General features: G+C 49.1%; 49 protein-coding genes (1 of these 49 running past the window's edge). 39 read left to right on the forward strand and 10 right to left on the reverse strand.

Annotated elements, in window-relative coordinates; translation table 11 throughout:
- Window positions 1-826 (reverse strand): putative DNA modification/repair radical SAM protein (locus LUCIF_RS18930; protein ID WP_122629427.1); only part of this gene is annotated, 826 nt, incomplete at its 3' end.
- A 217-nt stretch (window positions 827-1,043) separates the two neighbouring features.
- On the opposite strand from LUCIF_RS18930, the gene LUCIF_RS18935 reads away from it, so the two are divergent.
- The 32 genes from LUCIF_RS18935 to LUCIF_RS19090 all read left to right on the forward strand — a co-directional run bounded on the left by LUCIF_RS18935 (window position 1,044) and on the right by LUCIF_RS19090 (window position 40,248).
- Window positions 1,044-2,666 (forward strand): putative manganese-dependent inorganic diphosphatase, encoded by a 1,623-nt coding sequence (locus LUCIF_RS18935; RefSeq protein WP_122629428.1) that lies wholly within the window; start codon window positions 1,044-1,046, stop codon window positions 2,664-2,666.
- 234 nt (window positions 2,667-2,900) lie between these two features.
- Window positions 2,901-5,117, forward strand: a complete 2,217-nt coding sequence (gene pcrA, locus LUCIF_RS18940; RefSeq protein ID WP_122629429.1) for a DNA helicase PcrA — start codon at window positions 2,901-2,903, stop codon at window positions 5,115-5,117.
- 22 nt (window positions 5,118-5,139) lie between these two features.
- Entirely contained in the window at window positions 5,140-7,386 is a 2,247-nt protein-coding gene (gene ligA, locus LUCIF_RS18945; protein ID WP_122629430.1) for an NAD-dependent DNA ligase LigA, read from the forward strand.
- Between the two features lie 176 nt (window positions 7,387-7,562).
- Window positions 7,563-7,853, forward strand: coding sequence for an Asp-tRNA(Asn)/Glu-tRNA(Gln) amidotransferase subunit GatC (gene gatC / locus LUCIF_RS18950; protein ID WP_122629431.1), 291 nt, complete (start codon window positions 7,563-7,565; stop codon window positions 7,851-7,853).
- A gap of 12 nt (window positions 7,854-7,865) precedes the next feature.
- Window positions 7,866-9,332: an Asp-tRNA(Asn)/Glu-tRNA(Gln) amidotransferase subunit GatA gene (gene gatA, locus LUCIF_RS18955; protein WP_122629432.1), complete on the forward strand. Its 1,467-nt coding sequence runs from the start codon at window positions 7,866-7,868 to the stop codon at window positions 9,330-9,332.
- 1 nt (window position 9,333) lies between these two features.
- Window positions 9,334-10,767 (forward strand): Asp-tRNA(Asn)/Glu-tRNA(Gln) amidotransferase subunit GatB, encoded by a 1,434-nt coding sequence (gene gatB / locus LUCIF_RS18960; protein WP_122629433.1) that lies wholly within the window; start codon window positions 9,334-9,336, stop codon window positions 10,765-10,767.
- A gap of 163 nt (window positions 10,768-10,930) precedes the next feature.
- The gene (locus LUCIF_RS18965) at window positions 10,931-11,611 is read left to right on the forward strand and encodes a CPBP family intramembrane glutamic endopeptidase (protein ID WP_122629434.1); all 681 of its coding nucleotides are present in this window, start codon (window positions 10,931-10,933) and stop codon (window positions 11,609-11,611) included.
- Window positions 11,612-11,636: 25 nt separating this feature from the next.
- Window positions 11,637-11,888 carry a hypothetical protein gene (locus tag LUCIF_RS18970; RefSeq protein WP_122629435.1) on the forward strand — a complete coding sequence of 84 codons (252 nt, stop codon included), beginning with the start codon at window positions 11,637-11,639 and terminating at the stop codon, window positions 11,886-11,888.
- Window positions 11,889-12,051: 163 nt separating this feature from the next.
- On the forward strand, window positions 12,052-14,469 hold the full coding sequence (locus LUCIF_RS18975) for a Lon protease family protein (RefSeq protein ID WP_122629436.1): 2,418 nt from the start codon (window positions 12,052-12,054) through the stop codon (window positions 14,467-14,469).
- A 54-nt stretch (window positions 14,470-14,523) separates the two neighbouring features.
- The gene (gene rlmD / locus LUCIF_RS18980) at window positions 14,524-15,909 is read left to right on the forward strand and encodes a 23S rRNA (uracil(1939)-C(5))-methyltransferase RlmD (RefSeq protein ID WP_122629437.1); all 1,386 of its coding nucleotides are present in this window, start codon (window positions 14,524-14,526) and stop codon (window positions 15,907-15,909) included.
- A gap of 248 nt (window positions 15,910-16,157) precedes the next feature.
- Window positions 16,158-16,988: a ParA family protein gene (locus LUCIF_RS18985; RefSeq protein ID WP_122629438.1), complete on the forward strand. Its 831-nt coding sequence runs from the start codon at window positions 16,158-16,160 to the stop codon at window positions 16,986-16,988.
- Complete coding sequence (locus LUCIF_RS18990) at window positions 16,988-18,160, forward strand: ParB/RepB/Spo0J family partition protein (protein ID WP_122629439.1); 1,173 nt, start codon at window positions 16,988-16,990, stop codon at window positions 18,158-18,160. Before LUCIF_RS18985 ends, LUCIF_RS18990 begins: the two co-directional genes overlap by 1 nt.
- A gap of 70 nt (window positions 18,161-18,230) precedes the next feature.
- On the forward strand, window positions 18,231-18,614 hold the full coding sequence (locus LUCIF_RS18995) for a hypothetical protein (RefSeq protein ID WP_122629440.1): 384 nt from the start codon (window positions 18,231-18,233) through the stop codon (window positions 18,612-18,614).
- A 12-nt stretch (window positions 18,615-18,626) separates the two neighbouring features.
- A complete protein-coding gene (locus tag LUCIF_RS19000) occupies window positions 18,627-18,902 on the forward strand; it encodes a helix-turn-helix domain-containing protein (RefSeq protein ID WP_122629441.1) in 276 nt (91 codons plus the stop codon).
- Window positions 18,899-19,798: a helix-turn-helix domain-containing protein gene (locus LUCIF_RS19005; protein WP_122629442.1), complete on the forward strand. Its 900-nt coding sequence runs from the start codon at window positions 18,899-18,901 to the stop codon at window positions 19,796-19,798. Before LUCIF_RS19000 ends, LUCIF_RS19005 begins: the two co-directional genes overlap by 4 nt.
- Window positions 19,798-20,529, forward strand: coding sequence for a hypothetical protein (locus LUCIF_RS19010; RefSeq protein WP_122629443.1), 732 nt, complete (start codon window positions 19,798-19,800; stop codon window positions 20,527-20,529). Before LUCIF_RS19005 ends, LUCIF_RS19010 begins: the two co-directional genes overlap by 1 nt.
- Before the next feature lie 341 nt (window positions 20,530-20,870).
- Window positions 20,871-23,096, forward strand: coding sequence for an ATP-dependent endonuclease (locus LUCIF_RS19015; protein WP_122629444.1), 2,226 nt, complete (start codon window positions 20,871-20,873; stop codon window positions 23,094-23,096).
- Window positions 23,074-24,939, forward strand: coding sequence for a UvrD-helicase domain-containing protein (locus LUCIF_RS19020; protein ID WP_207858066.1), 1,866 nt, complete (start codon window positions 23,074-23,076; stop codon window positions 24,937-24,939). The genes LUCIF_RS19015 and LUCIF_RS19020 overlap by 23 nt, the downstream gene beginning before the upstream one ends.
- A gap of 459 nt (window positions 24,940-25,398) precedes the next feature.
- Window positions 25,399-25,935: a S26 family signal peptidase gene (locus LUCIF_RS19025; protein WP_122629445.1), complete on the forward strand. Its 537-nt coding sequence runs from the start codon at window positions 25,399-25,401 to the stop codon at window positions 25,933-25,935.
- Window positions 25,936-25,981: 46 nt separating this feature from the next.
- Window positions 25,982-26,698 carry a conjugal transfer protein TrbF gene (trbF, locus tag LUCIF_RS19030; protein WP_122629446.1) on the forward strand — a complete coding sequence of 239 codons (717 nt, stop codon included), beginning with the start codon at window positions 25,982-25,984 and terminating at the stop codon, window positions 26,696-26,698.
- A 3-nt stretch (window positions 26,699-26,701) separates the two neighbouring features.
- Window positions 26,702-27,514, forward strand: coding sequence for a TrbG/VirB9 family P-type conjugative transfer protein (locus tag LUCIF_RS19035; RefSeq protein WP_122629447.1), 813 nt, complete (start codon window positions 26,702-26,704; stop codon window positions 27,512-27,514).
- A gap of 1 nt (window position 27,515) precedes the next feature.
- Window positions 27,516-28,706: a TraB/TrbI/VirB10 family type IV secretion system protein gene (locus LUCIF_RS19040; RefSeq protein WP_122629448.1), complete on the forward strand. Its 1,191-nt coding sequence runs from the start codon at window positions 27,516-27,518 to the stop codon at window positions 28,704-28,706.
- 3 nt (window positions 28,707-28,709) lie between these two features.
- Entirely contained in the window at window positions 28,710-30,896 is a 2,187-nt protein-coding gene (locus LUCIF_RS19045; protein WP_122629449.1) for a type IV secretory system conjugative DNA transfer family protein, read from the forward strand.
- A gap of 17 nt (window positions 30,897-30,913) precedes the next feature.
- Entirely contained in the window at window positions 30,914-31,846 is a 933-nt protein-coding gene (locus LUCIF_RS19050; RefSeq protein WP_122629450.1) for an ATPase, T2SS/T4P/T4SS family, read from the forward strand.
- A 103-nt stretch (window positions 31,847-31,949) separates the two neighbouring features.
- The gene (locus tag LUCIF_RS19055; RefSeq protein WP_122629451.1) at window positions 31,950-32,606 is read left to right on the forward strand and encodes a response regulator transcription factor; all 657 of its coding nucleotides are present in this window, start codon (window positions 31,950-31,952) and stop codon (window positions 32,604-32,606) included.
- A gap of 165 nt (window positions 32,607-32,771) precedes the next feature.
- On the forward strand, window positions 32,772-33,668 hold the full coding sequence (locus LUCIF_RS19060) for a hypothetical protein (protein ID WP_165866075.1): 897 nt from the start codon (window positions 32,772-32,774) through the stop codon (window positions 33,666-33,668).
- A 101-nt stretch (window positions 33,669-33,769) separates the two neighbouring features.
- Entirely contained in the window at window positions 33,770-34,117 is a 348-nt protein-coding gene (locus LUCIF_RS19065; RefSeq protein ID WP_243638765.1) for a TrbC/VirB2 family protein, read from the forward strand.
- The gene (locus LUCIF_RS19070) at window positions 34,117-34,386 is read left to right on the forward strand and encodes a VirB3 family type IV secretion system protein (protein WP_122629454.1); all 270 of its coding nucleotides are present in this window, start codon (window positions 34,117-34,119) and stop codon (window positions 34,384-34,386) included. The genes LUCIF_RS19065 and LUCIF_RS19070 overlap by 1 nt, the downstream gene beginning before the upstream one ends.
- A gap of 9 nt (window positions 34,387-34,395) precedes the next feature.
- A complete protein-coding gene (locus LUCIF_RS19075) occupies window positions 34,396-35,343 on the forward strand; it encodes a hypothetical protein (RefSeq protein WP_122629455.1) in 948 nt (315 codons plus the stop codon).
- Complete coding sequence (locus LUCIF_RS19080; protein WP_122629456.1) at window positions 35,340-37,310, forward strand: VirB4 family type IV secretion/conjugal transfer ATPase; 1,971 nt, start codon at window positions 35,340-35,342, stop codon at window positions 37,308-37,310. The genes LUCIF_RS19075 and LUCIF_RS19080 overlap by 4 nt, the downstream gene beginning before the upstream one ends.
- Before the next feature lie 707 nt (window positions 37,311-38,017).
- Window positions 38,018-39,697: a reverse transcriptase/maturase family protein gene (locus LUCIF_RS19085; RefSeq protein WP_243638760.1), complete on the forward strand. Its 1,680-nt coding sequence runs from the start codon at window positions 38,018-38,020 to the stop codon at window positions 39,695-39,697.
- A 158-nt stretch (window positions 39,698-39,855) separates the two neighbouring features.
- Window positions 39,856-40,248, forward strand: a complete 393-nt coding sequence (locus tag LUCIF_RS19090; RefSeq protein WP_122629457.1) for a hypothetical protein — start codon at window positions 39,856-39,858, stop codon at window positions 40,246-40,248.
- 109 nt (window positions 40,249-40,357) lie between these two features.
- Here LUCIF_RS19090 and LUCIF_RS19095 read toward each other — a convergent pair whose 3' ends face one another.
- Both LUCIF_RS19095 and LUCIF_RS19100 read right to left on the reverse strand, forming a co-directional pair.
- A complete protein-coding gene (locus LUCIF_RS19095) occupies window positions 40,358-40,810 on the reverse strand; it encodes a JAB domain-containing protein (RefSeq protein WP_122629458.1) in 453 nt (150 codons plus the stop codon).
- A 113-nt stretch (window positions 40,811-40,923) separates the two neighbouring features.
- Window positions 40,924-46,809 carry a helicase-like domain-containing protein gene (locus LUCIF_RS19100; protein ID WP_122629459.1) on the reverse strand — a complete coding sequence of 1,962 codons (5,886 nt, stop codon included), beginning with the start codon at window positions 46,807-46,809 and terminating at the stop codon, window positions 40,924-40,926.
- Between the two features lie 322 nt (window positions 46,810-47,131).
- Here LUCIF_RS19100 and LUCIF_RS19105 point away from each other — a divergent pair, with 322 nt between their 5' ends.
- Both LUCIF_RS19105 and LUCIF_RS19110 read left to right on the forward strand, forming a co-directional pair.
- A complete protein-coding gene (locus tag LUCIF_RS19105) occupies window positions 47,132-47,455 on the forward strand; it encodes a type II toxin-antitoxin system Phd/YefM family antitoxin (RefSeq protein WP_122629460.1) in 324 nt (107 codons plus the stop codon).
- Entirely contained in the window at window positions 47,424-47,786 is a 363-nt protein-coding gene (locus tag LUCIF_RS19110; protein WP_122629461.1) for a type II toxin-antitoxin system RelE/ParE family toxin, read from the forward strand. The genes LUCIF_RS19105 and LUCIF_RS19110 overlap by 32 nt, the downstream gene beginning before the upstream one ends.
- Window positions 47,787-47,853: 67 nt before the next feature.
- Here the strand turns inward: LUCIF_RS19110 and LUCIF_RS19115 are convergent, their stop codons facing one another.
- From LUCIF_RS19115 to LUCIF_RS19145, 7 genes are all read right to left on the reverse strand, one after another.
- Window positions 47,854-48,096: a hypothetical protein gene (locus LUCIF_RS19115; RefSeq protein ID WP_122629462.1), complete on the reverse strand. Its 243-nt coding sequence runs from the start codon at window positions 48,094-48,096 to the stop codon at window positions 47,854-47,856.
- Between the two features lie 14 nt (window positions 48,097-48,110).
- Window positions 48,111-49,625 carry a PcfJ domain-containing protein gene (locus tag LUCIF_RS19120; protein ID WP_122629463.1) on the reverse strand — a complete coding sequence of 505 codons (1,515 nt, stop codon included), beginning with the start codon at window positions 49,623-49,625 and terminating at the stop codon, window positions 48,111-48,113.
- Between the two features lie 3 nt (window positions 49,626-49,628).
- Entirely contained in the window at window positions 49,629-50,072 is a 444-nt protein-coding gene (locus tag LUCIF_RS19125; RefSeq protein WP_122629464.1) for a hypothetical protein, read from the reverse strand.
- A 139-nt stretch (window positions 50,073-50,211) separates the two neighbouring features.
- Window positions 50,212-50,700, reverse strand: a complete 489-nt coding sequence (locus LUCIF_RS19130) for a hypothetical protein (protein WP_122629465.1) — start codon at window positions 50,698-50,700, stop codon at window positions 50,212-50,214.
- A complete protein-coding gene (locus LUCIF_RS19135; RefSeq protein ID WP_207858068.1) occupies window positions 50,697-51,596 on the reverse strand; it encodes a DUF932 domain-containing protein in 900 nt (299 codons plus the stop codon). Before LUCIF_RS19135 ends, LUCIF_RS19130 begins: the two co-directional genes overlap by 4 nt.
- Before the next feature lie 68 nt (window positions 51,597-51,664).
- Window positions 51,665-51,910, reverse strand: a complete 246-nt coding sequence (locus LUCIF_RS19140; RefSeq protein ID WP_122629466.1) for a hypothetical protein — start codon at window positions 51,908-51,910, stop codon at window positions 51,665-51,667.
- A gap of 99 nt (window positions 51,911-52,009) precedes the next feature.
- Window positions 52,010-52,366 carry a single-stranded DNA-binding protein gene (locus LUCIF_RS19145; RefSeq protein ID WP_122629467.1) on the reverse strand — a complete coding sequence of 119 codons (357 nt, stop codon included), beginning with the start codon at window positions 52,364-52,366 and terminating at the stop codon, window positions 52,010-52,012.
- 144 nt (window positions 52,367-52,510) lie between these two features.
- Between LUCIF_RS19145 and LUCIF_RS19150 the strand changes: the two genes are divergently transcribed.
- The 5 genes in view from LUCIF_RS19150 to LUCIF_RS19170 are tightly spaced (at most 41 nt apart) and all read left to right on the forward strand, a layout consistent with a single transcriptional unit that may run on beyond the window.
- Complete coding sequence (locus LUCIF_RS19150; RefSeq protein WP_122629468.1) at window positions 52,511-53,491, forward strand: hypothetical protein; 981 nt, start codon at window positions 52,511-52,513, stop codon at window positions 53,489-53,491.
- The gene (locus LUCIF_RS19155; RefSeq protein WP_126720612.1) at window positions 53,488-53,703 is read left to right on the forward strand and encodes a hypothetical protein; all 216 of its coding nucleotides are present in this window, start codon (window positions 53,488-53,490) and stop codon (window positions 53,701-53,703) included. The genes LUCIF_RS19150 and LUCIF_RS19155 overlap by 4 nt, the downstream gene beginning before the upstream one ends.
- A 41-nt stretch (window positions 53,704-53,744) precedes the next feature.
- Window positions 53,745-54,548: a TrbJ/VirB5 family protein gene (locus tag LUCIF_RS19160; RefSeq protein WP_126720613.1), complete on the forward strand. Its 804-nt coding sequence runs from the start codon at window positions 53,745-53,747 to the stop codon at window positions 54,546-54,548.
- Window positions 54,545-56,095 (forward strand): type IV secretion system protein, encoded by a 1,551-nt coding sequence (locus LUCIF_RS19165; RefSeq protein ID WP_122629471.1) that lies wholly within the window; start codon window positions 54,545-54,547, stop codon window positions 56,093-56,095. The genes LUCIF_RS19160 and LUCIF_RS19165 overlap by 4 nt, the downstream gene beginning before the upstream one ends.
- 11 nt (window positions 56,096-56,106) lie before the next feature.
- Window positions 56,107-57,671, forward strand: the 5' portion of a protein-coding gene (locus LUCIF_RS19170; RefSeq protein ID WP_122629472.1) for a peptidoglycan DD-metalloendopeptidase family protein. 211 nt of this gene lie beyond the right edge of the window; the window shows 1,565 of its 1,776 coding nt (coding positions 1-1,565); it begins with the start codon at window positions 56,107-56,109; its stop codon lies off the right edge, out of view.

The following is a 57,671-nucleotide window of genomic DNA, read 5'->3' on the forward strand; positions in this document are numbered from 1 at the left end:
CCCGCCACAGCGGCGGTTTTGTATCCAGGGCCGGCAGGCGGCTGTCTGCCGCTACCGGTACATAGGCAGAGAAAAAGACCCGTTTCAGGCTATATTTTTTGTAAAGACCTTCGGCTAAATTCAATATTTGCCAATCCGTGTCCGGTGTGGCGCCGATAATCATCTGGGTACTCTGTCCGGCGGGGACAAACTTGGGAGCATGGCGGTATTTTACTATATCCCGGGTATTTTCCCGGATGCGGTTTTGAATATGGCCCATGGGAGTGAAAATGGAATGCTTTGATTTGTCCGGCGCCAGGAGGCGCAGACTGTTCTGGGACGGCAGCTCAATATTGACGCTCATCCGGTCTGCCAGCATGCCCAGACGGGTGATGAGGTCTCTGTCCGCGCCGGGGATGGCCTTGGCGTGGATGTAGCCGGAAAACCGGTATTCCTGCCGCAGAATACGCAGCGTCTCGATCATTTGTTCACAGGTATAGTCCGGGTTTTTCAGCACACCCGAGCTTAGAAAAAGGCCCTCAATGTAATTCCGCCGGTAAAAACTAATGGTCAGATCGGCTAATTCCCGGGGAGTAAAAGCGGCCCGCGGCGTGTCGTTGGTCCGGCGGTTGACGCAGTATTTACAATCATAAGCGCAAACATTGGTCAGCAGCACTTTTAACAGGGAAATGCACCGTCCGTCGGCAGAAAAACTGTGACAGATACCGCAGGCGGCCGCACTGCCAATTCCGCCGGCCATTGCCTTTTTATCTACACCGCTCGAGGTGCAGGCCACATCATATTTTGCCGCGTCGGTCAAAATTTTTAACTTATCGAAAACATCCACAGCCATCGCTCCTTACTGACCCCTTATAAATATCCTAACGTCGATATTAATTTAATTATATAACCGGAACCTTTATTTTGCAAACATATGTTCTGTTGACTGTTGTTGCAAAATTCTGTAACATCATACGCGGCTTGCTTTATAATGTATTTGCCTTATAATGGAGGTGTGGTTACGTTTATTACTTTGGCATTCGATGGCTCAAGGAGGAAAATAAATGTCCAAGCCGGTTTATGTAATTGGCCACCGTAATCCAGACACGGATTCCATCTGTGCAGCAATTGGGTATGCTCATTTGAAGACCGCCATGGGGGAGGATGTGATTCCGGCCCGGGCTGGAAAGATTAATGCCGAAACGAAATATGTGCTGGATTATTTCGGTGTTAGTGCGCCTGTCTTGGTTAGTGATTTATATCCCCGGGTAAAAGATGTCATGAAAGGCACGATTAGCATTCACCCTTGGAATACCTTGCGCGAATTGGGTAATGTAATGAAAAAGAACAAGCTGAAGTCTATGCCGGTGGTGAATGATGCCGGAACGCTGATTGGCATGGTGTCGGTGGGAGATTTGGCCAACCGTTATTTTGAAGAAATGGAAATGCAGGATTTAAGCAGTGCGGGAATTGACTTTGAAGCAGTTCTCCGGGCATTGGGCGGCACGTTGATCTGCGGCAGCGGGTTAAGCCGGACCGTATCCGGTTACGTGCGGATTGCGGCGGCGCAAACTTCCACAATTTCCGACCTGGTTCAACCGGGAGATATTCTACTGGTCAGTGACCGGGAAGACGTTCAATTGGCTTGTATTGAGAAAAACATAGTTTGTCTGGTAATTACCAGCAATGCCAATGTGTCGGTACGGGTGCGGGAAGCAGCCAATGAACGGAATGTCATTATCATTCAGGTTCCTTATGATACCTATAGCTGTGCCCGGCTAATCAACCAGAGTATTCCCGTACATATGGTCATGCAGCCGGCAGTGACCGCCTTTAAGCCCACAGAGCTGTTAACAGAAGTGAAAAATATTATTGTGGCAACCAATCACCGGAATTATCCGGTTGCGGAAAATGGCAAGCTGATTGGTTTGATCGACCGTGATCAGTTGATCGTCCCTCAGCGGGAAAAGATTATTTTAGTGGATCATAATGAGCGGACGCAAGCCGTGGAAGGTATTGAAGAGGCCCAAATTATAGAAATTGTTGATCATCACCGTCTGGGAGGCTTGCAGACGGGCGAACCTATTTTCATCCGCCACGAACCGGTTGGCTCAACCTCTACCATTGTGGCCAGTATGCACTGGCACCGGGCGGTGGAAATGCCCCGGCATATTGCCGGGCTGTTACTGGCTGCCATTATATCGGATACGGTATTGTTTAAATCGCCGACCGCCACGGAAACGGACCGGCAGACGGCCGAGAAACTGGCGGCCCAGGTGGGACTTGATATTGCAGAGTTCGGCATGGCCATGCTGAAAGCCGGTTCGGCATTCAGTGAAATGTCGATTGCCGAGATTGTGCATAATGATTTAAAGGAATACCAGATCGGGGAATACCGGGTGGCAATCGGCCAGATATCCGTAATGGACCCTAACGAAATTTTGTCTTTTAAGTCGGAATTGCTTGACTACATGGAACTGGTGCGGAACAAGGAACGGTATGACATGGTAGGCCTCATGGTGACCGATATCATTAACGAGGCTACGCAATTGATTTATACGGGACCGGGAGCCAGCCTGCTTCATAATGTAGGCCACAGCGACGAACCGGGGATTTTGTATCTTAAAGGCGTCATGTCCCGGAAAAAACAAGTAGTTCCGCTTATGGTCGAGGCGGCGCGCCGTTGATGCGAGACTGGACAGACTGAACCGGTTGCGGTTTGGTCTGTTTTTTTTGTTGGGGGAGGAAAATCATGCTTTTTAGCGAAACTAATAATTTTACGTTGGTAAAATCCACATTTCGCACCAAATCTGCAGCCATATTTCGCTTGGTTTATCTTCTCAGGAGAATTTAGTGCCGGGTGACAGAGGAGTGCGAAAAGTAGGATTAAAGAATATTTTACTCATGTAACGGAGGAATCCATGCATAATATACTTGACCGGTTAAATCCCGCCCAGCATTCTGCCGCAACCCATATGAATGGTCCCCTTTTAATTATGGCCGGGGCCGGTTCGGGCAAAACCAGAGTGTTGACCTGCCGCATTGCTTATTTATTGGAACAGGGTGTGGCCCCCTATAATATTTTGGCCATTACCTTTACCAATAAAGCCGCCGCAGAAATGCGCGAACGGGTTCATTCCATTATCGGCCCCAGGGCCAAGGACATTTGGCTGAGTACGTTTCATGCTTTCTGCGCTAAATTTTTGCGCATGGAAATTGAACATCTCGGCGGCTATACCCATAATTTTGCGATCTATGACTCCAGTGATTCCCTGGCTCTCGTTAAAAACTGCTTAAAGGAACTCAATCTGGACGACAAACACTTTCCGCCCAACGGCATGCAGGCCGCTATTTCCAATGCCAAGAACGCCCTGTTGGATGTGCGGCAGTTTGAACAGCAAGCCGACAATTTTCACGCTCAAAAGGTGGCGGAAATTTATAAACTATATCAGCAAAAGCTGAAGAGTAATAATGCCCTGGATTTTGACGACCTGCTGCTGTTAGCGGTGCGGCTTTTGGAGGAAGTGCCCGAAGTGCGGCAGAAATACCAGGATAAATTTAAATACATAATGATCGACGAGTATCAGGACACTAACCGGGCTCAGTATTTGCTGGCCCGCATCCTGGCGGAGAAACACCATAATCTTTGTGTTGTCGGCGATGCCGACCAAAGCATTTATGCCTGGCGTGGCGCCGATATCCGGAATATTTTGGATTTTGAGAAGGATTATCCTGAAGCTAAAACCATTCTGCTGGAGCAAAACTACCGCTCCACCAAAGTAATTTTGGATGCGGCTAATGCGGTGATTGACAATAATACCGGCCGCCGTCCGAAAGCGCTGTGGACGGATAATACCCAGGGCGAATGCATCAACTATTATCTGGCCGCCGATGAAAGAAGCGAGGCCCAATATGTGGCCGATACGGTAATCAAACTGAATACGGTCTACCGGACCCGTTACGGTGAGATGGCGGTGCTTTACCGGACCAATGTCCAGTCCCGCGTTTTGGAAGAAGCGTTTATCAAATGCGGCATTCCTTATACAATGGTAGGCGGTGTAAAATTTTATGACCGTAAAGAAGTCAAAGACGTTTTGGCCTATCTGCGGGTGTTGTATAACCCGGCCGATGCGATCAGTCTCCTGCGTATTATCAACGTGCCGCGGCGCGGTATCGGCGATACAACGATCGGCCGGTTGACCGACTATGCGGTGCAGCATGGCATGACCCTGTTCGATGCCGTTTCCAATCCGGATGCGGTGCCCGACCTGACTTCCCGGGCTAAAAAACAGTTGGAAGGCCTGGCCGAACTGCTGTTTAACCTCATGGGACAGGTCAATCTTCTATTAGTGGAAGAACTGCTGGAAAAAATTATGACCGATACGGGTTACCTGACGGAACTGGAAAACGAAAGCACACCGCAAGCGGAGGGCCGCATTGAAAACTTGCGGGAACTCATTGGCGTTGCCAAGGAATTCGCCGCTACCGGCGAGGAGAATACGGTGGAGAACTTTTTAAACCATGTGGCGTTGGTGGCGGATATTGACACCGCCGAAATGGCGGACGAACGGGTGACGCTCATGACGCTGCATTCGGCGAAAGGACTGGAATTTCCCGTTGTATTCATGGCCGGCATGGAAGAAGGCATGTTTCCGCATATGCGGACATTAATGAACGAAGAGGAACTGGAAGAAGAGCGCCGCCTGTGCTATGTGGGCATTACCCGGGCGCAGCGCAAACTGTATCTGACGAATGCCCGCATGCGGACCATTTACGGCAATACGGTCATGTATCCGCCGTCCCGCTTTTTAAATGAAGTGCCGGCTGCGTTAGTGGAAAAAGTGGGAGTTCCTAAAACGGCTGCCGCACCGTCCGGCAGACTGGCTCCGGCGAAAGAATGGGGACGTCCGGCGTTAAAGAGCCCTGCCTTTATGACACCGCCTTCACGGCCGGCCGCCGCCGCTCCTTCACAGGATGCAGTCTGGAAAAGCGGCGATAAGGCCCGCCATGCCAAATGGGGGATTGGCACAGTCATTGCAGTCCGGGGCAACGGAGCCAATCAGGAAGTGCATATTGCCTTTCCCAGTGAGGGAGTTAAACGGTTATTGGCTCAGGCAGCCCCGATAACCAAAGTATGACAAAGAGCGAGGAGAGTTAAGCATGCAGCAGGAGGCTGCCCGTGAAGCGGCAGAACTGAGAAAACAGGTCCATGACCGTATTAAAGAGCTGAGAGAGAAGATTGAGTATCATAATAAAAAATATTACGAAGAAGATGCACCGGAAATAACCGATCATGAATATGATCTTATGCTTCGGGAATTGCAGAATCTTGAACAGGAACACCCCGAATCAGTAACTTCAGAGTCACCTACAAAGAAAGTTGGCGGGAAAGCTAAAAGAGGCGTTAAGCAAATTGCGCACGATGTTCCTATGCTTTCACTGGACGATCGATTCTCAAGAGAAGAAGTGGCAGACTTTATTACAAAAATGCAGCGAGAAGTCGAAAACCCAGTATTTATTGTAGAACACAAAATCGACGGTCTTTCTGTTGCGCTACGCTATAGAGACGGAAAATTTGCAGAAGGTATGACGCGCGGCGATGGAATAAGCTACGGCGAGGATATTTCCGAAAACCTTAAGATGATAGATAGTGTGCCTCTGAGCATTCATGAAAAACTCCCCTACCTTGAAGTACGGGGTGAAGTTTACATGGATAATGATGCATTTGTGGCCGTCAATGAGAGGCAAGAAGAGATAGAAGGTAAAATCTTTGCTAATCCTAGAAACTGTGCGGCAGGCACTATGCGGCAGTTAGACCCTAATGTAGTTGCTGAAAGGAATTTATCTATTTTTGTCTTTAATCTTCAAGCAATACAAGGAAAGAATTTTACCTCTCACGCGGCGACACTTGACTGGTTAGCGATGCAGGGTTTTCCTGTACCAAAATATTTTAAGTGTGTTACAGAAGAAGAAGTTTGGGAAGCGATTACGCTAATCGATGAAACCCGGGGTGAACTTCCATTTGGAATAGACGGTGCAGTTATAAAATTAGATAATCTGGCTGACCGGGAAAAACTTGGCGCCAGCTCCAAAGTGCCGAGATGGGCGATTGCGTATAAGTATCCTCCCGAGGAAAAGGCGACCATGGTATTAGATATCGAGGTAAACGTCGGAAGAACCGGAAGATTAACTCCCTTAGCTATTTTAGAGCCTGTTAGGTTAGCGGGTACAACAGTATCCCGGGCATCGCTGCATAATCAAGATCAGATTGACCGTCTGGATATACGGATTGGAGACACGGTAATCGTAAGAAAAGCTGCAGAAATTATTCCGGAGATTGTTAGGGTCATAAAAGAGCAACGTCCCGAAGGTTCTGCTTCTTTTAAAATCCCTGATCGATGCCCAGTCTGCGGTGCACCTGCTTTACGGGGTGAAGACGGAGCCGACATCCGCTGTACCGGAATAAACTGTCCTGCGCAGCTTGCACGACTGATTGTTCACTTTGCATCCAGGGGAGCGATGGATATAGAGGGTCTGGGACCGGCTGCAGTTCATTCGCTTATGGACAAAGGATATATAAAAGATATTGCCGATATATACTATCTCAAAAATTATCGGAACGATTTTATTGCGAATGGGATTACTCCCCGACCCCGTAAGCAATTGGCTCTAGGTAAAGAGGAACGGCCACGCAAACAGAAGGAACCCGATTACACAGCCAGTACAGATAATTTGCTTTCGGCCATAGAGCGTTCCAAGGAGCAAAGTCTTGAGCGTCTCATAAATGGTTTTGGAATACCTAATATAGGTAAGCATACAGGAAGTATCCTGGAAGAAAACTTTCCTGACATACATGCGATTGCTAAGATTAGTTATGATAAATATAAGCAACTGAAAGAAATAGAAAAACAATTAAAAAAAGAGCGCAGCAGGCTTGAAAAGACGCTGAAGACTTCTACGAGGCCAGAGGATTTGAATATGCTTAGTGAGATCAATAAAAAGCTAAGCGATGCCGAGAAGGAACTAAAGACAAATGGCGACATTAAAGGGATGGGGGAAGTAAGTATCAAAGCGCTTTCCGACTTTTTTGCCGAGCCCCAAACGAAAGTGATTCTCGAACGTCTTGAACAAGCTGGCGTTAATATGAAATCAAGCTCTGCCGGTAAAGTGATTGATAACCGGCTGGAAGGAGCAACATTCGTTCTAACGGGGACATTGCCAACATTGGGCCGGGAGGAAGCATCTCAGCTAATTAAGGAATACGGTGGGCGCGTTGCTGGCAGTGTATCAAAGAAAACTACCTATCTCTTAGCCGGCGAAGGTGCCGGCGATAAAATGAACAAAGCACAGTCTCTTGGTATCAAGATTATTACCGAAGCCGAGTTCCTAAGCCTGCTAAAGTCCTAATGATAAATGAAGGGTGGATTCCGATTGACAGGCAACCCAGGGAGAGATTCCCTGGGTTGCTGTTTAACGGGATGATTTTTAGCGGCAGGGCCTGTTTCAAGTAAAGCGAGTCGTGGTATAATATTGCTTATATGGAAACTTTGTGAAAGATTCTTTGATGTTGGATGGTGAAAAATATGAAAATTTCGCGTAAGGATGTTGAAAATGTAGCGCTTTTGTCGCGGCTGGAGATTCCGGCTGACGAAATGGAAACCTTTACGGGCCAGCTAAATGCTATTTTGGAATATGTTGACCGGCTCGACCAATTGGATACCACTGACATTCAGCCGACGGCCCACGTATTGCCGCTGCAAAATGTAATGCGTCCCGATGAAGTCAAACCCTCTCTAAGCCGGGAACTGGCGCTGTCGAATGCGCCCGAGCAGGAAGACGGCTATTTCAAAGTTCCCAGAATCATAGAAGGCTAGGGGGAAAAGAGCATGGAATTGTTTCAATTAGCAGCCCATGAGCTGCATGACAAACTGGTAAAAAAAGAAGTCTCGGCGGCAGAAATCACGCAAGCCGTACTGGCACGGGTCGATCAAGCCGAACCGGAGGTTAAGGCTTATATTACGCAAACCCGGGAGCTGGCGCTGAAGCAGGCGGCGGCTGTCGACCAAAAGATCAAAAACAGGGCGGCCATTGCCCCCTTAGCCGGAATTCCCGCCGGACTGAAAGATAATTTATGCACCCAGGGAATCAAGACAACTTGTGCTTCCAAAATTTTGGCCGGTTTTGTGCCGCCTTACAATGCTACGGTGGTTGACAAGCTGGCGGCGGAAGACGCCGTGATCCTTGGCAAAACCAATATGGACGAATTCGCCATGGGCTCCTCCACGGAAAATTCGGGATTTCAGGTTACGAGGAATCCCTGGAATATCAATACGGTTCCCGGCGGTTCCAGCGGCGGCTCGGCTGCGGCGGTGGCCGCCGGCGAAGCGGTTTGGGCTTTGGGATCCGATACGGGCGGTTCGATCCGGCAGCCTGCGGCCTATTGCGGGGTTGTCGGTATGAAGCCGACCTATGGCAGGGTGTCCCGCTACGGTCTGGTGGCATTTGCATCGTCCCTTGACCAGATTGGACCCATTACCCGGGACGTGACGGACTGCGCTTACGTTCTCAACGCAATCAGCGGCCATGATCACCGGGATTCCACCTCCATTAATGCGCCGGTGCCTGATTATACCCGGTCCCTGGTGAAGGACGTCAAAGGCTTAAAGATCGGTTTACCGAAAGAGTATTTTGTCGCCGGCATGGACCCGGCCGTGGAGAAGGCCGTTTATAAGGCTATTGATCAATTCGTGGCCTTGGGAGCGGAGTACCGGGAAATCTCAATGCCTCATACGGAATATGCCTTATCGGCCTATTACCTGGTAGCTACCGCCGAGGCCAGTTCCAATCTGGCCCGCTACGATGGCGTAGGCTACGGTTACCGGAGCGATGGCAATGATATTATCAGCATGTATAAAAGGGCCCGGAGCGAAGGGTTCGGCAAAGAAGTCAAACGGCGGATCATGCTGGGAACGTATGCTTTAAGCTCCGGTTATTATGACGCCTATTACCTGAAGGCGCTGAAAGTGCGAACCCTGGTCAAGCAGGATTTTGACAAAGCCTTTGACGCGGTGGATGTGCTGGTTACGCCGGTGGCTCCCACAACGGCGTTTCCGGTGGGGGAAAAAACCAATGACCCGCTGGCGATGTACCTGGCAGATGTGTGCACCATACCCGTAAATATGGCCGGTATTCCCGCCATTTCCCTGCCCTGCGGGTTCTCAGACGGGCTGCCGGTGGGCCTGCAAATTATCGGTAAGCCATTGGGGGAAGAAACCATTCTGCGGGCCGCCTACACCTTTGAACAGAGTAATGACTACCACAAGCGGCTGGCTCCGCTGGGGGAGGTTCGATAACATGGATTATGAAGTCGTCATTGGACTGGAAGTCCATTCGGAATTAAAGACCCAATCGAAAATATTCTGTGGCTGCAGCACTAAATTCGGGGCGGAGCAAAATACCAATGTTTGTCCTGTCTGCCTTGGCTTGCCGGGAGTTTTGCCGGTTATTAATGAAAAAGTGGTGGAGTTTGCCGTCCGGGCCGGGCTGGCCTTGAACTGCGAAATTCTTCCTTTTAGTAAATTCGACCGGAAAAATTATTACTACCCCGACCTGCCGAAGAACTTCCAAACGTCGCAATATGACCTGCCCATAGCCGTTAACGGCTATCTTGATATCGAAGTCGACGGGAAAACCAAGCGGATCGGCATTACGCGGGTTCATATGGAGGAGGATGCGGGCAAGCTGGTCCATTCCGGCACAATTTCCAACTCCGAATATGCCCTGGTTGACTACAACCGCACCGGTGTGCCGTTGATTGAGATCGTTTCGGAGCCTGACCTGCGCTCGCCGGAGGAAGCGAAAGCCTATCTGGAAAAACTGAAGGCCATTCTTGAGTATATCGATGTTTCCGACTGTAAAATGGAAGAAGGAAGTTTGCGCTGCGATGCCAATATTTCCTTACGCCCCCGGGGTGAGACTCAATTGGGGACAAAAAGCGAGCTCAAAAATCTCAATTCTTTCCGTTCCGTCCAACGGGGGTTGGAATATGAAGTATTGCGTCAAACAGAAATTCTGGCTGAAGGCGGCCGGGTGATCCAGGAAACCCGTTCCTGGGATGAAGCCAAGGGAATGACCCTGTCCATGCGTAGCAAAGAACAGGCCCATGATTACCGTTATTTCCCCGAGCCGGATTTAGTGCCTATTGTGGTAGATCTCCAATGGGTGGAAGACATCCGGCGCCATTTGCCGGAACTGCCCGACGCGCGGCAGGCCAGACTGATGGAAGCGTACGGCTTATCTTCCTATGACGCCGCCGTTATTACCGCCAGCCGGGCCATGGCCGATTATTTTGATGTGCTTGTAGAGCTGGGTGCTGAGGCCAAAACAGCGGCTAACTGGCTTATGGGTGATGTATCCAAGCATTTGAACGCTGCGGCGCTGAGTATAGCCGACAGCCCGGTGACAGCGGAAAAATTGGCCGGGTTGCTTGTACTGCTGCAAAAAGGAACTATTTCCGGCAAAATTGCCAAGGCCGTATTTGAAGACATGTGGGAAAGCGGCAAGGATGCCGAGACCATTGTGAAAGAAAAAGGCTTGGTACAGATTAGCGATGAAGGGGCTATTGTGGCGGTTGTCGATGCCGTTCTGGCGGCCAATCCCCAGTCGGTAGCCGATTTTAAGGCCGGTAAGGACCGGGCCATCGGTTTTTTGGTCGGCCAAATTATGAAGCAGACCAAGGGGCGGGCGAATCCGGAACTGGTAAACAAATTGCTGCGGGAGCGCATGTAAAAACATCAACCTGTTAAAGAAAATCAGGAGTAATTTCCTGATTTTCTTTTTTGATTCTAATAATTACCTGACCTATTGACAAAGCTGGAAGCTGTTTTAGTGCATGAAAGATTTCCTGGCCGTACATAATGGTATTGATACGCCTTAAAAAGAGGTTGACGCGATGCTAACGGCAAATATTCCCTGGAATCTAAAAGATGTGCTGTTCATCCACCTATTGCGTCTGGCAGTGGGATTACTGCTGGTCCGTCTTGTATATCCCCTTCTATTTACGGCAACGCCGTTTACGGTCGAACTGACCGACCGGGTTGTAATCCTGATTCTTGTCGGTCTGGCCCTGCGTAAATACCGCGTAAATCCTGTCTTTCTGGGAGTGAGCGGCGTTCGATTTTGGCCCAACCTGGTTTGGGGACTGGCGGCAGGGGGAATTTTGCTGGGAGTCAGTATCTTTAGCGAGCGGATTTATGCTACGGCGCTTCTTTTAACACCGGCGCAGCACCCTTTAGTCGTTTTGGTAAAGAATGCTTCTACCTGGCAGGAGCTTTCCGTCCCTCTCGTTTTGGCGGGAATTGCCGCTCCCGTTGCCGAGGAAACGCTATATCGCCTGTTTACCTTTCTGCCGATGAAGGAACGCTGGGGCTTGTGGGGCGGCGCATTTATCAGCGCAATAATTTTTGCCCTCATGCATTTTAATTTGTATTGGCTGCCCGAGATGGTGATCGTAGGTATGGGACTGGCCATGGTATATTACTGGTCCGGTTCCTTGTTCAGCGCGATTGTGGCGCATGCTTTTATCAATACCAGCAAGATTCTGCTGTTATTCTGGGGATTTCCATTATCGTAAAAAATTCACGCAAGGGGATGAGACTATGCCTCGATGCCGGGTTTGCGGCAACACTAGCAGTTTTGGTTCCAGCAGGATTCCTCCGCCGGCTCAGTCGGCTAACGGACCCTTGTCAGGACTGGCGGGCGATTTTAACGGGAATGAAATTGTCAGGACCCGAAGTCTCGGGGCGGATAAGCAGGTTACGACCGCCGCCCTGGATAATCCCGCCGCTTTTTTTGACATTTGCCTCTATTGCGGCAGCCAGGAAGTTGACTGGGGAGAAAGTCCTGCATAATATATATAACTGAATCACTGCAAGGAATTTCCCGCTATTTGGTAGAAATATGTAACAGATAATATCATAGCGTTGCAGCAACCCTCATACCTGCTCCGGCTTACTGCACAGTGCTTGATCGGGTGTGGCCACTTGGTTAAGTAAAAGAGAAGGGATTGATTACATGACCAAATACCAGGAATTACCGGTAGAAAAACTGCGTTTTGTTTGTGATGAAAGCAAGCTTTCTTTTGAAACTACCGCGAGTGTGCCGCCGCTGAATGTAATGATTGGGCAGGAACGGGCCGTCAAAGCCGTGGAATTCGGCTTGTTTACCAAAATTCCCGGCTACAATATTTTTATTTCCGGGTTGGTAGGCACGGGGAAAATTACTTATGCCAAATCGGCTGTCCACAAAGTTGCCCAGAAGCAAGAAGTCCCTAACGATTGGTGCTATGTGAATAATTTTGAAAATCAGGGCCAGCCCATTGCTTTATCCCTGCCGCCGGGACTAGGCAGTATTCTGCGGCAGGACATGCAGGAACTGGTAGAAGATCTAAAACGGGAAATCCCCAAAGTTTTCAGCGGAGATGATTATGAACAGGCTAAAAGCACCGTTGCCAAAAAATATCAGGAACAACGCTCGGCGGTTATCGAGGAATTTAATCAGCAAGCCGAACAGGTGGGGATCCTGCCGCAATGGTCGACAACCGGTTTTGTCGGTCTGCCCGTAGTGGACGGGAAGCCGCTGACCCCGGAAGAATATCAAAAACTGGATAAAGAGCAGCGGGACGAAATTGAAAAAAAATTACTTACCGTACATGACAAGGCCTTGGTAGTTGTCCGCCATTTACAGCAGGTCGAGCGGGAAGTACGGGAAGAACTGAAAAGTCTGGATGCCAAAGTGGGTTTGTTTGCCGTCGGGCATTTGATTGATGAACTCAGGGAAAAATACAGCGAGCATAAAGACGTAATCACTTATTTGGAAGCAGTTAAGCAGGATGTAGTAAAAAATATCGGTGATTTTAAGCCGCAGACGGAAGAAGAACAAAACCCGCTTCTTATTTTCAAGAAAAATATGCAGGATTCCGTGAAAGATAAGTATAATATTACCTTGCTGGTTGACAATCATGATACCGAAGGGGCTCCGGTCATTATCGAAGTGAACCCGACCTATTATAATCTGGTTGGACGGGTGGAGTATGAAACGCGTATGGGTGTGGTCAGTACCGATTTCACTATGATAAAACCCGGTGCCCTGCATAAAGCCAATGGCGGGTATCTCATTTTGAACGCCCGGGACTTGTTGACCAATATTCAATCCTGGGAGGCGTTAAAGCGGGTTTTAAAGACCAAGAAACTGCATATTGAAAATTTAGGCGAACAATTCGGCATGTTAGCCATGGCATCGCTTAAGCCCCAGCCCATTCCTGTCAACGTGAAAGTTATTTTGGTCGGCAATCCGTATATCTACTATTTGCTCTATAATTATGACGAAGATTTTCGGAAACTGTTTAAAATCCATGCCGATTTCGATGTGCAAATGGACAATACATTTTCTAATATCCAAAAGCTGGCCGGGTTTATCAGTTCCGCCGTGGAGCAGGACCAATTAAAACATTTTCACCGGTCCGCCGTGGTCAAAATAGCAGAACACTGCAGCCGCATTGCGGACAGTCAAAATAAATTAACGACCCGTTTTAATGAAGTGATTGAGCTTTTGTGCGAGGCCGATGCCTGGGCCACTCTGGAAGGCAGCGAGCTTGTCATGGACCGGCATATACGCAGGGCGATTGAGGAAAAGCGGAACCGTTCCAATAAATATGAAGACCGGCTGCAGGAAATGTTTGCCGAAGGCAAGTTGCTCATTGATACGGACGGGGAAAAGGTTGGCCAGGTTAATGGCCTGGCGGTTATGGCGGTTGGCGAGTATATGTTTGGCAAACCGTCCCGGATTACCGCCAATACGTATTTAGGCAAAAACGGCGTTATCAATATTGAACGGGAAACAAAAATGAGCGGTACGAGTCATACCAAGGGCGTGTTGATCTTAAGCGGTTATCTGGGACAGAAGTACGCCCAGGATTACCCGCTGACCCTGGCGGCCAGCCTGACTTTTGAGCAGACCTATGACGGTGTGGACGGCGACAGTGCTTCCAGCACCGAGCTGTATGCCATTTTATCCAGTTTATCCGGCTTGCCTATTAAACAGGATATTGCCGTTACCGGCTCGGTCAACCAAAAGGGGGAAGTTCAGCCCATTGGCGGGGCAACGCAAAAAATAGAAGGCTTTTTCTCTGTTTGCAAACTAAAAGGATTGACGGGTAAACAGGGGGTTATGATACCGCATCAAAATATAAATAACCTGAATTTGAATGACGAAGTGGTTGACGCTGTCAGCCGGGGTTTGTTCCATATCTATCCTGTGGAAACCATTGACCAGGGCATTGAAATTCTGACCGGCAGACCGGCCGGGGCAAAAAATGCCGACGGCAGGTATCCCGCGGATTCAGTGCATGGTCTTGTTACCCGGAAACTCAGGGAATATACGGACACGCTCATCAAATTGGGCAAAGCCGCCGAAGAAGGACAAAAGTCATAGCAAGGGCGCCCCGTCCGGGGTGCCTTTTTCAACATAGAGCAGGGGAGCAGCAGAATGACGAATAAAAATTGGCAACAACCCGTCACAACGGGAAATACTTATATATTGGATATCGAAAATTTGGGACATAGCGGGGAAGGGGTCGGGCGGTTTGAAAATTTCACTGTTTTTGTACCCTATGCACTGCCCGGTGAACAGGTCAAAGTCCGGATTGAAACCGTGAAAAAAAATTACGCCGCCGGGCGCCTGTTGGAAATCGTAAAGGTTTCGCCGGCGAGGATTGAACCGCGGTGTCCGGTATTTTATCAATGCGGCGGCTGCCAATTGCAGCACCTGGATTATGTTTCTCAACTGGCTGTAAAACGGCAAACCGTGATGAATGCCGTCACCCGCATCGGCAAATTGGCCGGTATTACGGTACATCCCACCTTAGGTGCGGACAATCCCTGGTTTTACCGGAATAAAATGCAGTATCCCGTTGGCCTTTTGAAGGGAGAAACGGCTGTCGGCTGTTATGCCCAGGGAACCCACGAAATTATTGAAACCGAAACCTGTTTTATTCAGAATGAGATCAATAACAGCATTGCGCGCCAAGTAAAAGAATTAGCGGCGGCTATGAAGATTCCCGTTTATAATGAAACGACAGGCCGGGGGGTGCTGCGGCATGTCTTGGGACGGGTAGGAACGGCTACCGGTGAGGTTATGGTCGTTTTGGTTACGGCAACGGAGGAGTTGCCGCAAAGTGACAAATTAGTGGCGGCCCTGCGGGGAAAAATTCCTGGGTTGGTTAGTGTTATACAAAATGTGAATTCGAAGCGGAATAATGTAATTTTAGGCAGCCATTCCCGGACCCTTTGGGGGCAAGATACCATAGCCGACCGTTTGAGTGATTTTACGTTCCGGATTTCGGCCCGTTCCTTTTTCCAGGTGAATACGGTTCAAGCGGAAAAATTATATAATCAGGCGCTCGAGTATGCCGGATTGTCGCTGCAGGATGTGGCGATTGACGCCTATTGCGGCACGGGAACAATCACCCTGTTTTTGGCGAAGCAGGCCGCCCGTGTTTATGGGATTGAAGTAGTGCCGGAATCCATCGAAGATGCCCGGTTAAATGCCCGCCACAATGGGGTGAGTAATGTAGAGTTTTTTGTTGGCGACGCAGTCGAGGTTATGCCCAAACTGTTCCGTCAGGGAATCCGGCCGAAAACCGTTGTGGTTGACCCGCCGCGGGCCGGCTGTGCGCCAAAGGTGCTGGAAACCTTCGCCGCCATGGAACCGGAGCGCATTGTTTATGTTTCCTGCAATCCGTCTTCCCTGGCCCGGGATTTGGCGCTGTTGGCCGATTCCGGCTATCTGGCGGCGGAGATTCAACCGGTTGATATGTTTCCGAACACGTACCACGTCGAGGCTATAGCGTTGCTACAACGCCGTACTACCTAGAAATCCTTAATTTCCGATACTTCTACAAGCATTTCGTGTTTGTGGGAGAAGGCGAAAAAATAAGAAATAAGGTCCTCAAAAAGTATATCCGGGTTTCTGTGGTTATAGATATGGAGTGTGTAGACACAAAAAGTCAGCAGTTAGAAGATTGGGATTTTTAAGGAAAAACATTTCTTAAAGATGGTTTAGACGTTCAATTTTTGCATTGGACGTCTATTTTTTATTTCAAAAAGGGAGGAGACAATTCCATGGAACAAAGTACCGGTATGATTATATTCTGCTTCATGAATCTCAAGGGAGGCGTGGGAAAAACAACACTTTCTACGCACGTTGCCTGCGCCTTGGCAAAGCTAGGAGTCAAAGTACTTTTCATTGACAATGACAAACAAGGAAATGCCAGCCGCTTTTTTCAAGCGCAGACAGAAAATACTTTATCCGAAGTTTTAGATGGCAGCATTTCGGCAGCACAGGCAATTCAAAAAACCGCATATGAAAACCTTGATATTATTTCAGCGGATATGGGACTAGCCGCAGTGAATTTTGACATTATGCTTTCCGATAAATATAAAAATCGCAATCAAAAGTTCTTACTCAAAGAGGCATTAGAGCCAGTTCGTACACAATATCAGTTTTGTATTATAGATAATCCGCCGGACATCAATACCAGCGTTTACAATGCATTGATGGTAGCCAATGAAGTTATATTCATAACGACACCGGATTGCTATGCCTGCGATGGCATGGACTTAATGTACGAGCAACTGCAAGCGGTAAAGAATGATCGAATCGCGATGGACCAGGGATATAGTGAATTGTTGCCGGACCGGCGCCTTCGTTTCCGGGGGTGTGTGCTAAACAAATATACGCCGGATTCTGTCCCAATTTTGGAACGTATCCAGAAGAAAATACCCACTTTTTCAACTACCATTCGTTTAACCAAAACAGGAGCAAAACGATTGAGTGAAGCAGCCGAGCGTGGAATTTCTGTTCAAACACTTTCGCCAAGCTGCGGATTCTCACGGGATTTTAAGCATTTTATGGAAGAGTTGTTCTGCACGAAAGAAAGTTGGGAACGCTGATGGCAAAAAAACTTGATATGAACGCCTATTTCAATCGGGTCTCACAAAGCCCGAAGATACTGCCGGAATTGACACACCTGCTTGATATGTCCGCGCTTGCTGAGAATAAACAAAACTTTTACAGTATCGCCGATATAGAGGTTTTGGCGGCGGACATTTCGCGCAACGGGATTCGTCAGCCGCTTGAAGTTGTCATGCAGCAGGATGGAGTCACCTATCGTCTGATTTCAGGGCACCGGCGCCTTGCCGCTTTAAAGTATCTAAAAGTTCAGGGAGAATCCGTTCCGGAGAAAGTCCCATGCATCATACGCCGTTATGAATCAGAAGAAGACGAAATAGAAGCAATCATTTCGGCCAACTGCCAACGCGACAAAACCATAGAGGATGAACTCAACGAGCTGAAATATTTACAGCCCATTTTCCGTAGGCGGTTTGAGGAAGAGAAGCCAGGCGGGAAGTTCCGCGCGTATTTTGCCCGCCAGCTGGGATTGTCCGAGTCAACGCTGAAAAGAAAGCTGGAGCTATTGAAGCTTTCACCGGCACTCTTGAACCGTCTAAAAGAAGGAAAACTGCCGTTGTCGGCAGCGTATGAATTAACCGGCCTATCGCCGGAAGAGCAGGAAGAGGCGGAACATGCCCTGCCGGAAGACGGGAGTGTGCAGGCAGCAATTGAGGTGAAAGAGGGAATCCGGGCGCAGAAGCCTTCGGCGTTTGCCCGGGAAGAAGCTGCTGGTGAGGAGGAGCTTGCTGTAGAAGGGGAAACGCCAGACACTCCTGACAGCAAGAAAAGTAAGAAAAACCCTTCACCAAAGTCAGAATCAAAGGCAGAGAGTCCTTCCCAAGAGGAACCCGGCGGCGTATCCCCGATACATGCAACTCAACCCCTGCCGAAAGATGTTCATGAACAATTTGCAGCGGCCGTTTCCGAAGAAGATGAAGTAGATGGTATAGCAAAGGAACAAATAGAAACAGTGGATTTTTACAGCCTGTCCGTACAGATTCAAAAAAAGAGCATCCTGTGGGTGACGGATTTTTGCGGCAATCAGATGCGGCAGACAGCCGAACGTTTGGTAGAAGAAAAAGATACCTCGAAACAGATGGTGGGCAGAATCGCCGTATGGAAGGAGTTACTTTCACATCTGGATAGTTTGGAAAAGAGCATAGTGGGATAAGGGATAAAGTTCTATTTACTGGCGGCAGAGATTCTGCCGCTTTTTTCATGCTGCTAAAGGAGGGAGTCCCGTGGAGAAAACAAGCCGGGAAGAATTAGAAATTGTAATTGCCGCGCTGCAAGAGAAAATTATGGTCTTGGAAACGGAGTTAAACGAGTGCGGCGTATTGACTGTCGAGCAAGTTATTGAGCCGAAGGATTATCAGGAAATAAAAGCCCATGCCGGGAAGCTGGAACAAGAGGTTGAGGCCCTGCGATATATCCTGTCCTTTTCCGGTGTTCAGTCACTGGACATGCTGGCCGCAGATTTCCTTGCGATTTTACAGACTCGGCTAAAACAAATCGCTGTGGAATTTGAGAACTTTCCAGTGGGTTTGGAAGAACGGAATATATTGAAAAAAATTATTCACAGCCTGCACAGCGGCGCACGCCAACTTGATGAGTTGCTCAAGTAGGAGGTGCTTAATATGACATTGGCAGAGAAAATTCGCGGTTTGCGAGTAAAAAACGCCTACAGCATTTCCAAGCTTTCCCGGCACGTCGGCGTCGACCGGACAAGCATTTACCGGTGGGAGGAAGGAATAACGACGCCAACCCTGGCCAACCTCACACTGCTTGCGCAATTTTATGGGATCGACGTGCGGAAGCTTTTAGAAGATGATGAGCTAATCGATTTACGGCTGCTGGTTAAAAATCTTGAAGCACGTGTAGAAAAACTTGAGCGGAAAGGGGAGGAGCCATGAGCATCATCCGGGTAGAAAAGCAACGCAAATACACCTGTGTAAGCAATGTTCCCTTGCAGGATGCCCGCCTGTCCCTAAAGGCGCGCGGCCTTATTACCTACTGCTTGAGCCTGCCGGACAACTGGACGTACAGCGTCAGCGGGCTAGTGAAAGTGATCGGCAGTGAAGGAAAAAGCTCTATTCAGTCGGCGCTGCACGAATTAGAAGCTTGCGGTTATCTTGTGCGCAGGCGTTTGCACGATAATAACGGCAAATTTACCGGCACGGAATATGTCCTTTATGAAGAGCCACAAATACAGGCAGAACAACCATTCACCGAAAATCGGTCAACGGCTGTTTCCGAGAAAAATCAACCATTTACCGATTTTCCGTCAACGGGAAAACCGTCGACGGAAAAACCGCCGACGGAAAATCAGCCACTACAAAATACGTATCCTACAAAACAAGAGAAAAAGAAAATACACACACAACAAAGCGATGCCGGTGTGTTTTCTGGTGAAGAAAACAATGAACAAGAGGGAAAGGATGCGAGCGCAGATGTTCTACTGGAGCAGCTCGTAGAAATCGCGAACCGGTGCCGCATTCCAGAAGAAAGCATTGAAAAACTTCTCAAACGCTATCCGAGAGATAAGATCCGCGTTCAGCTTCTTTATCTGGAATCCCAAAAAGGCAAGGTGCATGACCCTGTTGCCTGGCTGTTTCAGGCATTGAAACAGGATTATGATACTCCACTTCCGAAGCCGAAGCCTGCAGTCGTTCAGCCTCCTCCACAACCGCCGCCGGAGGAGAGGGAGGAACAACCTCTTTCACCGGAATTTCAGGCAATGCTGGATAGAATACTTAAGCAAACGCCAGATAAAGCGAAAGCGGATAAAGAGAATAAGGAGGAAGACTGATGAACTTATTTCTCGTCAAGGGACGATTATTACGAATGATTGCCGATTATTACGCACTGGAAAAAATATATACCTTGGAGAGTGCTTTGCAGTATATGCAAGGGAAGCTCAATCAACCCCGCCTGGTTTTTAAGCTGCGCCAGGGAATTGTTCAACGAAAGGCCGACGTCGCTTTGGTTGGCGCCATGATTGCCCTGCTGCCTAAAGAAAAGAAAGAGTTTTTCCGCCTCCGCTATCAAAAAACCATGCCGCTGGTTTTTGTTGCACCTAAGCTCTATATTTCGCCTAAAGTCGCAGGCGCGTGGAATGCGGAAATCCTGGAACGGCTTTATGCTCTGCGGGAAGGTATAGTAGGGGATCTTATCCTGTCCCCGCAGGCACTCTGCGCAGTGGAAAGCTATCTCAATACCATTTCAGATTTTTTTCTGGCGGAGGGAGCGAAATATGCAGATCCCGTCTATATCAGGCAACTGGAAAACAGAAGGGATTCTCTTTACCAGTTGCGGCTATATATGGAGCAGTATTTGGAAAATGTGAATGCGCAAGAACGCCAGCTTTTACTTTGCTGGTGCAATGACCCGTGTCTCACCTATGTCGAGCTCGCCGGGCGGTTTTACGTGTCGGAATCGACAGCGGGAAGATATGTGCTGCGTTTTAAAGGCGCGATGTTTATTTTTTGGGAAGCATTGCGCAAGGAGAATGCAGGGGAAAAGCGTGATAGATTTTGCTGAATTTGTGTTCGCTTGGATATCACGGTAGAAATGCTTTAAGTAGCCTTGCCTTATGATTACCAGGATATTACAAATGCTGTATTGTAATGAGCTATTTAGTTTAACGCAAGGCTGGATACGTGGATTTGTTAGTAGATTTATATCTGAAAGAATTTGATAGAATAAATGCGTGGTTCTAAGAAAGTTTCAAAGGCTGTTTTAACTGTGATATTTTGGCAGGAATTTGGTAAATTTTGTAGAACAAATGACCAAGGTAAATGTTACAAAAAAACACTATATTTGGACGTATTCTGCTCAATCACACCCGTTATTAGTTGTTGACTTTCATGGGAGGAATCGGCATGAGAATTTCATCAATACATGTACAAAACTTTCGAAAGCTCTGGCAATGCCGGATAGATTTCAGCAGAGAAACTACGTTGTTTGTCGGAGCCAATAACAGTGGGAAGACGTCCGCTATGGATGCTCTGGGGAAATTTTTGGCAGGTCGCAACTTTGTATTTAATGACTTTACAATATTCAACCGCACAAAAATCAACGCAATTGGTGCGACATGGGCTGTGGCAGAGTGTGAAATGCCGGAAGATGTGGCAGAATGGGAAGACATTTTGCCGAAAATGGATATTTGGCTGGATGTGTCCCGTAAGGAAATCCACTATGTTTCCGGCATTATTCCGACATTAAAATGGCGTGGAGGCAAACTGGGAGTTCGATTAATATATCAGCCTAAAGAAGTGTCAAATCTTTTTACGGAATATAGAGAAGCATATTTTGCCGCCCGTAAAACCGAAGCTGCAAAACCTGGATTAGGCGCATCAATAAACCTATACCCCAAAGATTTGTGTGAGTTTCTGGAAAGAAAACTGGTAACGTATTTTTCTATTAAGTCATATGTCCTCAATCCTGCCCAATCTGAGGAGGAAATACCCCAGCCAACACCGTTTGGCATGGAGTGCTTTACGGACAATCCATTAAAAGGAATCATAAGGGTTGATATGATTGATGCACAGCGGGGATTTGCAGATCCAGATTCCTCTGATAGTGGAGAAAAAACCAGAAAACAGTTGTCTGCTCAGATGCGCAGCTATTACGACAAACACCTTGACCCAGAGAAGATGCCATCTCCTGAAGATTTGGAAATACTGGAAGTCACAGAAGTTGCAAAAAATGTCTTTGATAAAAATCTGGCAATAAAGTTCGGCCCGGCAATTGGGGAATTGGAGAGCTTAGGCTATCCGGGCGTGACCGATCCTAGAATTACGGTTGCGACCAAAGTCAGCACAAGTGAAACATTAAGACACGAATCTGCTGTGCAGTATGCCCTCAGCAAAAGTAATGAGGACATGAAACTCCCCGAGAAATATAACGGTCTTGGATACCAGAACCTGATTTCGATGGTTTTTGATCTTATGGGATTCCGTGACGGCTGGATGCGCATGGGCAAGGCTAAGCAGTCTCAAAATGGCGATGATGCCGTGATTGAACCGCTGCATCTGGTTTTGGTTGAAGAGCCCGAAGCACATCTGCACATGCAGGTGCAGCAGGTCTTTATTCGTAAAGCTTACTCTGTCCTACGGAATCGAGAGTTCCTCAAAAAGAACATTGACTTTGCCACTCAACTTATAATCAGCACACATTCTAGCCATATTGCCCGCGAGACAGACTTTGCGGATTTGCGTTACTTTAAGAGGTTGTCGGAATCTGCGGAGTGCGGTGTTGCAACGGCAAAAGTTATTAATCTCTCTGATGTTTTCGGCAAAGAAGATGCTACGGATAAATTCGTGACACGATACCTGCAGACAACACACTGCGATCTGTTTTTCGCTGATGCAGCCATTTTGGTAGAGGGTTCTGCTGAAAGCATGTTGGTGCCGCATTTTATCCGCAACAAGTACCCTGAATTGCACCAGAGGTACATTTCCATACTCAGCATTAATGGCCGGCATTCGCATCGCCTAAGCCCGCTGATTGAAAAACTGTGTCTGCCTACGCTTATCATCGCCGATCTAGATTCAGTTGAGTTGGACGGTCATCATAAGTCTGCCAGACCTGAGCGGAAGAAGAACTTAATCAGTGGGAATTATGCTGTTACAGGTTGGATAGTTAAGGAGAAAGATTTAGACAAGCTCCTTGATCTGCCAGCAGAGCAAAAAGTGATAAATAATGAAACCTCTTATGAGCATCCCATCCGCATTGCCTACCAAACTCCTGTAACAATCGAATATAACGGCAAGAAAACGGAGGCATTGTCCGGAACCTTTGAAGACTGCATGGTATACACCAATTATGAATTATTAAAGGATATTAAAGTGGATGACACGGGTAGTCTGGTTGAAAAGGTGAATGCTGCGATTAGTGCAGAAAAATCGTTTAGCGAACTCCATAAGGAAATATTCCGTCTGTTGCGGGAGGGCAAGTCGGATCAGAAGGCGGAATTTGCACTTGACTTGATTTATATCATTGATCCAAGTGAGCTTATTGTTCCAGCCTATATTGCAGAGGGACTGGAGTGGCTGCAAAATCTGCTGCATCCGGAGGAATCTCATGATGATGGAAATGAAAAATGAGAAAACACAGCTACCAGATGATCATGTGGACGATCACGTAGATAAAGAGCTAAAGCAGTGCTTTTCTGAGGATAATCCCAAAAGCTTCTTTATGTTTGCTGGGGCTGGCTCCGGCAAAACCAGAAGCTTGATTAATGCGCTCTCATTTTTAGATAATGAGATGGGGAAAAACCTGTCTGCACATGCAAAGCAGATTGCCGTCATAACCTACACCAATGCCGCCTGTGATGAAATAATGAGGAGGCTTCAATATAAACCGATATTTGCGGTTTCAACGATACACAGCTTTCTATGGGAGCTTATCAAAAGCTATCAGGCAGATATAAAAGAGTGGGTTGCACAATCAATTCGAGAGGACATCGCAGATCTCCAGGACAAGCAGAACAGGGGGCGAGGAGGCAATGCCGCAGAGAAAAGGGCTGAAGATATCAAACGCAAAACCGAGCGTCTGGCCAGAATCAATACAGTAAAGAAGTTTTCATATAATCCGAATGGAGAAAACGTTGGGTATGATTCTCTGAGCCATAGTGAAGTCATAAAAATGGGATCAGAGTTTATTTCCGAAGAAGAAACCATGCAGGAAATTCTCGTGGGGAAATACCCCATCCTGCTGATCGATGAAAGTCAGGACACCAAAAAAGAGCTTGTTGATGCCCTGTTTACAGTTTATGAAAAGCATGGAGATAGCTTTATAGTCGGTATGTTTGGCGATACCATGCAAAAAATCTATATGGATGGAAAAGAAAATCTGTCAGAGTGTATCCCGAGGGATTGGGTGCAGCCGGCAAAAGTAATGAACCACCGCAGTGCTAAGCGGATTGTGGAATTAGCTAATGTCGTTAGGAGTACAATTGACAAACAGCACCAGCGGCCTCGCTCTGATGCGGAGACTGGCATGGTTCGTTTGTTTATAGTGTCTTCTTCATCAAGCAAAGAAGATATTGAGAGGCAAGCCGCTGAAATTATGGCAAAGGAAACAGGCGATAAGGACTGGCGTAATGAATCAGGCTATAAGAGCCTGATATTGGAGCATCACATGGCAGGGAACCGGCTTGGATTTCTCAATTTATATGAGCCGCTTAATGATTCGGGAGTTTTTGACACTTCTTTGCGCGATGGATCAATAGCGGAGTTATCTCTATTGTCCAATATCGTATCTCCGCTTGTTGAAGCATATCAAAAAGGTGATGATTTTGAAGTATCAAAGATTGTGAGACGGCATTCCCCGCTTCTTGACAAAAAAGCTTTTACTGATAAAACTGACCAGACTGATTTGTTGCGGGAAGCCGAAGCGGCAGTTGAGGATATGATAAGCCTTTGGAAAGATGGCACTACGCCATCTTGTTTGGATATATTAAAATCAATCCAGAAAACAAAACTGTTCAAGCTGGAGAGCCGAGCACGTGATGTCCTGGACGATTCTGCTGAAAATTCGGATGATAAAAAGGTCGCAGCACTAAGAAGGTCTTTGAAGGTATCTTTCAAAGAATTGCAGAGATATTCGGCATATGTGACTGATAACACTAGGTTTGCAACGCATCAAGGTGTCAAAGGATTGGAATTTCCACGGGTTATGGTGATTATGGATGATGCTGGTTCAAAGGGATTTTTGTTCAGCTATGAAAAGCTATTTGGCGCAAAAGCTAAAACGAAAACAGACATTGAAAATGAGCTTGAGGGCAAGGATACAAGCATCATGCGAACGACGCGGCTTTTCTATGTTGCGTGTACGCGGGCTCAGAGGAGTTTAGCAGTTATTGCTTATACAGAAGATCAAGATGCAGTAAAGAAAACTTCAATTGCAAATAAGTGGTTTTCTGAGGAAGAGGTCGTCTTGTTATAGAGTTCCTGCGTTGATGTAGTGTAGTGAGATTTTAAGATGGAAGTGGGAATTGCGCGATGGCATTATCTGGATGACGTACGAAGGCCTCCTCAAAGGCTTTTTACCATAAGCATAAAGGGAAATAGCAGGGGGATAAAGTATCCAATGAATTATCTGATACTCCTTGGCAGCTCCGGAAATCGGCATCCATATCGCCCGTTAGCATTTTATTAAACAGGTACTCATTATAAGAAAAAGTGAGAAATCTTTTTTCTTGCATTATCACAGAGATATTTCAAAGGTTTTGCGATATTTTCGCAGAGCCTTTTTTGTTGTTTCATAGCAGCTTTACAACAGCCGTACAACAACGCAGTGCAAAAGCTGTATTTTTTTGAAAGCATCGTCCAAAGAAACATGCAGGAAAAGGGTGCGCTGGCCTCTGCTGCTTTTTATTAAGCTGAAGCAGAAAGGAGGGTGCGCATGCGAAAACTGTCCCGCCGAAAATGCGTTTTGACACTATTCTTCTGGCTGGTGTTGGCATTGCCGTTTCTGTTCCGGCAGCAGATGCCGGGGCTGTTTATCCGTAATGATACGGAATCTATGCCACTGGGCTTCTACGTCATCTTACCGGACCGGCCCATAAAAGCTGGAGATATCGTTGTCTTTACGCCGCCGCAGGAACTTTGGCAGCTGGCCAATGACCGCGGCTGGACGGCGGGGGAACGTTACTGGCTCAAAGAAGTGGCAGCGGTCGAAGGCGATAAGTACACCATTACCGACACCGGGATTTACATTAACGGCCGGTATGCTGGCCCGGTTGCCTCTGTAGACCGGCAAGGGCAGCCTTTGCCGCAACTTCGCGGTACTTTTCAAGTAAAACCAGGGCAGTTTCTTCCATTGGCCACGTACCGGCCCAGTTCCTTTGACGGCCGTTATTTCGGAGAACTGCCGCTCACCACAGTTTATAAGCATGTGTATCCTCTTTTCACAATGAAACTTTTGGAGGTGTTTTATTGATGGACAAGAGGGAAAGGAGAGGCACAAGGCAGGGAGGGCGCAGTTCATGAAGATCGGGGAATTTTTTTCCGGACCGAAGCAGTATGCCAACAGTTCCACGCCCAAAACGCCGTTTGATCAGGCGAAAGAAGAATGGGACAGGCGCGAAGGCCATATCGTTGTGCAAAACTATAACCTGCGTCGCTTGCTGCTTCTGTCGTGGCTGGTCCTTCTGGTGATTTCTGCAGGGCTTGTGGTGCAATCGTTAAAATCAAGCGTAGTTCCGTATGTTGTTGAGGTGGATAGTACAACCGGCGTGGTGAAAAATGCCGGATTGGCCGAAGCGAAGGAGTACACGCCGCAGGCAGCGGAAATGAAATACTTTCTCTCGCAGTTTATTCGTAATATCCGCTCCATCCCGCTTGATCCGGTCGTCTACAAGAAAAACATGGAGGCGGCGTATGGATTTTTGACCAAGCAGGCGGCAAACAAAATGAACGTACAACTGCAAAACGAAAATCCGCTGGAACGTTTCGGGAAAGAAACCGTGCAAGTGAGGATCGGGAGCATGCTGGAAATGACGGACGGCAGTTCGTCGTATCAGATCCGGTGGACGGAAGATCATTATGATATTGCTTCCGGGAAAAAGACAAGCATTCCGATGAGCGGTATTTTCACCATTCGTCTGCAGCCGCCGAAACAGCAACAGGATCTGGAAATTAATCCGTTGGGCATTTTCATTGCCGACTTCAATTGGACCCAAGAAAGCGTGAAAGGAGAATAAGGGATGAAGCTTAAAGGTCGTCAGCTTGCTATGATTTTCAGTCTGCTGTTGTCTTTTCAAAGCACAATGGCAGTTGCCCGTGCGGAGGCTATAGAGATTCCCCCGGCGCCGCCCATGTTTTCCTACGGGGAGTTTTATGATGCCGCCGATACGAAGGATAAAACCAAGAAGATATTCTCCTATAATCCGGAAAGCGTCTATACCGTCTATTGCCGCCCCGGTTATTTGACGGATATCGCGCTCTATCCCGGTGATCAAGTGCTATATATCGCGGCGGGCGATACGGCGCAGTGGATGGTAGATTCGAGTACCGCGCAGGACACGCCGCATATCTACGTGAAACCGCTCAAGACGGATGCCCAAACGAATTTGATTGTCAATACAGACCGGCATAGGTATCACGTGCTGCTTATGGCGGTGGACTGGTATAATCCGATTATCATCTGGGAGTATCGTACCGAGGAAGAAATCGCCCAATATGAGGCCGACAACCGTGCGCAGAAGCAACTGCCGCTGCCTCGGAATTCCAAATCCCGCTATGAGGTTCGGGTACAGGGGAAAGCGACGCCCGGATGGCTGCCGCGCGACGTATGGGACGATGGCAAGAATACCTATATCCACCTCGGCGATACTCAAAAGGAACTTCCCATTCTGTTCGCACTCCAGGAAAAAGGCCGGACCGCTCCGGTACAGTATAAGCGCGAAGGCGAATATTTCATTGTGAACGGCATCCTGGACCGGGCGCGGCTGCAGAGCGCGCAGGGCGAAAAAGTGGATATTGTACGGCAGGGGAACCGGAAAGGCGGTGCATCCTGATATGCTGGAAAAAATTCAGGAAGGTATAAAGCAATTACGGGCGGGGCGAAAACGGGAAACGCCGCCTGGGACGACAGCCGCGAAAGAAGCGGAGGTAACCACGAAGTTAGAAACGGCAAAGAGCCGCACGGTCAATAAAAAGAAAGTGTACCTGCTTTGCATTTTGCTGCTGATTTCGTTTATCGGCTCCTTCTTTGCCTTTTCCAAGGACGTCGCCAAGCCAAAGAAAAAATCGGTCGAGACAGCGGACACAAAACTTGCGGTGCCGCAGTTGTCCGACGATTACAGCGACCTTTCGCGGCTGGCGCAAAAAGACGTGAAACCGAAGGTGCCAACGGGGAACGGAACGTCTGCTTCCGGCAGGCAGCAAGCGCTGACGGGAATGCAAGATGAACCGCCGGCAAGGACGGTATATCAGACAGCCGACCCGGGAATCAGGCCGACTTTACCGGGCGATCTTCGGGCGAGGGAAACGGAGGAAAGGAACACGGCGGAGCGGGCGCAGAGTTTGCGGGAAAAAGTATGGAGCTCGGCGATCGCTTTTGCGGTCAAGAAGGAGGGGCAGGAGGGCGGCGCTGCGGAACAGCGCGCAAATACCTACCAGTCGGCACGGAAAAACACGCTTGCCCCGGGCACAATGCTGCCGGCCATGCTGATCAGCGGCATTAATTCCGATAATGGCGGGCAGGTTACGGCGCAGCTTACCGCCGACGTCTATGATTCTCTTTATGGCGATACGCTGCTAATCCCAATGGGAACGCGGCTTGTGGGCGCCTATGAGGGCGGGGCCAAGCTGGGCGAGGCCCGGGTTAATATCCGCTGGAGCCGTATGCTGCTGCCCAACGGAGCCTCGTACAAAATGGGTGATACCCTCGTAACCGCAGGCATGGACGGCTATCCGGGCATTCTGGGCAAAGTGGATAACCACGACGACAAGGTTGTCTCGGCTGGGCTGGTGACAACGGCGCTTGGCGCTCTTGGCTCGATTGCCGCCGGCAATACGTCATCCAGCGGGGACGGCTACAGCGCTTCGAATCTGGCAGCACAGGGGGCCGCCAGCAATTTGCTCAATGTGGCAGGCAAGCTCATGGAGCAAAAAATGGGCCGCATGCCGACGATCACCGCTGAGCCGGGGACCGCCTTTTTCTTGCGCGTTGCCGATAATTTGTCGCTTCGCCCGTATGACGACTAAGCAATGGACGAGCAAAAGAAAAGGCGTATCCTGATCCTCCTGGGTACGGTCGGATTGGTTATGCTGGTGGTTTGCTGGCTGACAACACAGTGGTTCGCCAGGCGCTGCGACTATGATCCGCTGTTAGGCTGGGCGTTTCCCGTCAGCGACGGCACGAAGCTCTATTTCCCTTGGGATATTTTCATTTGGCGCTGGAAATTTTCAGCCGTGGTGCCGCATTTATCGGCCCTGGCCGGAAAATATCTGCTGCTTGGTCTGTTGGGCGGAGTCGGTCTGAGTTTTTACATCGAAACAAAGCTTAGACCGCTCGATTCGCATGGAAGCGCCGACTGGGCCGACCGCAGCGACGTCAAGAAAAGCGGCCTCTGCGTAAAAGAAGGCGTTATTTTAGGCCGCAATCCCTATACCAAGAAATTTCTGTTTCACGACGGGCCGGAACATATTCTGCTGCTGGCGCCAACGCGCAGCGGCAAGGGCGTCGGCGTGATTATCCCGACATGCCTTGTCTGGAAACATTCGATGCTGGTCACGGACGTAAAGGCGGAAAACTGGAATTTTGCCGCCCCGTACCGCCGGAAAATGCTCAAGAACCGGGTCATTAAGTTTGAACCCTGCTGCATTGACGGGACCGGCGCCAGGTGGAACCCCCTCGTCGAAATCCGGTATCGGACCGTGCGGGAATTCGGCGACGTGCAAATCATCGCCGACATGCTCGCCAATCCCGACGGCAAGGACATTAGCGGCGACGGCGCGCACTGGGTCATTACGGCTTCCTCGCTCATGCGCACCGTGATCATGCATCTGATGTACAAAAAGCATCAGGAAGGAAAACTGCCGCCAACGATGATGGAAGTTGCCACCTTTTTGTCTTTGCCCCACAAAGCCATTATTGCGGAAATGAAAGTCTATCCCCATATTGCGCCGGAAGAATTCTTGAGCGATACCAACATTCTCGATGAAATCTACAGCCTGCCGGACACGCAGTACATTGACATCGGCAACTGGAAACGAGAGGTGGCGGACCGTTTAGAAGACCAAGCGGAGAAACAGGCCGTCGAAGCGCTGAAAACACTGCAAGACGTACGTGCCTATATGAAAGAACGTTATAGCGAAAATCCGGATATTTTCACGCAGATGCCTTATGCGGAGCTTTTAGTCCATCCCAAGGTGCTGGAGGGCGCGCGGGAGATGGGGAACCGCGAGGAAAAGGAGGAATCCAGCGTTCTCTCATCAGCAGTCAAGGCGTTTTTGCTGTACCGCAATCCTGTTATCGCCAAAAATACCGGTGCCAGTGATTTTAAGATTGCTGACCTGCTCCGGCCGGATTACCCGGTATCGGTCTTTCTCGTTACGGCGCCGGGCGATCTGGACACGATCAAACCCTTGTTTCGTTTATTTATGAACTTCGTCATTAAGCGAAACGTAGAACACATGGATTTTGGCAACAAGCAGAAACAGCGCTGCCTGCTCTTGTTTGACGAATTTCCCCAGTTCGGGCGCATGGATTCAGTGGAACTGGGTCTGGCGGTCATGGCCGGGTATGGCTTAAAAGCGCTGCTTATCGCCCAGGACATCCACCAACTGGATAAAGCCTATACGAAGGATAATTCCATCATCGCCAATTGCCATGTGCGGGTTTTTTTCACTCCGAACGAGGATGGAACGGCGGAAATGCTCAGTAGATCCCTGGGGAAAAAGACTATCCGCGTCGACAGTAAAAACAGCGGTCAGGGAATTGGCACGGCGTCGTATACGACTTCGGAAACCGGGCGAGAATTGATGACGCCCGATGAAGTCAAGCGGCTACCCAAAGAACAGGAGCTTGTTTTTGTCGCGCAAAACCGGCCAATTTTGGCCGACAAGCTCTTTTATTTCAAAGAAAAATTCTTCATGAAAAAGATCCAAAGCTGCGGGCAGGCGCAGGCACTTAACCTGCGTTCGGATACGGCGAGCGTCGTTCGTTCGTATGAGGACCTTCTGCCGCCGGGCATGCAGGTTCCGACCGCCGATAACGCCGTAGCAAGGCAGGAGGAACTGGCCGAGCTTGAAGGCAAACAACACCAGCTTGCCGAATGGCTGGACGCCTCCTATGCAGCCATAAAAATGCTCGATGACATTGCTGCCGGTGAAATAGCAGGAAAAGAAATCGTGCCGGCGGCAGCCAGGGAGGAGTTTCGATTTATAGAGTAGACAGGGAGGAACGCTTATTGACTAAACAAAGCCGCACGGAAGAAACCTTGTATTATCTTTTGGGCGACGACATCCGCGCTTACCTCGCCGATGATAATATTACGGAAGTGTATCTTAATTCCAATTCCGATGAGATTTGGATCGACACCAAGGATCGCGGCAGAGTGGCCACGGGAAAAATGATGGATGCACAGACGGCGGCCAATGTCATTTATACGATTGCAGACCTTACCGGGAAAATCTGTAATGATACGAACGAGACGCTTGCCGCTGAGTTTCAGGGCATTCGCTTTCAGGGGCTGTTGCCGCGTGTTGTTGAGAAACCCGCCTTTAATATGCGCAAGCACTGTGCTGGGGCTCTGTCCTTGGAGGACTATGTAACAAGCGGAATCATGACTGAGCGGCAGCAACAAGTGCTGATTGACGCAATCTACTCCCGCAAAAACATCCTGGCGGCCGGCGGCACAAAGTCCGGCAAAACCACCTTTTTGAACGCCGTTTTAGCCGAAATCGCCAAGACCAGTGACCGGGTTGTCCTGCTGGAAGATACCAAGGAACTGCAATGCGCGGCACCGGATATGGACAGACTGCTTACGACAGAAAACAAGACGCTGGAGGACCTTTTACGCGATACCCTGCGCCTTACGCCGGAACGGATTATCGTCGGCGAGGTGCGCGGCGCGGAAGCACTTATCTTACTGGATGCCTGGAGTACCGGCCATAAAGGCGGGGCGTCAACCATCCATTCCAACAGCGCACGGCAGACGCTGCGCCGCCTGGAGGAGCTTACGGCCCGGGCGGAGGCCCGAGCGCACCAGTATATGATCGGCGAAGCCATCGACATTATCGTGTATCTGCGCTATAGCGGGTTGAAGCGGAGCGTGGAACAGATTTTGGCGGTGGATGGGTGGGATGCCAATAAAGAAGAATATTTGGTCCGGGAACTTTAAAGGCAAGGTGGTCAATTTGACCACCTTGCAACTGAGAAGTGGATAGCGTGGACAGGCTAATGCGAATTGAACGGAATACGGTATTTTGGAATGGGGGTTTATTGTGGATGAAAAACTAAGAGATAGAATTATGCAAGCGTATGGACAGGCGCAAATATTGGTTGTTGACGATGCTACTTTTGCTCGACTTATCATCACCAGAGAGTTGACCGATATGGGGTTTGACGGAAGGCAAATTCATCAAGCCGGCAGTGGCGAAGCGGCCCTGGAAAAGATAAAAGAAAAATTATTTGATCTAGTCATTTTAGATATTACAATGAAGGGTGTGGATGGCATTGCTGTGCTGAAAGCAGTGAGGCGAGCCCAGCCTGCGACCAAAATCATCATGTGCAGCTGCAGGAATTCGGAGGATATCATTAAAACCTGTGTCCGTTTCGGCATTGACGCATTCATCGTAAAACCTTGTACTTTGGAAATCCTGCAAAAAGCTCTGCACCGTATTGCGGTTGGCAGCGCCCAGGAAGATGCAATGAACTGGCACGCCCATTGTCATGTTTGCGATCAAAAAATGATTGAAGTCAATGCAAAGGACATGGTCAGCTTTTATTGCCCGAAGAATTGTATGAAACTGGGGCCATGGCCGACTGTATTAGTTAATCAAAACGAACTGGATCGAGTCTATGGGAAAGCAAAAAGGATAGGTTTCCTGCATTTGGGAAATGAAGGTATCAAAGCCGACGTATCAGTGCTGAAGCTGTGAAAATATCTTGAAGTAACTCCTTATTGGGGCTGGAGGTAACAGTCCCATTTTTATGCGTATGATGAAATGCGGAAAAATACATTCTAACCCCTTTTTAACATATTTATGTTAGAATTAGTGTGGTAGTATTAGTTCATGGAGAAGAAGGGAGTGAATGTGCAACCAATGAAAAACTTGTTGGTCGGCGAGAAACTTATTCAAAAATCTGGTTTTAATTTTATCAGAAATTACCCAGCTTTCCCCCTGTGCCATCTTCAAGATGGACGTATTTGTGGGAGCCTTACTCTATCAAAGGAACATATTGTCAACCTATTTGAATATTACGAACATCCAATGCCCCGTAAAATAATAACCGCAATTTTCGGCGAAACGGCACCCGACAAGTTGAATCCATATACCCTATTTGCCTCCATAGACAGTAATAATCCTCAACAAGTGGTGCAATGGTTTACCCATTTTGGAGCTCCGGATGGCAACGTTCGGTTTGATGCTCAAGCGGAATGCTATTATCCCCTTGATGTTTTTGCAAAACACGTCAAGGAAATGAATAATGTGCTTACTGTTATCGAAGCCCTGCAATCTGGCGCGAAAAGCATCGATGCGATCATGACTGATATTGTTAAACAATATAATGGGTATATACCAGGGTCTATCTGTGGCTATAAGGAAATAACCGAAGGTGTTAGTGATCAGATAAAAGATTTGTTCAGCAAAGTTAACATATTTGATTTGTCGCCTTCTTACTTGGGTCGGGAATATGTTGATGCCTTGTTTCAACATTACCTTTCTGACATTTGCCCATGTATTATGTGGCGGGATAAGGCAAATGGCAATCAGCCGAGTTTGGCATGGACATCGGGGCCAATGATATCACAACTTTATTTCATGCTTGCTCTTGATATCACAGCCGGAAAAATGCCCCGTAAATGCATGAATGATAAATGTCACAGATACTTCACTCCCGCCAGAAGTAGTACACGGTATTGTTCCGACATCTGCAAGGAAAGAGCAAAACAACACAGGCATTATAAAAAGCTTAAGAACGAGCAGGCTTGTGAATAAAGATGAAATGCGGAAAAAGGGTGGCGCGCAGCCGCCTTTTTTTTATTATGCTCGAAGCGGAACCGGAATGGAATTTCGAGGAGGCGAGTTGAGTGAACGTAATGAAAGGCCGAAAGAAAAACGCAGGAAGGAGTGGCCGGTATCTATTCTTGGTGGCGGTAGCGGCAGGGATTTTTCTTTTACATGGCACCGGCATGGCAACCGATGCGGGCAGTATGAAACTGCCATATAAGACGGCATTGGCCACGATGTACACGGAGCTCACGGGCACGGTTCCGCTGATTGGCGGGACGATTGCCATTGCGGTTGGCGGCGCCATGTACATGCTTGGCGAAGGACAAATGACGCGCACGGCTATGCGCATTTGCATCGGCACGGGCATCGCCCTCTTGGCGCCGCAGGTTATCCAGGTCTTTGCGCCGGACGTATCGGCCGGAGTTTTATTTTGATGGCGCAGAAAGCGGAGGGGGGCACGCTCGCCGTCCAGCCGCTGTTTCGCGCCCTTACTGGACAACTGCTGGTTGCAGGAGCGCCGCGCGGCATGATTGTTCTCAATATGTGCCTTGCCGCCATTTTTCTCATGGCGTTGCATATTCCCTGGATTGTGCCGGTCAATCTGCTGATTCATCTATCTGCGGTATATTTGACCAAAGAAGATGAACAATTCTTCGATATTTTACGGCGTTATCTGCACAAGAAATCTTACTACGGTGTATGAGGAGGACGAATGAAAACATTTCAGGAATATCAGGTGGATTTGACAAGACTGGCCGAATGGCTGCCGTGGGCTACTATGCCGCTTGCAGGCGTTGTGGAAAATAAAGACCATTCTTTTCTCGGGGCATTTTCTTATCCTTGTGACGCGGTCTTTGATAGCGCTTGCCTGAGCCAACAACTTCAGGCGTTGGGTTCCGGCTGGGGAATATGGTCCGAGAACCGGCAGGGCCGGTGTTACGCGGCGTTCTCCTGGCTGCCGCAGGATGCGAGTGACGACGCGGCCGGCCACTACTTTGACCGGGTCTTAACGACGTTGGCCGAACAATTGCCGTTGCAACGTTTATACGCAGGAGAATTGTTGCAATACCTGTTTGAGAGCATTGCCATCAAAAAGCAAATTGCATTCCCTGACATACCGATGTATTTAGATACATTGCTGCCCCTGGGGCAAACGTATAAGCTGAAGCCGCAGGAAATTAACGTGGATGGATATCCGGTGACGGTACTCGCTTTGAACGGATTTTTGGAAGAATGCGCCGGCAGGCTGTATTCATTTTTAAGAGAAAAAGCCATTCCATTTCGTTCCGTGCGCCGCTTTTTACTGCTCACCGCAGCCGAGGCGGACGAAGAAGCAAACCGCTATATGGCTGGGTGGTGCAAGAATCATAAGACAATCGCGCCACTCTTAGCCTATGAAGCCAATCCGCAGAAGCCTTGTGGCTTTTACGCCCATCTTTTAGTGCATTGGAGTACTGAAGAGGAGAAACTCGTTCGGCAAAGTATGCTGATCAAGGAGTTTCTTAGAGCGCAGGGGCAGCTTGCCCACTGCGAACATGCCCAGCCGGAACTGTGGTTTGCTGCTATTCCCGGGAATTTCCGCGCCTACCTTGTCGCGCCAATGCTTCAGATTGACGACCTGAGAGTACTGTTTTTGGGCGAAGAAGGGGCTCCGGTATGATTCATTTGAAAAAATACCGGGAAAAGCGGGCGCTGTTACAGGATGTCATGCCGTTTGGGCGCATCTTGTATTTAGAGAACGGCGCAGGGGTGTGCGTGTTGAAAGATGGAGCCTTTCTTTCCAGCCTGCGCTATCGCGGGCCTGACTTAGATAGTGCAATCGAAGAAACGCTGGCCTGGATGACCGGGCAGATGAACAGCCTGCTATTAACGCTGGGGACCGGATGGGTGCTGTATGCCGAGGCGCAACGCGCCCCTTCGGTCAGCTACGATTCGGATGTGTTTTTTCCCGACGCAGTAACACAGGCCATTGATGACGAGCGGCGGAAAAATTTCCAGAGCGGGCAGCACTTTGAAAATAGCTACTATCTCTCACTGTATTGGATGCCGCCTGCTGATACAATCAGCAAGCTCAAGAACTTCTTTGTCGAGGGGGCGGAGAAGACGGAAGCGCCTACCGATGCCGCGGAATATATTGAGGACTATACAAAACAACTGGCACTTCTCTTCGCGTCCTGCTCTGTGGTCGGTATGCCGGAAACCGAATGGCTGGGACCGGATGACCTCCTCTCCTATCTTTATTCGACGATTTCCTTGACGTATGTTCCGCTCAAATTACCCAAGAATCCCATACTTCTGGACGGGCTGCTCTATGATACTCCGCTTTACGGCGGTATGGAGCCCCGTCTTGGCGCGAAATATTTAGCGGCCGTATCGCCGGTAAAATATCCGGACCACAGCAGCTTTGGCATGCTCAATATCTTAAATACGCTGCCGTTTTCCTACCGGTTTATCACTCGCTTTTATTTCCTGGATAAGCAGGACGCGCTTGGCGAAATAAAGACGTTTGCGCGGGGGTGGCGGTCAAAGGTAAAACCGTTTACGGCAACGATCAAGGAACTGCTGACCGGTTTTGCCGGCAATGAAGTGAATGAGAATGCGGTGGAAAAGGTCGAGGAAATCCGTGCTATGGAGCAACTAGTTGAATCCGATGCTGTAGGCTGCGGCTATTACTCCGCCATGTTGCTCCTGGCAGACGATGACAAAATTCGTTTGCAGAAATGCGCTGAGGAAATCGTGCAGCTTTTTACAAATATGGAGCAGGGGTCTATCGCCGCAAAAATAGAAGGGATGCACACCCTGGAAGCCTATTTCGGCAGCATTCCGGGCAACGTGTATTATGGAATACGCCACCCCATGCTGTCAACGGGAAACCTAATACACCTGTTGCCGATTACCGATATTTGGGCGGGGAAAAAACGCAATGACCATTTAAAAGCTCCCGTTTTGCTTTACACGAAAACCGGAGAAAATACATCCTTTCGTTTGAACCTTCATGTCGGCGACGTCGGGCATACGATGCTCATCGGGCCGACCGGCGCGGGTAAATCCGTGCACCTCAATCTCATTGCGGCGCAGTTTCGCAAATATAAAGACGCCCGGATTTTTATTTTTGACAAAGGCGCATCAAGCCGCATTTTGACAGAGGCCGTCGGCGGCAATTTTTTTGACCTCGGCAACGAAACAGAACTTTCTTTTCAGCCGCTTCGGCAGATTGATGACGAGAAAGAGCGAATGTGGGCTGCCGAATGGATTTATGATTTTTTGCGGCAGGAGAATGTAACGATTACGCCGGAAATTAAGAAACATACCTGGACGGCCTTATCGTCCATGGCAGCGCTGCCGGAGGGCTACCGTACGATTTCAACCTTAAAAACCACCGTGCAGGATAAATTACTGAAAGATGCATTGGTGCCGCTAACCATTGAAGGGGCTTATGGAAAAATGTTTGATTCGGCGGAAGAAAGGCTCGCCTTTTCCAGCTGGCAGACCTTTGAAATGGAAACGCTGATGAATACCCCGGCGATTTTATCACCGGCGCTGATGTATATTTTCCATCGCATTGAGCAGGCCCTTGATGGCAAACCAACGTTGATCGATTTGGACGAGTGCTGGGTGCGCCCGTAAGTCCTGACTTTTCAGGACGTGGGCAGAGACAGAATATGCCGATAGCAAGGCATTGGGCGTGACACAATGGCCCATCATCAACTAGCTAAGCCGATAAGGGAAACCGGACGGCGACAACAGCACGCTAGTAAAGACATGAGTCTGCCAGTCAACAGGCAGCGACTGAATGCTGAGATGAAAACTGTATATGAGGATAAAAGCTGAATTGCTTGAATGACAGCCAGAGGGGTTCTATCGTCAACCATAACGAAAGTTGATTGAAACGTTATGCAACCAGCGGTGGGGTGTTAAACCAGCAAAAATCCCACAAGTGTCCCTGGTTGACCGCCACAGTGAGTGGAAAAATGGCGAACGTCATATCCGACAATACAGGTGCTATGTCTGTTTCTGACTAAACGGGGATTGCCTAAGTCGAAACGCAGGAAACTGCTATGGGGAAAGCCCCTGAAAATTCGATACGGCAACGGAGCTTCCGTAGTAGTCTGAGCCGGGGAAAGCCCGGCACATGGCGAAGGGAAGCAGTCTATACTTAATACCGATATTAGGAAAGGTGCGTGAGGCACTTGAGAAGTCCAAATGAGGTATTAAACAGCTTACAATCAAAAACGACAATCGAGAACTACCAATTCGAGAGGTTATACAGAAACCTGTACAACCCAAACTTCTACCTGATTGCTTACCAAAATATTTATGACAATCATGGAAGCATGACTAAGGGTATTGACGGAAAAACCCTGGACGGAATGGGAATGGAACGAATCAACCGGATCATCAATAAAATGAAAAACTATACCTACCAACCCAATCCCGTCCGGCGTCAATACATAAAGAAAGCCAATGGAAGGCTCAGACCGCTAGGCATTCCGTCCGCGGACGACAAACTGGTACAGGAAGTCGTCAGAATGATCCTGGAGAGCATCTACGAACCCACATTTTCAAAGTATTCCCATGGATTCAGACCGGAGAGAAGCTGTCACACAGCTCTCGACCAAATAAAAAGAACCTTCACGGGAATCAAGTGGTTTGTAGAAGGAGATATCGCCGGATGTTTCGACAATATCGATCAGCATACACTCATTAATATCCTGCGCAGAAAAATCCGAGATGAACATTTCCTAGGGCTCATCTGGAAATTCCTCAGAGCGGGGTACATGGAAAACTGGCGATACAACGAAACCTATTCGGGTGCCGCTCAAGGGTCAGTCATCAGTCCGATTCTAGCCAATATATACATGAACGAACTAGACCGTTACATGGAAGAGTACAAAGTCACCTTCGACAAAGGGCAAAAAAGAGCAGTTAATTCAGAATACTTAAAAATACATTACAAGTGGAAAGTGGCCAAAATGTCGATGGAAAAGACCTGGAACACGCTCAATCTAGAAGAGCGTGAACGGGTTGCCCAAGCAGTAAATGAAAAACGTAAGATGTGGGCAGTACTCCCCTCCATGAACCCCCAAGACGGCTCGTATCGACGAATCATGTATTGCCGCTATGCCGATGATTTCCTGGTGGGAATCATTGGGAGCAAAACGGATGCGGAAAGAATCAAAAGCGACATAAAAGAGTTCCTTGCCAGACGGCTGAAACTAGAGCTTTCCTCAGAGAAAACCTTAGTCACCCATGCCACGGACAAAGCCAGGTTCCTCGGATACGATGTTACGACATCAAAACCGTCCTCAGAAACGATCCAAAAATGCAATGGCACTATATGCCGACGGCCAACAGGAGTTATTAAACTCTATGTTCCCAAAGAAAAATGGGTAAAGAACCTGTTGGACAAAAGCTCCTTGTGGATACAGAAAGATGAGAACGGCCAGGAACGATGGATGCCGGTAGCCAGAAAAGATATGCTTTACAAGGCTCCGGATGACATCGTGGGAACCTTTAACGCAGAAATCCGAGGACTCTATAACTACTATGCTTTGGCAAGCAACGTCTCGGTACTTTCAAAATATCGATACGTGATGGAATACAGTATGTACAAAACATTTGCCTGTAAGTACAGATGCTCGTTGGTAAAAGCGAAGCGAATGTTCTTTAAGGACGGAAAATTTACTGTTCCATACACGACATCGAAGGGCATAGAAAAACGCATAGCCTTTTATGACGGCGGTTTCCGCCAAAAACGGCTATCCCGAGACAAGAGAGTAGATATCTTACCCCAACCAATGAAATCTTACACCATTAAGCCAAGAGAGCTGATTGGTCGGATGTTCAAAGGTCACTGTGAACTGTGTGGGGAACAAGACAGTCTGCCCAAGGTATATCAGGTGCGAAAGTTAAGCGAATTGCGAGCAAACGTCGAATGGGAAGCACGAATGATAGAGAAACACCGGAAGACGCTTGTTGTATGCCACGATTGTTTTGAGAAAATCCATAGCTGATGTATAGATAGAGAGCCGTATACATCGAGAGGTGTAAGTACGGTTCGGAGGCGAGTACTTGGAAACCTGCCATGGTGACATGGTAAGGCGCTGAATGCTTAGCCTACATCTTTTTTGACAACCCGGCTTTTGCCGCCAAGATTCGCGAATGGCTTAAAGTGCTGCGTAAAAGCAACGCGTCGGTTATTTTTGCTACACAGTCGTTAGCGGATATAGTAGATACGCCGATTTTCTCTACCATTCTTGAATCTTGTCCGTCGCGCATCTTCCTGCCCAATAAAAATGCGTTTGAGGAACGTTCGAAACAATTGTATAGGGCTTTTGGCTTGAACGATCAACAACTGCAAATTCTCACGCAGGCAACACCCAAGAAAGAATATTATTATGTATCGGAACTCGGCTGCCGCCTTTATGATCTGGACCTGGAGCGGGAAGCTCTGGCCTATTGCGCAGTCAATAAGCAGGATCTAATCACCTGCAGGCGGATTATAGCCGAATACGGCAAGGCAAATTTTGTGCAGAAATGGCGCGAATACAAAGGATTACAGTAGGGATAAGAAATGATTTAAAGCACAAAGGCACACCTCTTGGGTGTGCCAGCCTGTAGATAAAAGAGAGCAACGGCGGTTGGAGTTTGATGCAAGCAAAAAACAGCGAGCATTAAATTATTATTGGCTTGTGTAATGAAAAACTATAAAAACCTCCATTGTCGCCGATAATAATTTGATCAAGAATACGGATACCCAGTATTTCACCGGCTTCTTTCAACTTTGTTAATAATTCAATATCTTCACGGCTTGGCTCCGGATCGCCGCTTGGGTGATTGTGGCCGATAATGACAGCCGCGGCGTTGTGAAACAATGCTTTTTTAAAGAGTTCACGGGGATGGGCCAGCGAGGCGTTGAGAGTACCATGCGATATTTCGGCGGCACCGATGATTTTGTTCTTCGTATTTAAGAATAAAGCGCAGAAAATCTCTTCCGCAGCGTTTTCAAGTTCAAATATGGCTTGAAAGGCGTGGGCCGCCTCGTTCGGCGATTGAATGAAGGGTTCCAGGGAATACCGTTTTTTTTCTTCTTTTACGATCGCAAGTTTTTGAAAAGTTATGAGCATAATGAATGCCTCCTTATACTTGAAAAATGAAAAAGGGACTGGAAAGGGAGAAGTAATCCCTTTGCCAGTCCTTCTTTTGCGGCTATCCTGCGCGGCATAGAAACTTTATACAGCTAGGCGATTTGTTCTTCGAGCTGGTCTGCTGCTTGCTGGGATGAGCCGTCCTGTGCGTCCGTACTTAACAGCGCATTTAGTTCAATCAACCGGGCTTCCTTTTCTTTTAATTCCTGTTCTTCCGCAAATGGCTTTTCGAGTTCTTTTTGTGCGGCGACGATTTGCATATGGATGCCTTGGAGTTTATCTTGCGTTTCGGACAATTTTTTAGAGATGTCCGTAAGTAAATGATCCATACGGGTAAAATTGCCGGTTGCGCTGGTTCCCATACTGCATTCATGCGTTCGTTTTCCTTTTAACTGGAGTTTGAATTCATTGTCAAAGAGGTCGTAACGCAGGGCAAGCAGAAAACCGCGATATTGTCCAATCAGGGTTGGTTCGCATTCGCTTTTTTCGCTGCAAATGGCAAGAAGTTTTTCCCCGGCTGCGTTTTTGTCGGTATAGAAGGTATCCAGTATCTCTATGCCAATGAATGTGTCCTTTACGATAGCATGTTGCCTTTCCATTTTCAGATCTTCTTGTAAAGCGGCGATGGCCTCCTCCGCGCTTTTGAGCTGCGCCGGGTAATTTTTCGAGAGCTTGTCTTCCAACTGATACCGTTTGGATTTATCATCTGCCGCCAACAGCCGCAGGCGGGCCACTTCAATATCCAGATTCATCTTTTCCTTAATGAGCGGGTTGCCGGCGCAGAGTGCCTTGATTTCCGCATAGGAGAGCACTTCATCGTCAATATCCTCACAAGACCGTACCGGCGCTTTGCTGGTCATGATCTGTGAAATGAACTTTTGCTTGTTCTCGATAGTCTGGTACAAGTAGCTGTCAAAGGTAGCTTCTGTGACATAGCGGAAGATATAAACCGTCTCATTGTTATTTCCCTGCCGGACAATACGGCCGGCGCGCTGCTCCAGATCGCCGGGACGCCAGGGGCAATCCAGGTCGTGGATGGCAATCAGCCGATCCTGTACATTCGTACCGGCGCCCATTTTCTGCGTACTGCCAAAGAGAACGCGTATTTTGCCGGCCCTCACTCTGGCAAACAGGTCTTTTTTCTGCTGATCGGTTTCCGCTTCGTGAATAAAGCGGATTTCCTCGCAGGGAATACCTGCCTGGATGAGCTTTTCTCTCATATCGTTGTAAATACTGAAACTGCCGTCCGCTTTCGGCGTGGACAGGTCGCAAAACACCAGCTGCGTTAATTTTTGCAGTTTGCCACTAAGCCAGAATTTCAGGATGTTCTGTGCGCATTGATTGACTTTGCTGTTCGGGTCGTCAGGCAGAGCCAGGTTGAGTAGGCGCTGATCAAGTCCCAATTTCCTGCCGTCGCCGGTGATTTTAAGCATATTGTCTTCATGGGGTTTGACCAGTCTTTTATGAACTCGTTCGGCGCGTTTTGATAAGGCGTCGACCATATCTTTTTGATAGCTGGTCGGTTTGGCCACAATCGTCTCGTAAATACTTTCAGGGACAGGCAGTTTGAGCATATCTGCGGTCTGTATATCCGCCGCTTCCCGGAATACATTCATCAATTCCGGCAAATTAAAGAATCTGGCAAAGCGCGTGCGGGCGCGATAGCCTTTTCCTTCCGGCGCCAACTCAATCACCGTAACCGTTTCACCAAAGGTTGCCGCCCAAGAGTCGAAATGGCTCAGCCCCATTTCCTCCAGCCGTTTATATAAGAGATAGCGCTTCATCGTGTACAGCTCGGTCATGGAGTTGGATACCGGCGTGCCGGTTGCGAATACAATGCCTTTATTGTTCGTGATTTCATCAATGTAACGGCATTTGGCGAACATATCCGAAGATTTTTGCGCATCGGTCGTGGAAAGACCGGCCACATTGTGCATTTTGGTGTAAATAAACAGGTTCTTATAGGAATGCGCCTCATCGACAAACAGGCGATCTACGCCCAGTTGCTCAAAGGTTACGACATCGTCCTTGCGCTCGGTTTTGAGCTGCGTTTCCAGGCGGACTTCAAGTTGCTTTTTTATCTTTTCCATTTGCTTGATGCTGAAGGATTGGCCATTTTCGCTTTTTAACTCTTCCAGGCTGTCGGTGATATCGTCAATTTGGTTTTGGATCAGCGCTTCCCGGCGCTCAGGGGAAATCGGTATTTTTTCAAACTGTGAATGCCCGATGATAATCGCGTCATAGGTGCCGGTGGCAATTTTGGAACAGAACCGTTTCCGGTGGGCTTTTTCAAAATCTTTTTTGCGGGTAACCAGTAAATTGGCTGCCGGGTATAACCGCAAAAATTCAACGGCCCATTGCTCGACCAGATGATTGGGAACCACGATAATGGATTTGGTACAAAGTCCTAATCGCTTGGATTCCATTGCTGCCGCCGCCATCGTAAAGGTCTTGCCGGCGCCGACTTTATGGGCCAGTAAAACATTGTTTCCGTACAAGATGTGGGCAATGGCATCCTTCTGGTGCTTGCGGAGCGAAATCGCCGGACTCATGCCCGGAAACACCAGGTGGCTGCCGTCATAAACGCGCGGCCGTGTGGAATTAAACCGTTCATTGTATAGCGAAACAAGTGTCTGACGCCGCTCGGCATCCCTGAAAATCCAGTCGCGGAAAGCGCGTTTGATGGCTTCTTGTTTTTGGACGGCCAGGGTTGTTGCCTGTTGATTCAATACCCGCTTTTCCTGGCCGTTCTCAACGATGGTGTCATAGATCCTTATATCTCTGAGATTCAAGGCTTCTTCCAGGAGCTGATAAGCATTGCTGCGCTTAGTGCCATATGTCGTATAGGCTGCGACATCATCTCCCGACACTTGGGTCTTGGCGGAAATATTCCATTCGGATGTATAGGCTGCATATTCCACCCGGATGAGCTGGCGGAGGTTTGTTGGTGTTTGAAAAGTTTCCAACATAAACTCCTGAATATACTTTGCATCAATCCATACCGCGCCCAGCCGGACGTCAATTTCCGCTGCCGTGAGTTCTTTCGGCTGTATCTGTTTTAATGCTGCCACATGGGAGGCGTAGGCCGGATCGGTTTCGGCCAGCTGCTCGACAAGGCGAAGTTTAGTACGGACATTGCCCGATAAATACTCATCCGCCGTCTGCCAGTTTTTCGCCGCCGGGTCGAAAAAAAGCGTTCCCTGCAAATCGTCAGTGATCGCCTTGTAGCTTTCTTCATTCGGTTCTTTGCTGAGCAGGGCTGCCATAAAGTGTAGATCGGCTTTCCCTTTTTCGTTCATCGATACGGTGAGCGCTTCACTGGCCGTTTCCACCTGCGTCACCGGCTGGTGGGGCGCGATGGTCCGCTTGGTGAAAATATCCGCCTTGCGCTCCAGGTTGCCGTCTTCGTCCAGTATTTCAAGCGAACACAGCAGATAATAAGAGCTATCCTCGACAAAGGCAAGTTTATTGGCGCGGCTGTTGATCAAGCCATAGGTGCGGACAAAAGCATCATACCGTTGGGTTAATAACGCCTGCTTTGCTTGAATCAAAGCCGCATCCAGCGAATGCATCTGCACAAATAACAGGTCATAGACAATATCCCGCAGGGCAATCAGCGCCTCAATCCGGCGATAGGTGCCGTCTGAGACCTCTTGTAAAACAAGCTCATTATCCTCGCGGTAATACAGGTGCTTGTTCTGGATCATATAAGAAAAATTACGGATGTTGTCCGGCGCTTTCAGCGTTTTAGGGACAGCTTCCTCCTCCTGATCAAACAGGTCGGACGGAGTCGCCGGCTTCTGCAAGGGCTGCTCTGGAGGTAAAGGGGCTTCTTTCCTTACAGGCGGTGTAACGATATCCGACGCCGACGTCATCATTTCGATTGGCGTTTCCGGGATAAGAGGGCTTGCTTCCAGGTCAAACAGGGAGGTTTTCTGAGGTTCGGGGCAACTGTCCGCAAGTCTGTCATGGACAGGAGGGGGGGACTGGCTAGATATTTCGATAGCTTGACTCTGGGGAGGGCAGGCTTGCCAGCTTTCCATGACGTTGGCCAATAGCAAGGTCAGTTCTGCTTTCTTGGGCATGCAGGTGCTGCCGCCGGAAAAGCGGTGATTGCTCTTGGTGAGCGCACCTAAAATATGGTCAGGATGCTCAAGATAATAGCGGTTGATTTCAATTCCGTCCGCGGTTTCACCCAGCTCCAGCCAATTCGGCTCCGGGGCGGCGGCTGTTTTCCGGAAAAACAAAATATCCATGGGAACATTGGTGCCAGCCTGGAGAAATGCCGTATCCGGCAGGCGGAGAGCTGCTAGCAGATGCGCGCGTTTGGCCAGGTATTCACGGAAGGCGGAGCCTTTTTTATCAAGCAAAAATTTACTGGCGATCAGGGCCAGCAGTGCGCCGTCTTTTAATACATCCAATGATTTTGCAAAAAAATACTCATGGATGGACAATTTATCCTTGTAGGTTGGGTCATAAACAGCAAAATTCCCGAACGGTACATTTCCGATTAACAGATCGAAAGTGTCATTCGGGAATTTGGCTTTTTCAAAGCCGATGTTTTGAATCGCTGCCGCCGGATACAACTGTTTGGCGATACGGGCGGTAAGCTCATCGATTTCTACGCCGTAAAAGAAGGAAGTCTGTTTCAGTGCTTCCGGCACCGCGCCGATGAAGTTGCCAATCCCGCAGGAAGGTTCCAGAATCTTACCGCCTTGAAATCCGAGCCGGCGGACACCGTCATACATGGCCTGGATAATCGGCAGCGGCGTGTAAAACGCCGTTAGGATGGAAGCGCGGGCCGACCGGTATTCTTTTTCGGTCAATAGATCATGAACTTCCTGATATTCTTTTTTCCAGGTCAGATTATTCGGCGCAAAGACTTGGGAAAGTCCGCCCCAGCCGGCGTACCCGGCTAAAATTTCTTGTTCTTCCCGGGTTGCCTGCCTATTCGTCGCTTCCAACTGCTTCAAGAGTGTTAAGGCGCTTACCGTGCGTTGATAGCGGGCCTTTGCACCCGACGGATAACTTTTCACTGTTAAATCAAAGTTCTCGTCGGAAGCGGCAGGAAGGGGCATTGCCGGCGCTGACGCTTCCGCCGACAAAGGCTGCGGGGGCTTCGTCTGATCTACTGGCGTTTGCGTACCGGTTTCCGCTTCCGGCGGGGGCGTTTCAGTTTTCACCACAACATGCAGTTTTACAGGTGATGCCGCAACCGGCTCAACCGGCTGCGGCGCTTTAATGGCATTTTCGATGGCGCGCAACAGGTTGGTCGTACAATGACTGACCGATTCTGCGATACGCAAGATGCTGTCCTTTGTTAAAACAGCAGGCAGCAGTGTCTCATATTCGGCCAGCGATACGACAGGTTCTTTCTGACAGCGGGAAAATATGACATAACAGGTACTGTCAATGATAAACTTTCGCAGGCGCCATTCCAGTTCTTGTTCATCGGGCTGTTTGACAAAGCCGGACGGCAGGCTGGCAAGCAAGTTCTTTTTGTCAGCCAACTTGGCAATCAACCGTGCGGCGACATCTGCAATCAGCGGCAGAAAGTCGGTTTCCGTACTTTGATATAGGTCCTTTAGCGCCTGGCAAACCGTCTGTTCGCTGGCTTCTTCCAAGGTCCATAAGAGGACCGGCGGGGCATCGGCATCTTTCTGAATGTAGGTATCGTTAAGATCAAAGACATACTTGATTTTTTGCCAGCGTCCATCCTGGAAAAATAAAGCGATGCCTTTTGCTCCGCGTTTAATACGCCGGTGAAAGCGGCGGTTCCAGAGTTCCATTTCGGCGCAGGCGTGGGCCTGCGGACGCTGCGCATGAATCATGAGCTGGTCGGTGTACGGATATTTGTACATTCTTCCGACTGTCCCCAAAAAAGCTTTCCAGGCCGCCATGCTCGATGTAATTTGCTGCAGCACCTGATCTTCCAATTCTTGGCGTGTTTTCGCCAATTGAGCCATTTTCTCATCCATCCTTTCTGCCTTCGTGTACTGGTTTATGCGTGAAAAAAACCATTCACCATAGCCTAAAGCAAGGGCGGAAGGCGCAAGCGTACCCTTGCTTTGGGCTGTGGTGTATGGTAAAGTGAGCGCTAAACCAGTACCGCGAAGGCAGCTTGATCATCCTGCCAGCTTGCTTCCAAGCCAACGTCCACTGTAGCCGATATTTTGATACCACTACTGACACATCGTTTTTTACCAAAAAATATTGATTATAAATTGATTTTAGATTGATTTTTCATTGACTGATTGGGTATAATATAGGTAGAGCTCTAACATAAAGAGGTGAAAAAATATGAAAGCTATCATTCGTCCCATGACGGATTTGGCAAAAAAGATGGACGAAATTGAACATTTTTGTATTACACAAAGCCTGCCGGTATATATCACGAAAAAAGGCACTGGCAGACTAGTTGTCCTTGGTCACGAAAACTATGAAAATCTAATATCCGAACTAGAAAAATTTAAAGAAGAAAATGAATTGTATAAATCTCTTATTCAAGCGGCAGGCGAGAGCCGTAGAGGCGAAAGCCAAGACGTTAATGATGTCTTGGACGAATTAGACGCTGAATTAAGGGAGCGGGAAGATGGCGACAGAGAACAGCAAGTATCAGGTTAAAATCGTACCTACGGCTAAGAAAGACCTCCGGGATGCAGCAATGTATATAGCTCAGGATAGTCCTGCGAATGCCAGAAAATTTGTCGCAGACGTAAAGGCTAGGATAAACAATGTTTTAGCGAACAGTCCCAATATCTGTTTACCGCCTAGGGCGTATCCTTTTTTAGCGGAACAAGGATACCTGCGGTTTTCCGTACACACAAACTATTCAGCCCTATGGGTCTGGAACGGGTCAGTTATCGAGATACATCGTATTTTACACAACAAGAGAAATTGGACGATTATTATGGGTGGCCCTGAAGGCATAGAAGAAATAGAACTCTCCGAATGAATTCGGAGGGTTCTATTTCTTTAGAATGCGCAGGCAACTTTTCGCCTAACGCCTATTTTTCGGCCTGCTACGCCGGTTTGCTAGGATATTTCATACCGGCTTTTTCCCTGCGCCTGCGCACGGTTAGAACGTGGCGCTGCTCCGCCTGGATATGTCGATTGATTTCCTCCTGGGAATATTTAAGGACCGCGCCATACTGCTCCATCAGCAGGCGATATTTCCGCGCTAGATTTCGACTTCGTGCATAAAGGGAGCAGCGATACAGCAGGGTATGCAGAGCGTAATCAAGTTCAGCCTCTTTCTTTTTCAAGGCCAATCCCCCCTTTACACCGCCTGTTTTTTTCGTTTTTTCGTCAGACGGTGCTGTTTGAATTCTTCTAAAAACGCATGAATCTCTCTGGTATGGCTGCAGTTTTTAAACCCGCGGCATTGCAGGATCTCGCCGTCGTAAATTTCCAGGGTGTAAAAGGCAACAGCCGGCTCCGCCGCTTTTCGTAAAAAGACAATGTCTGTGAACCCGTTTGCATAGCGGTCGATGTAATTGCCGACACAGTGGCGCAGGTAGTGCCCTTCGGCAATGAGGTCGCTGGAACTTTTAGGGACGACGATGCAAAAATTGTTCGCGGCATACCCGTATTTCTCTACTAAGTGGGGATACCGCTCGCTAATTTTTTGATCAAGCTGCCGGTTTCTTTTTTGCTTGATTCGCAGTTGGTTCTGGATATGCTTTTCCGCCAACTTGTTTGGGTAGAGAATTTCTTTGCGGGACATATCGTAGCCGAGCTGCCGGCATTCTCGCAAATAGTCCAGATAATCGCGAAAAAAATACGCGGTTAGTTCACCGCGCTTTTCCAGTCGCTTCTGGTAAGTAAACAGTTTGTCAAACGGAACGATTTCTCTTAAACTGCTGAGAACCGAAGTTTCATTGAGCCAGCCATAGGCGTCCAAGTCCGGCAGTAGAATCTGGCAGCCGCTTTTTCTAAGGGCAATCCAGTGCGCCAGCTTCCCCCCGGCTAAATCCGCTTTACCGGCATGGCTGAGTTCTTGCTTGGCCGGTTGAAAGCCCAGCACTTTTCTGAGCGACTTGCCGCGCCAATTTAAAACACCGCGAGCGGCCGGAAGCTTGTCCAGATAGGACTTTAGCAAAGCGCTGAGGCCGCATTTGCTGAGATATTCCGACTGCGGGTATTTGGCAAACAGGGCGAGGTAACGCAGGATTTGTTCCTCCATATCGGTGTAAATTTCCCAGGCGCTGTACTGAAACGGGGTATGGGGTATCGCCCGCGCGAGACTAGCCATATTTGCGGATATTTTGCCGCGCCAGTAATGATAAAAATCACCGCTTGGATTCTTGGTATAAATACTTTTGGCCAAGATATATTCACGGGTATAAGGCTGGACATACATCATCTTGGCGCCCTGGCCGGATAACACATAGTAGCAGGAAGGAGAGTATTCTATCGCGCAGGGATTGCCGTCTAAGAACCGATAGACATAGAAGGTCTGGCAGGTAATCAGCTGTTTGTTTTTCACAGAACGCGCAAAATGATACACATACGCCACATCGGCGATATTTTTTATACCACGCCAGACATGCTTTACGGCGACTTCCTTCCGGCAGCGCGGGCAGGTGGTTTTTGTATTGTGCCACAGGGGCGAACGGTCTTTGAGCGGCACATCCTTTTGGCAGAACGAGCAATAACCTGTGGTATCGCCTTTTTTCCGGATGAATAAGTACTGCTGGTTGAAGGCGTTTTTCCGGACGAATTGCTGTAAATCTTTCGTGACCGGCGCTTGGCGAAAATGAGATAAGATTTGTTCGGCAGTTTGTGGCAGCATGACTTAAGCCTCCCCGTAAAACAGATCGATCTGGTTGAGCTGGCCAGCCGGCTTATTCGCCGCTGCCGGAATGGGTTGGCTTTTGAGAACGGTAGGCGCGTGCGTGCGCTTTGCCGCCGGGGGAATCGGGCGTTTGGGGGCCTCATCCGGATCAAAGTCAAAAGGTTCGCCCCAAAAGCCGTAAAATCTGCCGATAATATCCTGGGCTTCGTCAGGCGCAATGCATACGCAAGCGGCGCCCCCGCGATTTTTTTGCGCAATATGCCGCATGACTTTGTAGGCGCGCTTTAGCGTGTGTGGCTCTTCCAATACCTTTTCAGCGTAGCTTTCATCTTCCAACAGCAGTGCGCGCACCATTTGATTGATGGCGAAAAGATAGCCTCGATCATCGGCTGCTGTCTCCAGTTCCGTATCAAGTTTATGGATGGCTTGTTCCATTATGTCCATATCCTTACCTCCATTTTTCTTGCTATAGAATAACTACCGGCGGGATAAGCCGGTAGTTTTACGTTCTCAAAAAAGAACAGCGCCTGACGTCATTTTTGCGTCAAGCGCTGTTGTGCGTATAGCATTTAAAACGGGAGTTCTAGATTTTGCCCGCCATTTCCTCATCACGTCCTGGGTCGCAGCATCCGTATTCACGTTCAAAGGCGGCATTTGCTGCGGCATAAGCATGCCTGAGTTCGTTAATCGCTATGGCCAACCATACGGCCCGGGGGAAATCGTTGCCAGCTTTCACTTTTTGGTCGGCAATTGCTTCAGCTTGTTTCATGATTATATATTCGTCAAAATCGGCATACATTTCTTCCTTCGTGTCGTAATTACCGTAAGTAGCCATATCAAAATTGTCATAATGCGTGGCAATGATAAAATGCCCGTTGGTTTCGACGATATAGTGGTCATCCTCATGGTCCAGGTGGTATTTGTGACAGGGGATATGAGCCAGCTTTGCACTGATTTCGTGGCTTTGTACTGCATTGTCAATGTATTTATCAATGTCGCTTTCTCCAATCATACCGGATAATTTAGTGATTCCTTTGCTTTTTAATGTTTTTAACGCTTCTATAAGTGTCATTGTTTATCACTCGCTTTCTTTACTTTGTCTGTGAGCGTCCACCTGACCTGTTGCCTATCGTCAGCGCCCGCCTTCAGCCCAGCCATACGTTCTGACAATATCCAAAGAGCCCTGTTCAATTTTATATTCGTATCAATGGCTGTAACTTCGCGGGTGGTGGTGCGCTTGCCCGTCGCTGTTTTGCCCCGCAAACCGCCTTTTAAGAGGTTTTCCTGAAGCCGGTTGAAGGTGTTCCATAAATCATCTTTGCTGCGATCCTCATACCGTCTGGCGGTCAGAAGCTGCTCCGGCAGGATCGGGGCGGCATCCTTGCTATCGTACTTTAGCGACAGCGCTGCTTCCGCGAACGCCTTCGCCTCTGGCAGCGCCAGACGGGTTGTCTTCATGTTGTCTATCGATTCTTCAACCGCGCCGAAGTCATTGACGATTTTGTAGGCGGCGTCGATCACGTTTTCGGTGATGTTCCCCCGGTGCGGCACTCGGATGTCCTCGATAATGTCGCCGGCTACGCATCCGTTCTGGCAGACGAACCGCAAAACTCCGCCCAGCATCTGATAGCTGGACGTGCCGTCATGGGAATTGATGAGAATGATCTCGTACGCTTCCTGGTTTTGAATCAGGCCGTCCGGGCGTAACCGGAGCATATGCTTGGTGAACTCCGACTTGCCTTCCACTCTGGATTTGGACTGGGCGACCATGAAAGGTTGAAATCTTTCCTTTCTGAGACCGGCCAACACCTCGCTGGTGGGGATATAGGTATACCGGTCCGACCGGGATTGGTGTTTGTCGGTTGCAAAGATGCTGGGGGCGATCCGATACAGCTGCTCATCCGTGAGCGGGGTATCCGACCGGAGCCCAAAGGAATTTCGCCCAAACTTAGTGACTAAACCTGACATAGCTTTTCAACCTCCTATTTTTAATTATTTGTTAGGGTCCCTGGCCGTTTTGTACCGGCCATTTTTTCTTAATAAAGCTGAATTTCAAATACCAGATGGCCGTGCTCATCCAGGCGGGCGCAATCGACCCACCTTGCCATTTTGCCGTTATGCATGGCCGCAATGACATCTTTTTTCCTGCGGCCCGTGTAGCGGTATTGCCGTGTTTGGCCGTCCGGGAAATATAGTTCCAACATCACGCCGAAGCCTCGCTGCCTTCCTTTGGTGTCAACCACTTTCTGCACCTCGCCAATGACCTTGAAGGCAATTGCCATCGTAAACAACCTCCTTTAGTTGCGCCAGAATTTTACGTTTCTCAAGAAAAACAGCGCTTGACGTCATTTTTTACGTCAAGCGCTGTTATGCATATCGCTTCAAAATGGAATTTCTTCCGAATCCAGCGGTGTGTTCCGGCTGGTTGTCTTCGGCCTTGCACCGAAGGTAAAGCTCGGTACGATCACTTGTGGATAATAGCGCGTGTTGCCCTCTTTATTAGTATATTTACCGGGGTCCATACGGCCGGTAACACCAATCTGCTGACCCTTGGTTACGTAGTTGCCGATGGTTTCGGCAGTTTTCCCGAAGGACACGCAATTAATGAAATCCGCGCCTGTTTCGCCATTGATCCTTTTCGGAACGGCAAGGCAATACTTGGCAACCGCTTTTCCTGCTTGGCTGTAGAATACCTCCGGCTCCCGCGCGAGTCTTCCCACTAAGCTTACTTGGTTCATGATTCATTTCTCCTTTACAGCATCAATTTTTCCAAGCACTGTCTTGTGCTTTTCTCGTGGCAAAAAATGCCCTCCGACGCTGTGGCTGGCAAGGGCGCGGCAGCGTGCACTTCACCCTTGCCGGGCGCAGTGGCGGAGGGCAATATGAGAGCGAAAAAAGCACGAGACAGGTTGCCGGAAACGGGTATGAATTTGCTTGTCTATTTTTGTTACAGTGAATTTGTAAAGCAACCGACAGGAGGGATGATCATGCAAGTAGTGGAGTTCAACACGATACCAAAGGACATGTTTCTTCGGATGTATGCGGCCTGTTTCCACATTGATTTAGAAGAAGAACCGTATTCCCTTACCCGTGAAGATGAAAGAGCGCTCCTTGACTTTGAAGAATTGCGCGTCTATGAAGGCGAAGCAAAAATCAGGCGCATAAGGGAAAAAGCGGCGGCCTGGGCAAAAGGGGAGCGGGCGCGATATACCTATGAACTATTTGCCAATGCCTTAAGCGATATCGAACTTGCTTTTGCCGCAAAAGAATACGGCATGTTAGTTCCGGAAGAATACCTGCGCGGTTTGTCCGAACAGGCCGGAGAGGAAATGCTGACAGAGGAGGCTCGGGCGGCCGGCTGCTCTTTGGAGGAGTTCACAGAACTTCGGAGTGCTTTCGGTAAAAGACAAAATTTTACCGCAGCGGAACGAGAGCGGCTGGCGATAGCGCAGAAAAAGAAAACGCCTCTTGCTGCATTGGTTCTGCAGGAAGAGGCGGAGCGCGATTTTGCCGTTCGCACACAGACAGCGGAAGCTGCTTATGGTAAAGAGTATCTTGTCTATCGGGAAGGTGTTCTTCAGGCCGTGGCAGAGCAGGCGGAGCTAAAAAGCGACGCTTATTATCTAAAAATCTATGAAACGCTGCATGGCGCATTGAGCTCGGAAGAAAAGGAAGAAGATCAGAAAGCACAGGTCGATCCGTCCTTGCCGCTACATCGCGAAGTCTACATCGACCTTATGCAACAGGAATTACAGGAAGAGGACCGTATTCTTACCGCCTTAGCGAACCAGTACGTCGAAGGGGCGGAAGCCTATTTCGCGGGTGTTGGCAGATATGCTAAGGATAAGGAGCGGGTGGCGTGATGGAAAAAGAAACAATGCGGGTGGCCAAGGTGCAGGGTGTTTATTTTCTTTATCCGCCGCAGTTGAGCTTAAATCAGGAGCCGTTTTTAATGGCGGTGCTGACGAAAGCCAGGACAGCGACGGAAGCGGCATACTCTGTGGTCCCAAACGGTGATTCATTCGCCTTTATACCGGAGGAGGCCGCCAAAATGCAAAAGCGGTGGTCAATTTGACCACCGCTTTTGCAAAAGTAGAAAAGCAGGAGGGATGCTTTATGAAAAAATCCGTACAGCATATGCTGATTGTCGGTGCGGTTTTAGTGGGAACAGGCGCCGCCGGGCTGTTGGCAAGTTTGCCGGTAAATGCGGCTGTCGCTGTCATCGACGTGAAAAATATTGCCATCAACACTAAAACGGCGGCCAATACGGAGTTGACGTCGCTGAATCTCATTAAGCAGCTGGCGCTCGATTTACTCAACATCAAAGGGATTGACGGCGGCATTCTCGGTAAATACAGCGATGAAATCGCCAGCCGGCAAAAAAGCCTGCAAGAAAAAATGAAAGCGTTTCAAGGGATTATGGGCCAGGTCTCGGCGGGCATTTGGGATGAAAAAGGCGGGCGCATCGAAGACATTTTAGGCGGTTCTTTTGATGTCGGCACGTACTTGAACGTATCCGGCTCGTCGTATAAGGCGCTCGAAGGAACGTTCCGCGATTCTATCCAGCTTGCGAAAACCGTGCAAAAGATAAGTAGCGATACGACGGTACTCCGGCAAGCTTTAAAAAATTCAGCCGAGGCTGAAGGGCAAAAGCAGGCCCAGCAGGCGGATACGCAGGTTGCAGCCGTTACAGCGGCTTCGCAGCTGCAGGAAACGCAGCTGATTGCGCAGCAGACAGGCATGATGGCCGAAAGTTACCTAAGAGAAAACCAGGAAAAGGCGGCAGCCAAAGCCATTTTGGAGCTTTCCGCCGCCAATACGCATCGGACCGTACAGAACGCGATTGTCCGGCAGCCTACTGATCCGCAGACGGTTTTGAATAAAATATATCCGAGCTGGCTGGCGAAGGAGTACGAATGAGGACGGAGGCAACTGGTTTAGCGAAACCATTCGTTGTTTTTGCCGCGTTCTTCTTGCTTTTGCTGCCTGGCATGGGTACGGTTCATGCGGCGGCTTCGTCGCTTCCCTGGGATACGGTTTTGACGCATCTGATCGGCGAAGTCAGCGTTTCCGGCGGAACGTTCTCCATTGATACCTCGAACGCCGAATTGACCGGCAGCGTCGCCCGCATCATCTGTACTGTGTCGATTGCGGTAACGGGACTCCTGCTGATGTTCGGCGAAGTCGGCGGCCTGGCCCGGACGACGTTAAACATGATACTGGGAACGAGTATGGTGCTGCTTGTCGGCAGTTGGTTAAACAGTACCTTCTTTCAAGTTGTCGATCCGTCCGCTGTTTACGTGGATGTCAGTCCGCCAACCCTTAAGTCGCATCATGCGGCGGGGGAAGGAACGGATTTTTTGAGTTCCATGATGCGCTATTACATTTCCGTTTGCCACAGCGGGGCGGCGGCGCTCTTTCCGGCAGCCTTCAAGTTGCTGATTTTCCTGGCGGCGCTTGATTTTTCCTGGACGGCGATGTTTCGCTTAAACGAGGTCGGGCCGAAATACCTGCTTTCCAAGGCGATAAAATACGGCATCTTCATGTGGATATTGAGCAACTGGACCGAGGGAATGGCGCTTGCGGCAAAAGTTTTTACCTCCTTTGAACGGGCCGGGCAGCTGGCCTCGGGCAGTTCGCTGCCGCTCCAGCCGGATGCCATTTGGAGCAATGGCCTGGAAATCCTGGATGCTTCATGGCAGGGCATTAAGACGCTGAGTTGGTCGAATATCGGCGGCGTCCTGGCCAGTCTCACGATTTTGGTTGTGACGCTGGCCGCGGTTATTTTTACCGCGATTGCGCTGTTCATGTGCCGGGTGGAGTTTTGGACAATTGTCACGCTGGCCACCGTCTTGATCCCGTTTGGCGTCTGGGATAAGTCGAAATTCCTTTTTGAGAAAGCCACCGGCGCGGTTTTAAATTTAGGAATCAAAATGGCGGTTATTTCTTTTATCGCAGCGGTGATCCAGCCAACGCTGCTCTCTTTAGCCGAACCGCTGAAAGACGGCAATACGACCGGCAGATTAGGCGATTTGGCGGCGGCGGCCGAGGTGATGTTCGGCGGGATTGTGCTGGCTTGCATGGTCATGCAGCTGCCGAAGGTCATCGCCGGACTGATGAGCGGACACCCGTCGCTTGGCTCCGGGGATATTTTTGAACCGGTGAAGACAGCGGTGGCAGCTGGCATAGCGGCAGGCACTATCGGCATGTCGCAGGTCGCGAAAATGGAGATTGCCCGGCAGATGGCAGGCGGCAGCAGCGCGTCCTGGGGGCAAGTATTATGGCAGCGGGCGCAAAATGCCTGGGCGACAACGGGACCGTTGGCCGCGGCCAGGCGTCAGTACCGGGCAATAAAAAACGACAAAGCAGATCGGATGCACCGCTCCGGACTAACCTGGGGCAGCGGACGTTATGCGCAGCCGTATAATTATGAACGGCCGCCGTACGCCGTCGACCTGGATGATTAGAGGTGCCTTCCATGAAGCTTTATCGCAGTCTCCTTTTTCTGGCGCTATTTTTCCTGGTCCCCTCCCTGGCTTATGCCAATTTATCCATGCAGTATCCGGTGGCGGCGCCCAAAACAAGCGATTTCGGCTGGCGGATGCATCCTGTCTACGGCACGCCCCGCCTGCACGCCGGCGTCGACCTGGGGGCGACCGAGGGCGCGGCGGTTCATGCATCCGCGGCCGGCATTATCGAATACAGCGGCTGGATCTCTGGATATGGCTATTATATACTCATCAATCACGGCCAGGACGATAGCGGCAGAACTATCCGCACCGGCTATGCGCATTTAAGTAATCTTGCTGGCAGTTTCGCCGGGAAACATGTGGAGCAGGGGGAATTGATTGCTTATTCCGGTGCGACGGGGACGGTATCGGGGGCTTGCCTGCATTTTGAGGTGCGACTGGGAAATGGTACAGGCTATGGCGGACTTACGGGCGAAGTCGTCAATCCGGAGGATTATCTGGGCGGATTGCCGATGGCGAGCGGTGCCGGCGGGGATGCGGAAGAACTGTTTGTGCCGGTCGACTTTTCCGTCTTTTATGATTTTGCTTTGCCGCTGCGCGCTATGATGGAGAAAATGGCGGCCGCCTGCACGAGCGGGCTGAAGATCTTACAGCAGGAAATGCTGGCGCTCTTTCTTTGTCTCATTACCATGGATTTGGCTTTGGCGTTTCTTTGGAGCATGTTCAGACAGGACAGCGCCCAGGGAATGTTCGAGTTTCTGCTGCACAAAAGCGTAGTCTATGGGATGTTACTGTTCTTTATTGAGAAATGGGGCAGCCTGGTCGATTTGCTGCGAAACTATTTTGTAAGCTCGGCGGCCCTGATGTTTCATCAAGATATCGAAACCGCGGTGGCGGCTGTTTCTGATCCGACGACTGTCATTCAGCAGGGAATGCATTTGACGGCGCCTTACTTTAATTACATCGAAAGCTTTCACAGTCCCATTGCGATTTTTTTCAACAAGGGCCTTATCGCGGTTGCCTTTCTGTTGGGAGTACTAACAGTAGCGATATTTTTGCTGCTCGGCATACAAATCATGCTTGCCTATATGGAATTTTACCTGATGGGCGTATGCAGCGTGGTCAGTGTAACCCTCGCCGGTTTTAGGTATACGTCGGATCTGCCGCTGGCCAATTTTGGCATTAACGGGCTGTTGGCATCGGCCATCAAACTCATGTGGATGACCTTTTTTGCGATGTTTTTGGCGCTGATGGTGCAGCTTATTCCCCAGGACGGGCTTGTAACAAATCACACGGGAACCGAGGATATGACGCTGGACCGTTTTATGGAGACAATCGGCGACATCGAATCCGGCGGCGATTATGGCGTGCCGCCAAATGCGTATGGCGCGAAGGGGAAATATCAGATTCTGGAGTCGAACTGGGATGCGTGGTGCGAGGAGGCCGGGCTTCCGGCCGGTTCGCCGTGGACGCCTGCCAATCAGGACCGTGTTGCCCGGTATAAGATGCTTAAGTATTATGAGCGGTATGGGGATTGGCGGGAGGTTGCGATTGCCTGGAACGCGGGCGAAGC

The sequence above is a fragment of the Allolucifera butyrica genome, assembly GCF_900476375.1.
GTDB classification, from domain to species: Bacteria; Bacillota; Negativicutes; order Sporomusales; family UPPP01; genus Lucifera; species Lucifera butyrica.

Bases quoted from the DNA above. Each gene is read 5' to 3' on its own strand.
- LUCIF_RS18975 (WP_122629436.1), top strand. From the start codon at position 12,052: ATGACCAAATACCAGGAATTACCGGTAGAAAAACTGCGTTTTGTTTGT.
- LUCIF_RS19165 (WP_122629471.1), top strand. From the start codon at position 54,545: ATGAGGACGGAGGCAACTGGTTTAGCGAAACCATTCGTTGTTTTTGCC.
- pcrA (WP_122629429.1), top strand. From the start codon at position 2,901: ATGCATAATATACTTGACCGGTTAAATCCCGCCCAGCATTCTGCCGCA.
- LUCIF_RS19005 (WP_122629442.1), top strand. From the start codon at position 18,899: ATGAGCATCATCCGGGTAGAAAAGCAACGCAAATACACCTGTGTAAGC.
- gatB (WP_122629433.1), top strand. From the start codon at position 9,334: ATGGATTATGAAGTCGTCATTGGACTGGAAGTCCATTCGGAATTAAAG.
- LUCIF_RS19110 (WP_122629461.1), top strand. From the start codon at position 47,424: ATGGCGACAGAGAACAGCAAGTATCAGGTTAAAATCGTACCTACGGCT.
- LUCIF_RS19085 (WP_243638760.1), top strand. From the start codon at position 38,018: ATGACTAAGGGTATTGACGGAAAAACCCTGGACGGAATGGGAATGGAA.
- LUCIF_RS19015 (WP_122629444.1), top strand. From the start codon at position 20,871: ATGAGAATTTCATCAATACATGTACAAAACTTTCGAAAGCTCTGGCAA.
- LUCIF_RS19095 (WP_122629458.1), bottom strand. From the start codon at position 40,810: ATGCTCATAACTTTTCAAAAACTTGCGATCGTAAAAGAAGAAAAAAAA.
- LUCIF_RS18965 (WP_122629434.1), top strand. From the start codon at position 10,931: ATGCTAACGGCAAATATTCCCTGGAATCTAAAAGATGTGCTGTTCATC.
- LUCIF_RS19130 (WP_122629465.1), bottom strand. From the start codon at position 50,700: ATGACACTTATAGAAGCGTTAAAAACATTAAAAAGCAAAGGAATCACT.
- LUCIF_RS19150 (WP_122629468.1), top strand. From the start codon at position 52,511: ATGAGAGCGAAAAAAGCACGAGACAGGTTGCCGGAAACGGGTATGAAT.
- LUCIF_RS19035 (WP_122629447.1), top strand. From the start codon at position 26,702: ATGAAGCTTAAAGGTCGTCAGCTTGCTATGATTTTCAGTCTGCTGTTG.
- LUCIF_RS18935 (WP_122629428.1), top strand. From the start codon at position 1,044: ATGTCCAAGCCGGTTTATGTAATTGGCCACCGTAATCCAGACACGGAT.
- LUCIF_RS19135 (WP_207858068.1), bottom strand. From the start codon at position 51,596: ATGTCAGGTTTAGTCACTAAGTTTGGGCGAAATTCCTTTGGGCTCCGG.
- LUCIF_RS19045 (WP_122629449.1), top strand. From the start codon at position 28,710: ATGGACGAGCAAAAGAAAAGGCGTATCCTGATCCTCCTGGGTACGGTC.
- LUCIF_RS19065 (WP_243638765.1), top strand. From the start codon at position 33,770: ATGAAAGGCCGAAAGAAAAACGCAGGAAGGAGTGGCCGGTATCTATTC.
- LUCIF_RS19105 (WP_122629460.1), top strand. From the start codon at position 47,132: ATGAAAGCTATCATTCGTCCCATGACGGATTTGGCAAAAAAGATGGAC.
- LUCIF_RS18985 (WP_122629438.1), top strand. From the start codon at position 16,158: ATGGAACAAAGTACCGGTATGATTATATTCTGCTTCATGAATCTCAAG.
- LUCIF_RS18990 (WP_122629439.1), top strand. From the start codon at position 16,988: ATGGCAAAAAAACTTGATATGAACGCCTATTTCAATCGGGTCTCACAA.
- LUCIF_RS18970 (WP_122629435.1), top strand. From the start codon at position 11,637: ATGCCTCGATGCCGGGTTTGCGGCAACACTAGCAGTTTTGGTTCCAGC.
- ligA (WP_122629430.1), top strand. From the start codon at position 5,140: ATGCAGCAGGAGGCTGCCCGTGAAGCGGCAGAACTGAGAAAACAGGTC.
- LUCIF_RS19000 (WP_122629441.1), top strand. From the start codon at position 18,627: ATGACATTGGCAGAGAAAATTCGCGGTTTGCGAGTAAAAAACGCCTAC.
- trbF (WP_122629446.1), top strand. From the start codon at position 25,982: ATGAAGATCGGGGAATTTTTTTCCGGACCGAAGCAGTATGCCAACAGT.
- LUCIF_RS19060 (WP_165866075.1), top strand. From the start codon at position 32,772: ATGAAAAACTTGTTGGTCGGCGAGAAACTTATTCAAAAATCTGGTTTT.
- LUCIF_RS19010 (WP_122629443.1), top strand. From the start codon at position 19,798: ATGAACTTATTTCTCGTCAAGGGACGATTATTACGAATGATTGCCGAT.
- LUCIF_RS19040 (WP_122629448.1), top strand. From the start codon at position 27,516: ATGCTGGAAAAAATTCAGGAAGGTATAAAGCAATTACGGGCGGGGCGA.
- LUCIF_RS19125 (WP_122629464.1), bottom strand. From the start codon at position 50,072: ATGGACATAATGGAACAAGCCATCCATAAACTTGATACGGAACTGGAG.
- LUCIF_RS19100 (WP_122629459.1), bottom strand. From the start codon at position 46,809: ATGGATGAGAAAATGGCTCAATTGGCGAAAACACGCCAAGAATTGGAA.
- LUCIF_RS19120 (WP_122629463.1), bottom strand. From the start codon at position 49,625: ATGCTGCCACAAACTGCCGAACAAATCTTATCTCATTTTCGCCAAGCG.
- LUCIF_RS19145 (WP_122629467.1), bottom strand. From the start codon at position 52,366: ATGAACCAAGTAAGCTTAGTGGGAAGACTCGCGCGGGAGCCGGAGGTA.
- gatA (WP_122629432.1), top strand. From the start codon at position 7,866: ATGGAATTGTTTCAATTAGCAGCCCATGAGCTGCATGACAAACTGGTA.
- LUCIF_RS19075 (WP_122629455.1), top strand. From the start codon at position 34,396: ATGAAAACATTTCAGGAATATCAGGTGGATTTGACAAGACTGGCCGAA.
- LUCIF_RS19140 (WP_122629466.1), bottom strand. From the start codon at position 51,910: ATGGCAATTGCCTTCAAGGTCATTGGCGAGGTGCAGAAAGTGGTTGAC.
- LUCIF_RS19080 (WP_122629456.1), top strand. From the start codon at position 35,340: ATGATTCATTTGAAAAAATACCGGGAAAAGCGGGCGCTGTTACAGGAT.
- LUCIF_RS19160 (WP_126720613.1), top strand. From the start codon at position 53,745: ATGAAAAAATCCGTACAGCATATGCTGATTGTCGGTGCGGTTTTAGTG.
- rlmD (WP_122629437.1), top strand. From the start codon at position 14,524: ATGACGAATAAAAATTGGCAACAACCCGTCACAACGGGAAATACTTAT.
- gatC (WP_122629431.1), top strand. From the start codon at position 7,563: ATGAAAATTTCGCGTAAGGATGTTGAAAATGTAGCGCTTTTGTCGCGG.
- LUCIF_RS19025 (WP_122629445.1), top strand. From the start codon at position 25,399: ATGCGAAAACTGTCCCGCCGAAAATGCGTTTTGACACTATTCTTCTGG.
- LUCIF_RS19020 (WP_207858066.1), top strand. From the start codon at position 23,074: ATGATGATGGAAATGAAAAATGAGAAAACACAGCTACCAGATGATCAT.
- LUCIF_RS19070 (WP_122629454.1), top strand. From the start codon at position 34,117: ATGGCGCAGAAAGCGGAGGGGGGCACGCTCGCCGTCCAGCCGCTGTTT.